The organism is Streptomyces griseiscabiei (assembly GCF_020010925.1).
GTDB classification, from domain to species: Bacteria; Actinomycetota; Actinomycetes; order Streptomycetales; family Streptomycetaceae; genus Streptomyces; species Streptomyces griseiscabiei.
The window spans coordinates 230,687-288,357 of record NZ_JAGJBZ010000004.1 but is presented as its reverse complement, the minus strand read 5'-3'; the positions used below and the strand labels follow the sequence as shown (position 1 = coordinate 288,357).

47 protein-coding genes and 3 rRNA genes (2 of these 50 running past the window's edge) are annotated in these 57,671 nt (G+C 70.0%); 31 read left to right on the top strand and 19 right to left on the bottom strand.

The features are described from left to right. On the top strand, positions 1–940 hold the 3' portion of the coding sequence (locus J8M51_RS40665) for a LacI family DNA-binding transcriptional regulator (RefSeq protein WP_086763201.1). Its footprint begins 83 nt before the window's first position; 940 of the gene's 1,023 nt are visible here — the last part of the coding sequence; its start codon lies off the left edge, out of view; it ends in the stop codon at positions 938–940. 122 nt (positions 941–1,062) lie between these two features. Here J8M51_RS40665 and J8M51_RS40660 read toward each other — a convergent pair whose 3' ends face one another. Continuing rightward, complete coding sequence (locus J8M51_RS40660) at positions 1,063–1,413, bottom strand: hypothetical protein (RefSeq protein WP_256966275.1); 351 nt, start codon at positions 1,411–1,413, stop codon at positions 1,063–1,065. A gap of 293 nt (positions 1,414–1,706) precedes the next feature. Here J8M51_RS40660 and J8M51_RS40655 point away from each other — a divergent pair, with 293 nt between their 5' ends. From J8M51_RS40655 to J8M51_RS40640, 4 genes are all read left to right on the top strand, one after another. Next, entirely contained in the window at positions 1,707–2,837 is a 1,131-nt protein-coding gene (locus J8M51_RS40655) for a S1C family serine protease (protein ID WP_267299954.1), read from the top strand. Between the two features lie 82 nt (positions 2,838–2,919). Continuing rightward, complete coding sequence (locus tag J8M51_RS40650; protein WP_267299953.1) at positions 2,920–3,120, top strand: hypothetical protein; 201 nt, start codon at positions 2,920–2,922, stop codon at positions 3,118–3,120. 178 nt (positions 3,121–3,298) lie between these two features. Further along, positions 3,299–4,039 (top strand): response regulator transcription factor, encoded by a 741-nt coding sequence (locus J8M51_RS40645; RefSeq protein WP_216590544.1) that lies wholly within the window; start codon positions 3,299–3,301, stop codon positions 4,037–4,039. Beyond that, positions 4,036–5,490 carry a HAMP domain-containing sensor histidine kinase gene (locus J8M51_RS40640; protein ID WP_216590545.1) on the top strand — a complete coding sequence of 485 codons (1,455 nt, stop codon included), beginning with the start codon at positions 4,036–4,038 and terminating at the stop codon, positions 5,488–5,490. The genes J8M51_RS40645 and J8M51_RS40640 overlap by 4 nt, the downstream gene beginning before the upstream one ends. A 55-nt stretch (positions 5,491–5,545) precedes the next feature. Here the strand turns inward: J8M51_RS40640 and J8M51_RS40635 are convergent, their stop codons facing one another. Beyond that, the gene (locus J8M51_RS40635; protein ID WP_267299952.1) at positions 5,546–6,724 is read right to left on the bottom strand and encodes an erythromycin esterase family protein; all 1,179 of its coding nucleotides are present in this window, start codon (positions 6,722–6,724) and stop codon (positions 5,546–5,548) included. A gap of 138 nt (positions 6,725–6,862) precedes the next feature. Between J8M51_RS40635 and J8M51_RS40630 the strand changes: the two genes are divergently transcribed. Continuing rightward, positions 6,863–7,612: a TioE family transcriptional regulator gene (locus J8M51_RS40630; RefSeq protein WP_086760229.1), complete on the top strand. Its 750-nt coding sequence runs from the start codon at positions 6,863–6,865 to the stop codon at positions 7,610–7,612. Between the two features lie 85 nt (positions 7,613–7,697). After that, positions 7,698–8,402: a response regulator transcription factor gene (locus J8M51_RS40625; protein ID WP_086760227.1), complete on the top strand. Its 705-nt coding sequence runs from the start codon at positions 7,698–7,700 to the stop codon at positions 8,400–8,402. A gap of 72 nt (positions 8,403–8,474) precedes the next feature. Here the strand turns inward: J8M51_RS40625 and J8M51_RS40620 are convergent, their stop codons facing one another. Further along, entirely contained in the window at positions 8,475–10,286 is a 1,812-nt protein-coding gene (locus tag J8M51_RS40620) for a bifunctional metallophosphatase/5'-nucleotidase (protein ID WP_086760225.1), read from the bottom strand. Positions 10,287–10,590: 304 nt separating this feature from the next. On the opposite strand from J8M51_RS40620, the gene mshD reads away from it, so the two are divergent. The 8 genes from mshD to J8M51_RS40580 all read left to right on the top strand — a co-directional run bounded on the left by mshD (position 10,591) and on the right by J8M51_RS40580 (position 19,270). After that, positions 10,591–11,532, top strand: a complete 942-nt coding sequence (mshD, locus tag J8M51_RS40615; protein ID WP_086760223.1) for a mycothiol synthase — start codon at positions 10,591–10,593, stop codon at positions 11,530–11,532. A gap of 123 nt (positions 11,533–11,655) precedes the next feature. After that, positions 11,656–12,078 carry a GntR family transcriptional regulator gene (locus J8M51_RS40610; RefSeq protein ID WP_086760221.1) on the top strand — a complete coding sequence of 141 codons (423 nt, stop codon included), beginning with the start codon at positions 11,656–11,658 and terminating at the stop codon, positions 12,076–12,078. Then, positions 12,075–13,028 (top strand): ABC transporter ATP-binding protein, encoded by a 954-nt coding sequence (locus tag J8M51_RS40605; RefSeq protein ID WP_256965817.1) that lies wholly within the window; start codon positions 12,075–12,077, stop codon positions 13,026–13,028. Before J8M51_RS40610 ends, J8M51_RS40605 begins: the two co-directional genes overlap by 4 nt. Beyond that, positions 13,025–14,029 carry an ABC transporter permease gene (locus tag J8M51_RS40600; RefSeq protein ID WP_086760219.1) on the top strand — a complete coding sequence of 335 codons (1,005 nt, stop codon included), beginning with the start codon at positions 13,025–13,027 and terminating at the stop codon, positions 14,027–14,029. Before J8M51_RS40605 ends, J8M51_RS40600 begins: the two co-directional genes overlap by 4 nt. Beyond that, positions 14,026–15,015 carry an ABC transporter permease gene (locus tag J8M51_RS40595; RefSeq protein WP_256965816.1) on the top strand — a complete coding sequence of 330 codons (990 nt, stop codon included), beginning with the start codon at positions 14,026–14,028 and terminating at the stop codon, positions 15,013–15,015. Before J8M51_RS40600 ends, J8M51_RS40595 begins: the two co-directional genes overlap by 4 nt. A gap of 496 nt (positions 15,016–15,511) precedes the next feature. After that, positions 15,512–17,746, top strand: coding sequence for an RNA degradosome polyphosphate kinase (locus J8M51_RS40590; protein WP_179203315.1), 2,235 nt, complete (start codon positions 15,512–15,514; stop codon positions 17,744–17,746). After that, positions 17,727–18,851: a CHAD domain-containing protein gene (locus J8M51_RS40585; RefSeq protein WP_267299951.1), complete on the top strand. Its 1,125-nt coding sequence runs from the start codon at positions 17,727–17,729 to the stop codon at positions 18,849–18,851. Before J8M51_RS40590 ends, J8M51_RS40585 begins: the two co-directional genes overlap by 20 nt. Next, complete coding sequence (locus tag J8M51_RS40580) at positions 18,848–19,270, top strand: NUDIX hydrolase (protein ID WP_086764929.1); 423 nt, start codon at positions 18,848–18,850, stop codon at positions 19,268–19,270. Before J8M51_RS40585 ends, J8M51_RS40580 begins: the two co-directional genes overlap by 4 nt. 3 nt (positions 19,271–19,273) lie before the next feature. Here J8M51_RS40580 and J8M51_RS46385 read toward each other — a convergent pair whose 3' ends face one another. Further along, positions 19,274–19,456, bottom strand: a complete 183-nt coding sequence (locus J8M51_RS46385; RefSeq protein WP_086764931.1) for a hypothetical protein — start codon at positions 19,454–19,456, stop codon at positions 19,274–19,276. 255 nt (positions 19,457–19,711) lie between these two features. Here J8M51_RS46385 and J8M51_RS40575 point away from each other — a divergent pair, with 255 nt between their 5' ends. Further along, positions 19,712–20,545, top strand: a complete 834-nt coding sequence (locus tag J8M51_RS40575; protein ID WP_216591829.1) for a hypothetical protein — start codon at positions 19,712–19,714, stop codon at positions 20,543–20,545. Between the two features lie 117 nt (positions 20,546–20,662). Further along, entirely contained in the window at positions 20,663–20,848 is a 186-nt protein-coding gene (locus J8M51_RS40570) for a hypothetical protein (RefSeq protein ID WP_086758274.1), read from the top strand. A gap of 99 nt (positions 20,849–20,947) precedes the next feature. Here J8M51_RS40570 and J8M51_RS40565 read toward each other — a convergent pair whose 3' ends face one another. Next, the gene (locus J8M51_RS40565) at positions 20,948–21,322 is read right to left on the bottom strand and encodes a metal-sensitive transcriptional regulator (protein ID WP_086758276.1); all 375 of its coding nucleotides are present in this window, start codon (positions 21,320–21,322) and stop codon (positions 20,948–20,950) included. A gap of 188 nt (positions 21,323–21,510) precedes the next feature. Between J8M51_RS40565 and J8M51_RS40560 the strand changes: the two genes are divergently transcribed. Both J8M51_RS40560 and J8M51_RS40555 read left to right on the top strand, forming a co-directional pair. After that, positions 21,511–22,131, top strand: coding sequence for a DUF47 domain-containing protein (locus tag J8M51_RS40560; RefSeq protein WP_015659485.1), 621 nt, complete (start codon positions 21,511–21,513; stop codon positions 22,129–22,131). A 7-nt stretch (positions 22,132–22,138) separates the two neighbouring features. Continuing rightward, positions 22,139–23,137, top strand: coding sequence for an inorganic phosphate transporter (locus tag J8M51_RS40555; RefSeq protein ID WP_086758279.1), 999 nt, complete (start codon positions 22,139–22,141; stop codon positions 23,135–23,137). 134 nt (positions 23,138–23,271) lie between these two features. Here J8M51_RS40555 and pstB read toward each other — a convergent pair whose 3' ends face one another. From pstB to pstS, 4 genes are all read right to left on the bottom strand, one after another. Further along, positions 23,272–24,048: a phosphate ABC transporter ATP-binding protein PstB gene (pstB, locus tag J8M51_RS40550; protein WP_086758287.1), complete on the bottom strand. Its 777-nt coding sequence runs from the start codon at positions 24,046–24,048 to the stop codon at positions 23,272–23,274. Between the two features lie 88 nt (positions 24,049–24,136). Then, positions 24,137–25,192, bottom strand: coding sequence for a phosphate ABC transporter permease PstA (gene pstA / locus J8M51_RS40545; protein WP_086758281.1), 1,056 nt, complete (start codon positions 25,190–25,192; stop codon positions 24,137–24,139). Next, the gene (pstC, locus tag J8M51_RS40540) at positions 25,189–26,196 is read right to left on the bottom strand and encodes a phosphate ABC transporter permease subunit PstC (protein ID WP_086758283.1); all 1,008 of its coding nucleotides are present in this window, start codon (positions 26,194–26,196) and stop codon (positions 25,189–25,191) included. Before pstC ends, pstA begins: the two co-directional genes overlap by 4 nt. Positions 26,197–26,333: 137 nt before the next feature. Next, a complete protein-coding gene (gene pstS / locus J8M51_RS40535) occupies positions 26,334–27,464 on the bottom strand; it encodes a phosphate ABC transporter substrate-binding protein PstS (protein ID WP_179203219.1) in 1,131 nt (376 codons plus the stop codon). Positions 27,465–28,029: 565 nt separating this feature from the next. Here pstS and J8M51_RS40530 point away from each other — a divergent pair. Then, a complete protein-coding gene (locus J8M51_RS40530; RefSeq protein ID WP_216590952.1) occupies positions 28,030–29,583 on the top strand; it encodes an FAD-binding oxidoreductase in 1,554 nt (517 codons plus the stop codon). 132 nt (positions 29,584–29,715) lie between these two features. Here J8M51_RS40530 and J8M51_RS40525 read toward each other — a convergent pair whose 3' ends face one another. Further along, positions 29,716–30,444, bottom strand: coding sequence for a phosphatase PAP2 family protein (locus J8M51_RS40525; protein ID WP_216590951.1), 729 nt, complete (start codon positions 30,442–30,444; stop codon positions 29,716–29,718). Positions 30,445–30,679: 235 nt separating this feature from the next. Continuing rightward, the gene (locus J8M51_RS40520) at positions 30,680–31,687 is read right to left on the bottom strand and encodes a C40 family peptidase (protein WP_216869992.1); all 1,008 of its coding nucleotides are present in this window, start codon (positions 31,685–31,687) and stop codon (positions 30,680–30,682) included. Between the two features lie 150 nt (positions 31,688–31,837). Between J8M51_RS40520 and J8M51_RS40515 the strand changes: the two genes are divergently transcribed. Together J8M51_RS40515 and J8M51_RS40510 are read left to right on the top strand one after the other, a co-directional pair. Continuing rightward, the gene (locus J8M51_RS40515; protein ID WP_086762130.1) at positions 31,838–32,104 is read left to right on the top strand and encodes a DUF397 domain-containing protein; all 267 of its coding nucleotides are present in this window, start codon (positions 31,838–31,840) and stop codon (positions 32,102–32,104) included. Between the two features lie 39 nt (positions 32,105–32,143). Beyond that, positions 32,144–36,928: a hypothetical protein gene (locus J8M51_RS40510; protein ID WP_267299950.1), complete on the top strand. Its 4,785-nt coding sequence runs from the start codon at positions 32,144–32,146 to the stop codon at positions 36,926–36,928. On the opposite strand, the gene J8M51_RS40505 is transcribed toward J8M51_RS40510, so the two are convergent. After that, positions 36,857–37,327, bottom strand: a complete 471-nt coding sequence (locus J8M51_RS40505; RefSeq protein ID WP_267299949.1) for a hypothetical protein — start codon at positions 37,325–37,327, stop codon at positions 36,857–36,859. The two genes, J8M51_RS40510 and J8M51_RS40505, sit on opposite strands and share 72 nt — an antisense overlap. Positions 37,328–37,783: 456 nt before the next feature. Between J8M51_RS40505 and J8M51_RS40500 the strand changes: the two genes are divergently transcribed. From J8M51_RS40500 to J8M51_RS40475, 6 genes are all read left to right on the top strand, one after another. Then, entirely contained in the window at positions 37,784–38,092 is a 309-nt protein-coding gene (locus tag J8M51_RS40500) for a hypothetical protein (RefSeq protein ID WP_013002563.1), read from the top strand. Between the two features lie 219 nt (positions 38,093–38,311). Beyond that, positions 38,312–39,166: a hypothetical protein gene (locus J8M51_RS40495; RefSeq protein WP_267299948.1), complete on the top strand. Its 855-nt coding sequence runs from the start codon at positions 38,312–38,314 to the stop codon at positions 39,164–39,166. Continuing rightward, complete coding sequence (locus J8M51_RS40490) at positions 39,156–40,484, top strand: energy-coupling factor transporter transmembrane protein EcfT (RefSeq protein ID WP_267299947.1); 1,329 nt, start codon at positions 39,156–39,158, stop codon at positions 40,482–40,484. Before J8M51_RS40495 ends, J8M51_RS40490 begins: the two co-directional genes overlap by 11 nt. Before the next feature lie 23 nt (positions 40,485–40,507). Beyond that, entirely contained in the window at positions 40,508–42,046 is a 1,539-nt protein-coding gene (locus J8M51_RS40485) for an SCO6880 family protein (protein WP_086763885.1), read from the top strand. A 66-nt stretch (positions 42,047–42,112) separates the two neighbouring features. Then, positions 42,113–43,549 (top strand): ATP-binding protein, encoded by a 1,437-nt coding sequence (locus J8M51_RS40480; RefSeq protein WP_086763887.1) that lies wholly within the window; start codon positions 42,113–42,115, stop codon positions 43,547–43,549. Between the two features lie 55 nt (positions 43,550–43,604). After that, complete coding sequence (locus J8M51_RS40475; RefSeq protein ID WP_267299946.1) at positions 43,605–45,266, top strand: type VI secretion protein; 1,662 nt, start codon at positions 43,605–43,607, stop codon at positions 45,264–45,266. Positions 45,267–45,272: 6 nt separating this feature from the next. On the opposite strand, the gene J8M51_RS40470 is transcribed toward J8M51_RS40475, so the two are convergent. Further along, the gene (locus J8M51_RS40470) at positions 45,273–45,650 is read right to left on the bottom strand and encodes a cupin domain-containing protein (RefSeq protein WP_086765197.1); all 378 of its coding nucleotides are present in this window, start codon (positions 45,648–45,650) and stop codon (positions 45,273–45,275) included. Between the two features lie 38 nt (positions 45,651–45,688). Next, positions 45,689–46,276, bottom strand: a complete 588-nt coding sequence (locus J8M51_RS40465) for a GNAT family N-acetyltransferase (protein ID WP_267299945.1) — start codon at positions 46,274–46,276, stop codon at positions 45,689–45,691. Positions 46,277–46,368: 92 nt separating this feature from the next. On the opposite strand from J8M51_RS40465, the gene J8M51_RS40460 reads away from it, so the two are divergent. Together J8M51_RS40460 and J8M51_RS40455 are read left to right on the top strand one after the other, a co-directional pair. Beyond that, complete coding sequence (locus J8M51_RS40460) at positions 46,369–47,652, top strand: sensor histidine kinase (protein ID WP_267299944.1); 1,284 nt, start codon at positions 46,369–46,371, stop codon at positions 47,650–47,652. Then, a complete protein-coding gene (locus J8M51_RS40455; RefSeq protein WP_267299943.1) occupies positions 47,649–48,320 on the top strand; it encodes a response regulator in 672 nt (223 codons plus the stop codon). Before J8M51_RS40460 ends, J8M51_RS40455 begins: the two co-directional genes overlap by 4 nt. Before the next feature lie 48 nt (positions 48,321–48,368). Here the strand turns inward: J8M51_RS40455 and rrf are convergent. From rrf to J8M51_RS40435, 4 genes are all read right to left on the bottom strand, one after another. Continuing rightward, positions 48,369–48,485: ribosomal RNA gene (gene rrf, locus J8M51_RS40450) — 5S ribosomal RNA — on the bottom strand. A gap of 92 nt (positions 48,486–48,577) precedes the next feature. Then, positions 48,578–51,701, bottom strand: a 23S ribosomal RNA gene (locus J8M51_RS40445). Positions 51,702–52,003: 302 nt separating this feature from the next. Next, positions 52,004–53,530: ribosomal RNA gene (locus tag J8M51_RS40440) — 16S ribosomal RNA — on the bottom strand. The 16S, 23S and 5S rRNA genes sit together here, the layout of an rRNA operon. A 697-nt stretch (positions 53,531–54,227) precedes the next feature. After that, complete coding sequence (locus J8M51_RS40435; protein WP_086752499.1) at positions 54,228–54,785, bottom strand: MarR family winged helix-turn-helix transcriptional regulator; 558 nt, start codon at positions 54,783–54,785, stop codon at positions 54,228–54,230. Between the two features lie 171 nt (positions 54,786–54,956). On the opposite strand from J8M51_RS40435, the gene J8M51_RS40430 reads away from it, so the two are divergent. Then, positions 54,957–56,234, top strand: coding sequence for an MFS transporter (locus J8M51_RS40430; RefSeq protein ID WP_179202885.1), 1,278 nt, complete (start codon positions 54,957–54,959; stop codon positions 56,232–56,234). Between the two features lie 89 nt (positions 56,235–56,323). On the opposite strand, the gene J8M51_RS40425 is transcribed toward J8M51_RS40430, so the two are convergent. Then, a protein-coding gene (locus J8M51_RS40425; RefSeq protein WP_216591321.1) for an ATP-binding SpoIIE family protein phosphatase crosses the window boundary here: on the bottom strand, positions 56,324–57,671 show its 3' portion. It continues 326 nt past the right edge of the window; only the last 1,348 of its 1,674 coding nucleotides appear in the window; the start codon falls outside the window, past its right edge; its stop codon occupies positions 56,324–56,326.

Below are 57,671 nucleotides of genomic sequence, written 5' to 3'. Positions count from 1 at the left end.
CCGGCCGGTCGCCCCGGCCACGCGCGAGCGTGTCCTCGCCGCCATCAAGGAACTGGGGTACCGGCCCGACCGCGTCGCCCAGGCGATGGCCTCGCGGCGCACCGAGCTGATAGGCCTGATCGTCCCGGACGCGCGCCAGCCGTTCTTCGGCGAGATGGCCCACGCGGTCGAACAGGCCGCCGCCGAGCGCGGCAAGATGGTCCTCGTCGGGAACAGCGACTACATCGCCGAGCGCGAGGTCCACTATCTGCGGGCGTTCCTCGGGATGCGCGTCTCCGGCCTGATCCTGGTCAGCCACGCCCTCAGTGACAACGCCGCCGCCGAGATAGAGGCCTGGGACGCGCGGGTCGTGCTGCTGCACGAACGGCCCGAGGCGATCGACGACGTGGCCGTGGTGACCGACGACCTCGGGGGCGCCCGGACCGCCGTGGAGCACCTCCTCTCGCACGGCTACGAGTACGTCGCCTGTATGGGCGGCATAGCCGAGACCCCGCTGGTCGGCGACCCCGTCTCCGACCACGTCGAGGGCTGGCGGCGCGCGCTGGACGAGGCGGGGATCTCCACCGAGGGCCGGCTCTTCGAGGCTCCGTACAACCGGTACGACGCGTACCAGGTGGCCCTGAAGCTGCTGGCGGGTCCGTCCCGGCCGCCGGCGATCTTCTGCTCCACGGACGACCAGGCGATCGGGGTGCTGCGGGCCGCGCGCGAGCTGCGGATCGAGGTGCCGGGCGAGCTGGCGGTGGCCGGGTTCGACGACGTCAAGGAGGCGGCGCTGACGGATCCGCCGCTGACGACGGTCGCGACGGACCGTACGGGTATGGCCCGGGCCGCGGTGGACCTGGTGCTGGACGACGGGATCCGGGTGGCCGGGTCCCGGCGCGAGCGGGTGAAGCTGTTCCCGTCGACGCTGGTGGCCCGGCGGTCGTGCGGGTGCGAGTAGCTCCGCGGGGGTCGCGAGTCGCTCCGCGGGGGTTGCGGGGAGCGCCGTAGGGGCTTGGGGCGCGTGGTGAGCCGCGGGTTCGCCGTGGCTCGTCGCGCCCACGCGGCGGAGCCGCGTACTTCTCAGTCGGTGTCGATCTGCCAGGCGACCGTTCCGGTCGCTCCTGCGCCGCCATCGACATCGATACGGAGAGGCTCGCTCCCGGTGAGTCGCTGCTGAGCGACCGCTCCGTCGCAGGGCACCGTGGCCTTCCGCCCGGCGTTCTCGGGCCTGAACACCACCCTCACGTTGCCGCCGCCGACGCAGACCAGCTGGAAGCGGTACGTCCTGTCCGCCTCCAGGAGCGGTTCGGCGTGAATGCCGTCCGCCACCCGTTCCACCCCGGCCTCGACCATGGTTCCGCTGTGGGCTGCGGCGAGTGCGGCCTGGGCCTGTTCGATGAGCTTGTCGTCCGGTGGACCATCAGGACTCACCTTCGCCGACGGTGTCGACGGCGCGGATTCCGCCGCCCCAGAGCTGTCTGCCGACGTACAGCCGCTGATCAGGAGGATCGACGCCGCCGCGACGCACGAAGTGAGCCGTCCCATGGCCCGTGATGAAGTCATGAGGAAGTCTCCCAGTGCTTCCGCCCGGTCTCGCGCGCCGTCGGCGTCGCCGTGCGGTCTTTATGTCGCCGTGCGGTCTTTATATGGGGCGAACGAGGTTCTGGTGGGGTTCTCAGGGAGCACTCAGGAACGTCTCATGGTCGGGCGGCAGGCTCTGAGTCATGACCGAGAGCTTCCGCCGCAGCGGCGAGTACGAGAACCCTTACCAGGGTCAGCAGCAGCACCCCGGGTACGCCGAGGGCGGTACCCAGCAGCAGCCCGCGTACCTCCGGCAGCAGACCCCCGCCCCGGTGAACCCGGAGTGGCCGCCCCCGCCCGCGTACAACCCCTCCACGGGCCCGGCGGCGGCCTCGGCACAAGGCGCTCCGACCGCGCTGCTCACCGAGCCGGTGGCCCAGCCGCACGCGTCGAGAAGGCGTACCCGGGGGCCGATCGCGCTGCTGGCGGCCGTGGCGTTCGTCGCGGCGGCGATCGGCGGCGGGACGGCGTACGGCATCCAGGAGCTGACCGGTACGGACACCGTGGCCTCCAGCTCCACCAGCACCAGCGTGGTGCCGACCAGCCAGAAGGGCACGGTCTCCGGGGTCGCCACGGCGGTCAGCCCGAGCATCGTGGAGATCAGCGCCAGCTCGAACGCGGGCGAGGCCACCGGCTCCGGTGTGATCATCACCAGCGACGGCGAGATCGTCACCAACAACCACGTCATCGCCGGCGCCTCCCAGATCAAGGTGACGACGAGCAACGGAAAGTCCTACACGGCCGAGGTCGTCGGCACCGACAGCAAGAAGGACCTCGCCCTCATCAAGCTGCGGGACGCCTCCGGGCTGAAGGCCGCCACCCTCGGCGACTCGGCCGGCGTCAAGGTCGGCGACCAGGTCGTGGCGATCGGCTCCCCCGAGGGCCTGACCGGCACGGTGACCAGCGGCATCGTCTCCGCGCTCAACCGTGATGTCACGGTCTCGACGGACGAGAGCCAGGGACAGCAGCAGCAACAGCAGGGCGGCGGCAACGGCCAGTGGCCGTTCGAGTTCGGCGGGCAGCAGTTCAACGGCGACACGGGCTCCTCGACGACGACGTACAAGGCGCTCCAGACGGACGCCTCGCTGAACCCGGGCAACTCCGGCGGCGCCCTGATCGACATGAACGGCAACATCATCGGCATCAACTCCGCGATGTACTCCGCCGCGGACGCCTCCTCGTCCAGCGCCGGCAGCGTCGGCCTCGGCTTCGCCATCCCGATCAACACGGTCAAGGCCGACCTGAGCACGCTGCGCGCGGGCGGCTCGGACTGAGGTCCGAGACCCGAGACCCGAGACCCGAGATCCGACCCTCCAGCAAGTCCCCTCCCGTCCCGCTGAGTCCGAGGAGTCCGACATGAACAGGCAGATCGCACAGATTCCGCAGATCTCGCACACCGTCGCCACGGCCGGCGACCCGGCCGGGCTGGGCCTCGCCCTGGCGGTGGCGGCCGAGCTGCACCCGGCGGTGACCCGGGCCCCCGAACTGGCGACCACCGGTGCCACCATCCGCCGCGCGACGGCGGCCCGGCCGCGTCGGCGTACGGTGCGCGGCTGATCCGGTACGGACTACTGCGCGGCCAGGGGACGTGCAAGGCTAGGGCGAAACCGCGCGCGCCCCGTCAGGGGCGCGGGGAACCGCGCGAGAAGCCCCACCGGACCCGCACCGGGCAACGCACGAGAACCCCACGGCGCCCCGGCCCCGTAATCCACCGCTTCCGAGGAACGAAGACCACATGAGCTCCGCCGAAGGCACCCGCGCCCCCGAACCCCAGCGCATCCTCATCGTCGACGACGAGCCGGCGGTGCGCGACGCGCTCAAGCGCAGCCTCGCCTTCGAGGGCTACGGCACCGAGGTCGCCGTCGACGGCGCGGACGCGCTGGAGAAGGCGACCGCGTACCGGCCGGACCTGGTGATCCTCGACGTCCAGATGCCGCGGATGGACGGGCTGACGGCAGCCCGCCGGATCCGCGGCGCGGGCGACACGACCCCGATCCTGATGCTCACGGCCCGCGACACGGTCGGCGACCGGGTCACCGGCCTCGACGCGGGCGCGGACGACTACCTGGTCAAGCCCTTCGAGCTGGACGAGCTCTTCGCCCGCGTCCGCGCGCTGCTGCGCCGCAGCACGTACGCGGCGGCCGCGGCCGACACCGCCGAGGCGGACGAGGCGCTCACCTTCGCGGACCTGCGGATGGACCTGGCGACGCGCGAGGTCACCCGGGGCGGGCGGCCGGTGGAGCTGACGCGTACGGAGTTCACGCTGCTGGAGATGTTCATGGCGCACCCGCGCCAGGTCCTCACGCGTGAGCAGATCCTCAAGGCGGTCTGGGGCTTCGACTTCGAGCCGTCCTCCAACTCCCTGGACGTCTACGTCATGTATCTGCGCCGCAAGACCGAGGCGGGCGGCGAGCCACGGCTCGTGCACACCGTGCGGGGTGTCGGATACGTCCTGCGGCAGGGCGGCGCGGAGTGAGGAAACTCCTGAGCCACTACCGCTCCCTCCCCATCCGGGCCCGGCTGTCGATGCTGGTCGCGGCGGCGGTGGCGTTCGCGGTGGCGGCGGTGTCGGTGACGTGCTGGTTCATCGTGCAGGGGAAGCTGTACGACCAGTTGGACGGCGACCTCGACAAGGCGATGGGCATGCCGGCGCTCGACGACCAGGCCGCCCTGGCGATCGAGACCTGCGCGCAGGAGTCCCAGCAGAACAACCACTTCGGCCAGAACACGTATTTCCAGGTGGTTCTGGAGGACGGCACGGCCTGTGTGGTCGAGTTCTCCGCCGGTACGGTCAAGGTCACCGAGACCGACAAGAACGTCGCCACGGCCTCCGGCCGCACCGAGGAGGCCATCTACCACAACGGCGTCGACACGGACGGCAACGACGTACGGGTCAAGGTCCAGCCGGTGTCCTTCGCCGACCAACGCACGGGGCAGAGGTCCAACGCGGCACTCCTCGTCGCCCTCCCCCTCAAGGGCACCCAGTCCACCCTGAACGACCTCGCCCTCATCCTCCTCCTCGTCTCCGGCATCGGAGTCGTCGGCGCCGGCGCGGCCGGTCTGGCGGTGGCCCGTGCGGGCCTGCGCCCCGTCGACAGGCTCACGGAAGCGGTCGAACACGTGGCGCGCACGGAGGATCTGGGCATCCGTATCCCCGTGGAGGAGGAGAGCGACGACGAGATCGCGCGTCTCTCCCGCTCCTTCAACTCGATGACGGGCGCGCTCGCCAGCTCCCGCGAACTGCAGCAGCAGCTGATCGCGGACGCCGGTCACGAGCTCCGCACCCCCCTCACCTCCCTCCGTACGAACATCGAACTCCTCACCCGCAGCGAGGAGACGGGCCGCCCGATCCCGGCGGAGGACCGCAAGGCACTGCTCGCCTCGGTGAAGGCCCAGATGACCGAACTGGCCTCGCTGATAGGCGACTTGCAGGAGCTGTCGCGCTCGGAGTCGGGCCAGCAGGGGGGCCGCCACCTCCAGACGGTCGACTTCCAGGAGACCGTGGAGGCGGCCCTGCGCCGGGCCCGGCTGCGCGGCCCCGAGCTGACGATCGCGGCGGACCTGGGGCCCTGGTTCGTACGCTCCGAGCCCTCGGCCCTGGAGCGGGCCATCGTCAACATCCTCGACAACGCGGTGAAGTTCAGCCCCGAGGGCGGCACGATCGAGGTCGCCCTGGCCGACGGCGTCCTCACCGTCCGCGACCACGGCCCCGGCATCCCCGCCGACGAACTCCCCCACGTCTTCGACCGCTTCTGGCGCTCCCCCAGCGCGCGGGCCCTCCCCGGCTCCGGCCTGGGCCTGTCCATCGTGGCCCGCACGGTCGAACAGGCGGGCGGCGAGGTGTCCTTGTCCCGCGCGGACGGCGGCGGCACGCTGGCGACGGTACGGATCCCGGGGGCGACCACACCTCCGCCGGAGTGTCCGTAGAGGACGGGAGGGGCCTCCCGAGCCCGCGACGCCGCGGAGATCCATCAGAAGGGCCCTAGTCCCCCGCGTTCACATGCAACACCCCGTCCGCCCCCGTCAGCGTCGCCTCGTCCAGCGGGACGTACCGCAGGTCCTCGGTGGTGGGGTGGGTGCGGGTGCGGGCGGTGGGGGGATCGGGGGCCGGGGTCAGGGTCCAGGCGGGTTCGCGCGGCATGGTGGCCTCGTAGGTGTCCGGGGCCGGGTCCGGGAGGCCCAGTGCCTCGCTGCGGCCCAGGCTGCCCGCGACGAAGACGTACCGCTCGCCGACCAGGGGGCCGAGGACGGCGCCGGCGCCGTACCAGTGGAGGTCCAGGCCGCGCATGCGCATATGGCTGGGGCCGCGCTGGAGGTGGATGTTGTGCGCAACGACCAGGGTCGGACCGCGGCCGGCCTCGGCGGCGCGGATGTCGAGGAGGTTCTCGGCCATGAGGGCGTCCCGGGTGGCGAGCATCCGGGATATCCGGACCGCCTCCGCGGCCGGGCGCGCCAGTTGCGCGTGGTAGCGCAGGAGCCCCAGACCGGCCGTGAGGTGGGTCTTCGCCCGGTACCACTCGGCGCGGGACGTCGCCGCGATCAGCTCCGGCGCGCGGGCGAGCAACTCGGTGAGCATGTCGTCCGCGAGACAGCGGAGCTTCCGTGCCTCCGGAGTGGCGCCGATCGACTCGGCCGCGTCCATGACCGCCTCCGTACGGCTCCACCGCTCCTCGTCGCCCGCGAGGGCCGCGAGTTCCGCCGCGCTCACGGACGTGAGGGCGAGGGCGGGGGGCCCGCCGGCCTCCCGGGACAGATAGACGCGGGCCTGTTCGAGGTAGCGCAGGGGGCCGGGCGCGCTCATGTTCTCCATCTCGGCGTCGATGCCGTGGAGAGCGAGCCGGTCCCGCGGCGGGCGGGTGCGGTTGTACTCGCGCATCCAGGTGATCAGCTGCCGGTTGGGGGCCAGTTCGCCCCGGCCGAACGCGATGCCCGTACGCATCACCTCGTCGGGGTCCCCGGTGCCGTCCTGGACGTGGCCGTTCACGGCGAGCGCGGGGACGCGGTCGGTTTCGAGAGCGATCGAACGGAAGCCGCTCCCCTCGACGAGCCGGGCGAACAACTCGTTGCGGACGTGCCCGAGGGCCGGTTCCAGATGGGTCGGCTCACCGAGGGCCAGCAGATCGCAGGAAGGGGTCACGAGGTCTCGAATGTCCTGACTCATGAGCCTCGATCGTATCCTTGAAGATTCGGTTGAGGGTTGTCGAGACTCATGGGGGATGGGCTGGCATGCGGTCGCGTAAAGTCTCAAAGTGGTGATGAGCACAGCGGTGATGACCACAGCGGTGATGAGCACATGAGCATGTCGGGCATGCGGCCCTCGGACCTCGCCCGTGCGCACGGCCTCTCGGCCCAGGCGGTCCGCAACTACGAGCGCGACGGGTTCCTCCCGGTCGCCGAACGGACGCGCAGCGGCTACCGGATCTACACCGAGGCGCACGCGGCGGCCCTCCGCGCCTTCCTCGCCCTCGTCCCGGCGTACGGCCACGCGACGGCGGGCCGGATCATGCGCGCCCTCCACGAAGACGCCCTCCACGAGGACGGCCTCCACGAAGGCGCCCTCGACCGCGCCCTGACGCTGATCGACCGTGGGCACGGCCAGTTGCTCCGCGACCGGGAGACCCTCGACGCGGTGCGCGACGCGGTGGACCGGCTGACGGCGGACGCCGAGCCGCCGGTGAGGGCGGATCCGCACGGCGGTCCCCTCACCATCGGCGACCTCGCCCACCGTCTCGGCGTCACCCCCGCCACCCTGCGCACCTGGGAGGACACCGGCATCCTCGCCCCCGCCCGGGACCCCCTCACCGGCTACCGCCTCTACCGCCCGGCCGACGTCCGCGACGCCGAACTCGCCCACCTCCTCCGGCGCGGCGGCCACCCCCTGGACCACATCGTCTCCGTGGTGCGCCAGATCCGTACGGCGGGCGGCACCGAGGCCCTCTCCGCCGCGCTGGACGACTGGCGGCGCAAGCTCGCCGCGCGGGGCCTCGCCATGCTCGACGCGGCCTCCCACCTCAGCCGCTACCTCGCCCTGCGTGCCCCGTGCGGGTAGGCCCCCGTGGGCCGGGCGTCGCCTCCCCAGCCCGCCCACACCCCTCTCCAAGACCAGCCACAGTGCCCGCCCTCACCTTGTGGGGATGGTGCGGAAGATTCTGCTGGTCGACGACGACGAGGCCGTACGTGAGGGGATCGGGCGGCTGCTGAGGTTCGAGGGGTACGAGACCGTGCTCGCCGGGAACGGGCTCGTGGCCCTCGACGTGCTGGGGGCGCCCGGCGGTGGGCCGGATCTGGTGCTGATGGACGTCACCATGCCGGGGCTCGACGGGCTGGCCGCGACCCGCCGGATCCGGGCCTCCGGCTGCACCGTGCCGATCATGATGATCACCGGCCGGGACGCGGTCGGCGACCGTATCGTCGCCCTCGACAACGGCGCCGACGACTACCTCGCCAAGCCCTTCGCCCCCGAGGAACTCCTGGCCCGGGTCAGGGCGTTGCTGCGCCGGGGCCGGTCGTCCGCCAGGGCCGTCCCCCGGCTCCCCGTGGACCGGCTCTCCTACGCCGGTGTCGTCATGGACCTCGGCACCCGGGCCGTCACCCGCGCCGAGCGCCCCCTCGCCCTCACCCGCACCGAGTACGCCCTGCTCGAATACCTTCTCCGCCACCCGGTCAAGGTGCACAGCCGCGCCCGTATCTTCCAGGAGGTCTGGGGCTTCGAGCCCGCCCCCGCCTCCAACACCCTCGACGTCTACGTCATGTACCTCCGCCGCAAACTGGAGGGCCGCGGCGAGCCCCGCATCATCCACACGGTCCGGGGCCTCGGGTACGCGCTGAGGGGGACATGAAAAACGAGTCACCCGCGCCCCGTGAGAAACGGGAGGGGCGCGGGGGACTCGGTAGCCGAAGGCCGGAAACCGCTAGTTGATGATCGTGATCCGGTTGGCGGCCGGCGGCGCGATCGGGCTGGTGGCCGAGGAGTTGGCCAGCAGGTACTGCTCGAGAGCGGTGAGGTCGTCCGTGCCGACCAGGTCGTTCGTGCCCTGGCCCAGCGTCGGGTAGCCGTCGCCGCCGCCCGCGAGGAAGCTGTTGGTGGCGACACGGTAGGTGGCGGCCGGGTCGATGGCGACGCCGTTGAGCTTGATGGTGCCGACGACGACGCGGTCCGCGCCGGCCTTCGTGAGGTCCAGCGTGTACGTCAGGCCGGACGACGGCAGCAGCACCTTCGGAGCGGCGGTGTTCGACCCGCTCACCTGCTCCTTGAGGACCTGGATGATCTGGGCACCCGTGAAGTCCTGCAGGTTGACCGTGTTGGAGAACGGCTGGACGGTGAAGCCCTCGGCGTAGGTGACCACGCCGTCGCCCTCGGTGCCCTTGGCCGCGTAGGTGAGCGGCGCGCGCACACCGCCGGGGTTCATCAGCGCGAGGTCGACCTCGGGGTCGAGCGTCTTGCCGTACCAGTACTGCGCGTCGGCGATGAGGTCGCCCATCGGGGTCTCGGTGCCGACGTTGGGCACATCGGCGGATATGTAGCCGATGGTGCGGTTGCCGATGGGGGCGGCGAGGGTGTTCCACTTGCTGATGAGGGCCGTCATGTCGGCGGCCTTCGGGACGGTCCGGGTGACCACGTGGTTCGCGGACTTCACGGCCGTACGGGCGATGTCGCCGGTCTGACGGTCGTACGTCAGCGTCGTGTCCGTGTAGAGACGGCCGAAGGACGCGGCCGAGGTGACCATGCGCGGCTTGCCCGCCGGGTCGTTGATCGTGCAGGCGTACGCGGCGTGCGTGTGGCCGGTGACGACGGCGTCGACCTTCGGCGTGATGTTCTTGGCGATGTCGACGATCGGACCGGAGATGCCGTCACCGGCGCCGGGCGAGTCGCAGTCGTAGTTGTACGACTGGGAGGCGGGGAGGCCGCCCTCGTGGATCAGCGCGACGACCGACTTGACGCCCTGGCTCTCCAGCTCCTTGGCGTACTTGTTGATCGTCTCGACCTCGTCCTTGAACTTGAGGCCCTTGACGCCCTCGGCGGAGACGACGCCCGGGGTGTCCTCCAGCGTCACACCGATGAAGCCGATCTTGACGCCGTTCTTCTTCCACGTCCAGTAGGGCTTCAGGAGCGGCTTGCCGGTCTTCTCCTCGATGACGTTCGCCGCAAGGTACGGGAAGTCGGCGCCCTTGAACTTCTTGCCGTCGACGTAGCAGCCGTCGACCTTGTGGCAGCCGCCCTTCTGCAGGCGGCGCAGTTCCTTGGCGCCCTCGTCGAACTCGTGGTTGCCGACGCTCGTGACGTCGAGGTCGAGACCGTTGAGCGCCTCGATGGTGGGCTCGTCGTGGAACAGGCCCGAGATCAGCGGGGAGGCACCGACCATGTCACCGGCGGCGGCGGTGATCGAGAACTTCGGGTTGGTCTTGCGGGCGTCCCGCAGGTGCGTGGCCAGGTACTCGACACCACCGGCGTTGATCGTGGTGGTCGTACCGTCCGCGTGCTGCTCGGTCACCCGGCCCGAGGAACCGGCCGGCGGCTCCAGGTTGCCGTGCAGGTCGTTGAAGGACAGCAGTTGCACGTCCTGGTAGCGCGGCTTGTTCTTGCCGGGCTTCTGCGACGGCGCCTCACCGGCACTCGCCGGGATCGCGGCGGCCAGCGCCCCGACGGTCGCCAGGCCGGCCGCGGCGGCGAGGATCCGATTGCGACGGCTTCTGCGCCGGCGCTCCTGGGGTGTGGCTGACATGTGCCCCCCTGGGTACATGAGGAGTAAGAGAACGAGAGAAACGTAAGAACAGTCCCCGTCGGCCCGAAGCGTAGGGTCAACGCGCGTAGCGCGACAGGGGGTTCATGGTTACGACCTGGTTGCCATCAAGGAGGACTGATGACGAAAGGGGGCGAACAGCGCGCCCGAAGGGGCGCGGGGCTGTGACATCTGCGGCTCCGCCGCGGGGCGCGACCAGCCACATTCAAGCCGCACCCGCAACGACCACGGAACCGACCGAGCTCATAGGCACCCCTTCCCGGCACCCCCGGTTAACCTCGAACCCATGACCAGCGACGACACCGCCCGACCGAGCGCAGCGGCAGGCGCAGCGGCTCGCAGTATCGAAACCCGCCTGGAACTCACCCCCGACCAGAGGGCCGCCGTCCTCGCCCTCCTCGACGAGGCCGCCCAGGTCGACGGGCAGCAGGCGGTGTCCGAGCAGGGCCGCCTGCAACTCCGCGGCGGCCCCCGCGAAGGCGTGGCCCACCTCCTGCTCACCGTCGGCAACACCCTCGTCGGCTACGCCCAGCTGGAGGACACCGACCCCATCGAGGCGCCCGCCGCCGAGCTGGTGGTGCACCCCTCCCACCGGGGCCACGGCCACGGCCGGGCCCTGGGCTCCGCCCTGCTCGCCGAGTCCGGCAAACGGCTGCGGGTCTGGGCGCACGGCGGTCACTCCGCGGCGCGCCACCTCGCCCAGGTCCTCGGCCTCACCCTGTTCCGGGAACTCCGCCAGATGCGCCGCTCCCTGGCCGATTTCGACCCGCCCGAGCCGGTGCTCCCCGACGGCGTCACCGTGCGCGCCTTCGTCCCCGGCGAGGACGACGCGGCCTGGCTCGCCGCGAACGCGGAGGCGTTCGCCCACCATCCCGAGCAGGGCTCCCTCGCCCAGCGCGACCTGGACGACCGCAAGGCCGAACCCTGGTTCGACCCGGCGGGCTTCTTCCTGGCCCACCGGGGCGAGGAACTGGTCGGCTTCCACTGGACGAAGGCACACGCCGCCGAGCAGCTCGGCGAGGTGTACGTCGTCGGCGTCCGACCCGGCGCCCAGGGCGGCGGCCTCGGCAAGGCCCTCACCACGATCGGCCTGCGCCACCTCGCCGCCCAGGGCCTGCCCACCGCGATGCTCTACGTCGACGCGGACAACAAGGCGGCGGTCACGGTCTACGAACGCCTCGGCTTCGTGACGTACGAGACGGACCTGATGTACCGCAGCGAGACCTGACGCGTCCTGGTTCGTGACGAGCTGGACCCGGGTTTTCCACAGACTGGGGGCGGTGCTGTTGACACCGCCCCCTCTCTTGCACCACCCTTTCACTACTTAATTAGTGAAAGGGTGGTTGTCCCAGTGGTCGAGTACCGCATCGACCGGCGCAGCGGTGTCGCCACCTATGTGCAGATCGTGCAGCAGACCAAACAGGCCCTGCGGCTCGGCCTGTTGGAGCCCGGGGACAAGCTCCCCACGGCCCGCGAGGTCGTGGAGGCCACCGCGATCAACCCGAACACGGTGTTGAAGGCCTACCGCGAGCTGGAGCGCGAAGGCCTGGTCGAGGCCCGCCGCGGCCTCGGCACGTTCGTACGGAAGTCGCTGGGCGCCACGCCCGTCGACTCCCCGCTACGGGCCGAACTGGGCGCGTGGGCCGTGCGGGCCCGTGCGACCGGACTCGAACGGGACGATGTGGAGGCCCTCTTCACCTCCGTCCTGGACGAGCACTTCACGAAGGACCAGCCGGACCGGCTGAACGGGAAAGATCAGGGGGACGAGGCATGACCGGGACCGCTATGGAGGCGGCCGCGCTCGGCAAGAGGTTCGGGTGGCGGCGGGGGAGCTGGGCGCTGCGCGACTGCACGCTGCGGCTGCCGAAGGGACGGGTGTGCGCGGTCGTCGGGCCGAACGGCGCGGGCAAGTCGACGCTCCTGGCCCACGCGGCCGGGCTGCTCGCCCCCACCGAGGGCACGATCGACGTGCTGGGGACGACCCCGGCCGCGGCCCGCGAGCGCGTCGCGTACGTCGCCCAGGACAAGCCCCTGTACCCGCACCTGACCGTCGCCGAGACCCTGCGGCTGGGCCATGAGCTGAACCCCGGGCGCTGGGACGCGGCCGTCGCCGGGCGGGTGGTGGACGAGGGCGGCCTGGACCGCGACGCCAAGATCCGCTCCCTCTCCGGCGGGCAGCGCACCCGCGTCGCACTCGCCTTCGCCCTCGGCAAGCGGCCCGAACTGCTGCTCCTGGACGAGCCGATGGCCGACCTCGACCCGCTCGCCCGGCACCAGCTGATGGGCACGCTGCTCGCGGACGCCGCCGAGCACGGCACCACGGTTGTCATGTCCTCGCACGTGGTGGCCGAACTGGAGGGCTCCTGCGACCACTTGTTCCTGCTGGGCGCCGGGCGCGTACGCCTCGCGGGCCCGCTGGACGAGATCCTCGCCGCGCACACCCTGGTCACCGGCCCGGTCGGCGATCTCGCCCCGCACACGGTCGTCGAGTCCCGCACGACGGGGCGTCAGCTCACCGCGCTGATCCGCCCGCGCGGCCCCGTCGACCCCGGCCTGCGCCCCGCCGAACCCACCCTGGAGGAACTGGTCCTCGCCCATCTGAGGGCACCGCAGGCCCCGGCCCTCACCATCGAGGACACGGACCACGACGGGGACGACGACGCGGACGCGGGTGCCCTCGCGGCCGAGACGAACGGCACCGGGACGCAAGGGGCAGCCGTATGAGCACCACCATCACCGAGACGGTCGGGACCGCCCCCGCCGGGGACCCGGCCCCCGCCCCGGCCATGTCCCCGACCCGGGGCCTGATCCGGGCCACGCTCCGCGTGCACCGGTCCGCGCTGTGGTTCTGGGGACTGCTGGTGGGCCTCACCGCCGCCGGACTGCTGTGGGCCGCCGGACCGTTGGTGGACGCGGCCTGGACCGAGTCCGTGCGGAGGGGCTGCGCGAAGACCGACCACTGCGAGCTGGCCGCCGCGTACGACCAGTACGACATGGTGGTCGACCTCGGCATCGCCCTCCTCGCCGTCACCCCCGCCCTGATCGGCGCCTGGGCGGGCGGCGCCCTGATCGCCCGCGAGCTGGAGAGCGGCACGGCGAGGCTGGCCTGGACCCAGTCCGTCACCCCGGTCCGCTGGCTCGCCGTCAAGCTCGCGCTCCCGGCCGCCCTGATCGTCATGGGGACGGTCCCGCTGACCCTGCTGAACCGCCTGGTGTGGTGGCGGGAGGAGCGGCTGCGGGACGTGTACGGAACCCGGGACTGGTTCGATTCCGCCACCTTCACGGGCCACGGCACCCTCGCCACGGCCTACGCCCTGCTGGGCCTCGCGGTCGGTGTCGTCGCCGGACTGCTGCTGCGCCGCTCGCTCCCCGCCCTCGGCGCCGGCCTGGTGGGCACCGTCGTCCTGGCCGGGGCACTCCAGACCAACCGTCATCTGCTGTGGCCGGCCGACACCCTCGTCTCCAGGACCGCGGAACGGGACTGGACGGGCGAGCTGGTCGACCGCGGCTTCATCACCGCGACCGGAGAGCGCGTCTCGGACCTGAACTGCACGGACGAGTCCTGCGGCAGCACCGACGCCGTCTCCTACTACGCCGACTTCCACCCCTCCTCCCACTTCTGGCCCCTCCAGCTCGTCGAGACCGCCATCGTCCTCACCGCCACGGCCCTGCTGGTGTGGACCGCGTTCCGGGTGCTGCGCCGGCTCACGGGAGGTGCCGGATGAGCGCCATGACCACCCCCGCTCCCACCGGGGCCCCCGCTCCCCGTGGCGGGTCGCGCCTGCGGGGCGAGGTCTGGACCGTGCTGCGCCCGCACCGCGCGGCCCTGCTGGTGTGGGGCGCGTACGTGCTGGCCATGGCGGGCTGGATGCTCTGGCTGCGGGTCGTCGCCCTGGACGGGGTCCGGCGGGAGAGCGCCTCGTGCCAGCGGCAGGGCGGATGCGTCGACATCGAGTCCGCGATGTCGTACGGCACGAGCATGAGCATGATCGGCACGCTCGTCTCCTACCTCTGCTACGGCGTGGCCGCCTGGGCGGGGGCCTCCCTGACCGGCCGCGAGCTGGAGCGGGGCACGGCCCGGCTGGCCTGGACCCAGTCGGTCACCCCGACCCGGTGGCTCGTGGTCAGACTGGCGGTGCCCGCCGCGGTGCTCATCCCCTGCACCACCGTGCTGGTCCTGCTCTACCGCTCCGCCTGGGGAGCGGACCGGAGCGTCATGGGCGACGAGTGGTACTACCCCGACCCGATGGTGAACCGCGGCCCCCTGCTCGTGGCGTACGCCCTGTGCGCGCTGGCGGTGGGCGCCCTGGCGGGCCTCGCCCTGAAGCGGGCGCTGCCGGCGCTCGCCGTGGCCCTCGGCTTCATGGTCTGGTTCCATCTGATGCTCGATGACCTGTTCCCCCGGCTGTGGCCGGCCACGACGCTCACCGGTGCCGACGCCGCCCGGCTGCCGATGAGCGCGGACCAGCTGGACCTGGGCGCGGTCACCGCCTCGGGCGCCCGGGTCGACGACCTGAGCTGCTTCGACGCCGACACCGACCTGGACTACACCAGGTGCACGAGCGGGAAGGGCTTCACCGACCTGTACGCCGAGGTGCACCCGGCCTCCCACTTCTGGCCCCTGCACCTCATGGCCACCACCGTCGTCCTCGCCGTCACCGTCCTCGCCACCGCCGCCGCCTTCTGGTTCCTGCGCCGCCGCACCCGCTGACGGCCGGCCGGCACCCCCATACGGGCACGCCCTTCCTACGGGGGGAGGGGCGTGCCGAACACCTCTCGGGAGGCGCCCGGGGGCGCGTGCCGACGGTGTACGGAAGGTGAACGGCGGGCGATGACGGAACGGCGTGCGCCGGTGCCCGCCCCGTGCTTCCGCGGAACCGGCGGTCCTCCCTGCGCTATCCCGCACGTAAGGTCGCCGTAACCGGCGATTCAGACGACCTTGCGACGCTTCCGCAATGAACCCCGTCGTGCCCGAGCCCTCGCCTCCCCCACGCAACGGCCCAAGCAACGGGAAGAGCGCGGGGAACGGCCCCCGTGCGACCGTCCCCGGCACCCCGCACCACCCCGCCGACGTCGTGGACGTCGTCGCGCGCATCGACGCGGACATCGCCGAGAACGACGCGGTGAACGCCTCCTCGCCCGTCCCGGCACTCCCACCGGCCCTGTCCGACGCGCCGGTGATGCTCGCGGCGCGGAAGAATAGGGCCATGAGCCAGTCCAACGCCCAGGCAGACCAGGTCCAGCACGCACAGCCGACCGTCGGCTCCATAACGGGCCACCGCCCGCACACGGTGTCGGCCGTGGTCTCCGATCTGGAACCCGACATCGACGCCGACCTCGACGGATACGAGGAAGACGAGTACGACGGCGAGAAGCTGCCGCAGGGCCGTTTCCTCGACCGGGAGCGCAGCTGGCTCGCCTTCAACGAACGCGTCCTGGAACTGGCCGAGGACCCGAACACCCCGCTCCTCGAACGGGCGAACTTCCTGGCGATCTTCGCCAGCAACCTGGACGAGTTCTTCATGGTCCGCGTGGCCGGTCTCAAGCGCCGTATCGCCACCGGCGTGGCCACCCGCTCCGCCTCCGGCCTCCAGCCCCGCGAGGTGCTGGAGATGATCTGGGCCCGCTCCCGTGAGCTGATGGCCCGGCACGCCGCCTGCTTCCACGAGGACGTCGCCCCGGCCCTGGCCGAGGAGGGCGTGCACCTGGTCCGCTGGAGCGAGCTGGCCGAGAAGGAGCAGGCCCGCCTCTTCACGCTCTTCCGCCACCAGATCTTCCCGGTGCTGACCCCGCTGGCCGTCGACCCGGCGCACCCCTTCCCGTACATCTCGGGCCTCTCCCTGAACCTGGCCGTCCGCGTGCAGAACCCGGTGACGGGCACCTCGCACTTCGCCCGGGTCAAGGTCCCGCCGCTGCTCTCCCGCTTCCTGGAGGCCTCCCCGGGCCGGTACGTCCCGCTGGAGGACGTGATCGGCGCCCACCTGGAGGAGCTGTTCCCGGGCATGGAGGTGCTGGAGCACCACGCCTTCCGGGTCACCCGCAACGAGGACCTGGAGGTCGAGGAGGACGACGCCGAGAACCTCCTCCAGGCCCTGGAGAAGGAGCTGATGCGGCGCCGCTTCGGGCCTCCGGTGCGCCTGGAGGTCGAGGAGAACATCAACCAGGAGGTCCTGGACCTGCTGGTGCGCGAGCTGAAGATCAAGGAGTCCGAGGTCTACCCGCTGACCGGGCCCCTGGACCTCACCGGCCTCTTCCGCATCGCCTCCCTGGACCGGCCGGAGCTGAAGTACCGCAAGTTCGTCGCCGGCGTCCACCGCGACCTCGCCGAGGTCGAGTCGGCGTCCGCGCCGGACATCTTCGCCGCCCTGCGCAGCCGGGACGTGCTGCTGCACCACCCCTACGACTCGTTCTCGACGTCGGTGCAGGCGTTCCTGGAGCAGGCGGCCGAGGACCCGGACGTCCTCGCGATCAAGCAGACCCTGTACCGGACGTCCGGCGACTCCCCCATAGTCAACGCGCTCATCGACGCCGCCGAGGCCGGCAAGCAGGTCCTCGTCCTGGTCGAGATCAAGGCACGCTTCGACGAGCACGCCAACATCAAGTGGGCCCGCAAGCTGGAGGAGGCCGGCTGCCATGTCGTCTACGGCCTGGTCGGTCTGAAGACGCACTGCAAGCTGTCCCTGGTGGTCCGCCAGGAGGGCGACACCCTCCGCCGCTACAGCCACGTCGGCACGGGCAACTACCACCCGAAGACGGCCCGGCTCTACGAGGACCTCGGCGTGCTCACCTCGGACCCGCAGGTCGGCGCGGACCTCTCCGACCTCTTCAACCGGCTCTCCGGCTACTCGCGCCGCGAGACCTACCGCCGGCTGCTCGTCGCGCCCAAGTCCCTGCGCGACGGACTGATCGCCCGCGTCAACAAGGAGGTCCAGCACCACCGTGCCGGACGTCCCGCGTACGTCCGTATCAAGGTCAACTCGATCGTGGACGAGGCGCTCATCGACGCCCTGTACCGGGCCTCGCAGGCGGGTGTGCCGGTCGACGTGTGGGTGCGCGGCATATGCGCCATCCGCCCGGGTGTCCCCGGCCTGTCGGAGAACGTCCGGGTCCGCTCCGTCCTCGGCCGCTTCCTCGAACACTCGCGGATCTTCGGCTTCGGCAACGGCGGCGAGCCCGAGGTGTGGTTCGGCAGCGCCGACATGATGCACCGCAACCTCGACCGCCGGATCGAGGCCCTGATCCGGATCACCGACCCGGCCCACCGGGCGGCGCTCAACCGCCTGCTGGAGACCGGTATGTCCGACACGACCTCCTCCTGGCACCTCGGCCCCGACGGCGAGTGGATCCGGCACGCCACCGACGCGGACGGCCAGCCCCTGCGCAACGTCCAGGAGATGCTCATTGACGCCCGGAGGCGCCGGCGTGGCACAGCGACACCTTGACCCCACGGACCCCACGGCCGTACCCGCCGATGCCGTCGCCGGCTATCTGCGGGCCCAGGCCACGGAGTTCCTCCGCGCGCTGCGCACCCACCGGGAGACCGGTGGGGGCGCGGCCGGCGGAGCCGAGGAGTCCACCGACGCGGCCCTGGCCCTGCGCCGCTCGGCCCGCCGCATCAGCGGCACCCTGCACACCTTCCGCCCGCTCCTGGACACGGACTGGTCGGAGTCCCTCCGCCCCGAACTGGCCTGGCTGTCGGGCACCCTGGGCCGCGAACACGCCTACGCGGCCCGCCTGGACCGCCTGGTCACGGCCCTGAACCGCCTCTCGGGAGCGACACCCTTCCCGGCCCAGACGCCGATGCCGGCCCGCTCCACCGCATCCGCCCCCGCGAGCAGCCGCGCCACGGCCGCCGCGGGTGCCCCCGGGGGCACCCGCTCCCCCGCCGGCCCGGCCGCCCGCCCCGCGGCGGCCCCGGACCGCGGCAACCTCACCGTCGGCGCGGCGAAGGCGGGCGCCCTCCTCGACCGCCAGCTCACCCTCGCCCGCACCCGGGCCCACTCGGCGGCCCTGCAGGCCCTCGGCTCGTCCCGCTTCCACGCCGTCGCCGACAACGTCGCCGTCCTCGCCAGCGAGGTCCCCCTCACCGCCACCGCCCCCACCGCCGACCTGCGCCCCCTCGCCGCCGCGGCCCACGACCGCCTCCGCGACGCGGTCACCGGCCTCCCCCTGCACACGGCCGGCCACCCCTACAACGCCGAGGCCCTCATCCACGGCCTCTCCCCGGACACCGCGCCCCACCCCCAGGACGCCCCCTGGCACCAGGTACGCCTCCTCCTGCGCCTGCACCGCTACGCCCTGGAGGTCCTGTATCCCGAGGCCGTCCCCGTCGACGTACGCCTCCTCACGGCCGGCGAGGCCCTCAACCGCCACCGCGACGCCTCCGAGGCGGCCTCCGCCGCCGCTGCCGCCGCCCGCACCCCGCGGATCGCCCCGGCCACGGCCTACGCCCTCGGTGTCCTGCACGCCGACCAGCGCCACGAAGTGGAGGCATCCCGGTTCGCGTTCCAGCAGTCCTGGCAGAAGGAGGCGGTGAGCACGTCGTGACCGAGAACACCGACGAGACCGTCCAGGCGGCGGGCTGCGTCCTGTGGCGCCGCTCGCCCGACGGCGCGGGCCTGGAGATCTGCCTGGTCCACCGGCCGAAGTACGACGACTGGTCGCATCCCAAGGGGAAACTGAAGCGCGACGAGGACGCCCTCACCGGCGCGCTGCGCGAGGTCGAGGAGGAGACCGGCCACCGCTGTACGCCGGGCCCCCGGCTGCCCACGACCCACTACTTCGTCAACGGCCGCGCCAAGCAGGTGAGTTACTGGGCGGCCGAGGCCACCGACGGCCACTTCACGCCCAACCGCGAGGTGGACCGCGTCCTCTGGCTGCCCCCCGCCACCGCCCGCGACCGCCTCACCCAGCCCCGCGACCGCGAACTGATCGACGACTTCCTGGCGACCCTGCGCCACGCATAGCCCTCACCCGGCAGCCGTGTGCCCCTCCGCGTCCGTCCGCGCCAGGCTCCGCGCCCGTCTGGCCGGACCGCGCCACCCGCAGCTGCATCTCGCCACACAGAACCGCCCCTGCTCGACCGTGCTCGTGCGGTGCTGCTGCGGGGGTATCGGCTCGTCGTGATGCGCCACACCCACAACGTTACCCAGGGCAAGCACCGCGACCCTGATCGGGGAAGCCCCGTCTTGACGGCAGGGCGAAGCCCGCCCTTCAAGGGGCGCGGGGCTATGCCGATATGCGGCTCCGCCGCGTGGGCGCGAGAAGCCCCACCGGCCCGCACCCGCCACTCGACCGACCGCCCCGAGCTCCCAGGCGCCCCCCAGCGTGACAACCACCCCCGGCCGTCGTTATCCGAAACGACCACAGCAACCCGGCACAACCCAGCGGCAGCGGATCGGCAGGCGATGGTGACGCGGCGGCACAGCAGGACGAGCGCGGCCCTCGTCGCGGCGGGACTCATCGCCGGCGCGGCCGGCGTCAACGGCTGCACCGGCCCCGGCACCGACGACGACTCCCTCCCCACCGACCCCGTCGACCTGATGCACCGCGCCGCCCCCACCCTCGTCCGCGCGGGCAGCTCCAAGGCCCGTACGGAGATGGAGATGGCCACCGGCGGCACCCGGGTGACCATCCACGGCGAGGGCGTCTACGACTACGGCCGCCGCCTCGGCCGGCTCAAGGTGCTCCTCCCGCACGACCCCGCCGGCCGCAGCGAGCACCGCCCGATCACCGAACTCCTCGCCCCCGGCGCCCTGTTCATGAAGAACCGGGGCGCGGGCGTCCCCGCCGACAAATGGGTGCGCGTCGACACGGGCACCCTCTCCGACGGCAATCTGGTCACCGGCGGCGCCACCGACCCGTTCGCGGCGGCCGAGGTGCTGCGCGGGGCGCGTACGGCGCAGTACATCGGCGAGAGCGAGGTCGACGGCGTCCGGGTCCGGCACTACCGCGGCACCGCCGATCTCACGACCGCCTCGCGCGCGGCCTCCGAGGGCAACCGGGCCGCCCTGCGCGCCGCGGCCCGGGGATTCGCCACCGCCCGCGTCCCCTTCGACGCCTACCTCGACGACGAGGGCCGCATCCGCAAGGTCCGCCACCGCTTCAGCTTCGTCAACGGCGGCCAGGAGGACACCGTCGCCGTCGCCTCGACGACCCTGCTCTACGACTTCGGCGTCCCCGTCGCCGTACGGCTGCCGCGGCCCGGCGACATCTACGCCGGAAAGATCGCCGAGGGGTAGCCACGGCCGGCCCGGGGAGTACCGGGCCGGAAATGGTCCGTTGGTGCCATGCGCGGGCTGTGGGCCGCTGCCTACCCTAGGACAGGCCTAGGAGTCGGTGACGGTGGAGAAGAGGTGATGCGCGTGGCTCCGGCAGGCGGTACGGCGGTTCAGGATCACGTGGCCCTCGCCGAGATCGAGCTCTGCGGCGACCTCATCATCGCGGCCTCGACCACCGACGGCGACCGCCTCAGCCCCGACCGCATCGACGAGGTGCTCCGCGTCTGGGAAGAGCACGCCCACGAGGACGAACCGCCCCGCTAGGGCCTGTCGGGGGGCCGCGCCGGGAGCCGTGTCCGGCGACCGCACCACATGGCCGAAAAACGACCCCCGCGACGGGGGGGTCACCACCGGCCCGGACCCTCAGGTCCGCAGCAGCCGCCCGATCGCCTTCGTGGCCTCCTCCACCTTCGCGTCGATCTCGGCACCGCCCTTGACGGCCGCGTCGGCGACGCAGTGCCGCAGATGCTCCTCCAGGAGCTGCAGCGCGAAGGACTGCAGGGCCTTGGTGGAGGCGGAGACCTGGGTGAGTATGTCGATGCAGTAGACGTCCTCGTCGACCATCCGCTGCAGCCCACGGATCTGACCCTCGATGCGCCGCAGACGCTTGAGATGTTCGGCCTTCTCCTGGTGATATCCGTGGATTCCACGGTCGTGGTCGGTCACGACGTCCGGCCCCGCATCGTCCGCGGCGTCCACGGCGGCGGGCACGTGGGCACCGGCCCCTGTCGTCGTCATCGCAGCCTCCAGACATATACCCCTACCGGGTATATGGTAGCGAACTTCCGCGGGTATACGCCCTGCGGGCGGCCCCCCTGCCGGTAAATATGCCTGATGGGCGACACTGGGGGACGGCCCATTAGCCGTGGCCGGATGATGCGCCTAGCATCAGCCTGACCGAACCCCATGCATACCGAGGACCCCAAGTGCGCTTTCGTCTGACCCCCAGGGAGACGAGCTTCTACGACATGTTCGCCGCATCCGCGGACAACATCGTCACGGGCTCGAAACTCCTCATGGAACTGCTCGGGGCGGACACCGCCGGCCGGGCCGAGATCGCAGAGCGTATGCGGGCCGCTGAACACGCCGGTGACGACGCCACACACGCGATCTTCCACCAGTTGAACTCCTCGTTCATCACGCCCTTCGACCGCGAGGACATCTACTCCCTCGCGTCCTCCCTCGACGACATCATGGACTTCATGGAGGAGGCCGTCGACCTGGTCGTCCTCTACAACGTGGAGGAACTGCCCAAGGGCGTCGAGCAGCAGATCGAGGTGCTGGCGCGCGCCGCCGAACTGACGGCCGAGGCGATGCCCAACCTCCGCACGATGGACAACCTCACCGAGTACTGGATCGAGGTGAACCGGCTGGAGAACCAGGCGGACCAGATCCACCGCAAGCTCCTGGCCCACCTCTTCAACGGCAAGTACGACGCCATCGAGGTCCTCAAGCTCAAGCAGATCGTGGATGTGCTGGAGGAGGCGGCGGACGCGTTCGAGCACGTGGCGAACACGGTGGAGACCATCGCCGTCAAGGAGTCCTGAACCCTTCATGGACACCTTCGCTCTGGTCGTGACCATCGGGGTCGCGCTCTTCTTCACGTACACCAACGGCTTCCACGACTCCGCGAACGCCATCGCGACCTCGGTGTCGACGCGTGCCCTGACACCGCGCGCGGCCCTCGCCATGGCCGCCGTCATGAACCTCGTCGGAGCCTTCCTCGGCAGCGGCGTCGCCAAGACGGTCAGCGAGGGGCTGATCTCCACGCCCGAGGGCTCCAAGGGGATGGGCATCCTCTTCGCGGCCCTGGTCGGCGCGATCACCTGGAACCTGGTCACCTGGTACTTCGGCCTGCCCTCGTCCTCCTCGCACGCGCTGTTCGGCGGCATGGTGGGCGCGGCCCTCGCGGGCGGTACGACGGTCTACTGGTCCGGCGTCCTCGAAAAGGTCGTCATCCCGATGTTCATCTCCCCGGTGGTCGGCCTGGTCGTCGGCTACCTGGTGATGGCCGCGATCATGTGGATCTTCCGCCGGGCCAACCCGCACAAGGCCAAGCGCGGTTTCCGTATCGCGCAGACCGTGTCGGCGGCCGGTATGGCCCTCGGCCACGGTCTGCAGGACGCCCAGAAGACGATGGGCATCGTCGTGATGGCCCTGGTCATCGCGGACGTCGAGGACTACGGCGACCCGATCCCGGTCTGGGTGAAGATCGTCTGCGCGGTCATGCTCTCCCTCGGCACGTACGCGGGCGGCTGGCGCATCATGCGCACCCTGGGCCGGAAGATCATCGAACTCGATCCGCCGCAGGGCTTCGCCGCCGAGACCACCGGCGCGTCGATCATGTTCATCACGGCCTTCATCTTCAAGGCCCCCATCTCCACGACCCACATCATCACCTCGGCGATCATGGGCGTCGGCGCCACCAAGCGCATCAACGCCGTCCGCTGGGGCGTCGCCAAGAACATCATCCTCGGCTGGTTCATCACGATGCCGGCCGCGGCGCTGGTCGCCGCGCTGAGCTTCTGGATCGTGAACCTGGCGTTCCTGTAGAGCCGAGGGGCACTCGCCCCGGGCTCGCCCCGAACGAGGACGGGCCCGCCCCCGGGAGCCGGGGGCGGGCCCTTTACCTACCTCGCGGCGGCACCGCCATGCAGCACCGCGAGGGGTTCCTGGGAGACGCCGGCCTAGCCGAAGCGCCCCGAGATGTAGTCCTCCGTGGCCTGGACGGACGGGTTGGAGAAGATCCGCTCCGTGTCGTCGATCTCGATGAGCTTGCCGGGCTGCCCGACCGCCGCGAGGTTGAAGAAGGCCGTACGGTCCGAGACCCGCGCCGCCTGCTGCATGTTGTGCGTCACGATGACGATCGTGAAGCGCTCCTTCAGCTCACCGATGAGGTCCTCGATGGCGAGCGTCGAGATCGGGTCCAGCGCCGAGCACGGCTCGTCCATGAGCAGGACCTTCGGCTCGACCGCGATCGCGCGGGCGATGCACAGCCGCTGCTGCTGGCCGCCGGAGAGACCGGAGCCCGGCTTGTTCAGGCGGTCCTTGACCTCGTTCCAGAGGTTCGCGCCCTTGAGGGACTTCTCGACGATCTCGTCCAGCTCGGCCTTCTTCTTGCCGCCGACCAGCTTCAGGCCCGCCGCCACGTTGTCGTAGATCGACATCGTCGGGAACGGGTTCGGCCGCTGGAAGACCATGCCGACCTCACGCCGTACGGAGACGGGGTCGACCCCGGCGCCGTACAGGTTCTCGTCGTCGAGCATGACCTTGCCCTCGACGCGGCCGCCGGGCGTGACCTCGTGCATCCGGTTCAGGGTGCGCAGGAACGTGGACTTGCCGCAGCCCGAGGGGCCGATGAAGGCCGTCACCGTACGGGGCTCGATGGCCATCGAGATGTCCTCGATGGCGCGGAAGGAGCTGTAGTAGGCGTTGAGGCCGCTGACGTCGATTCGCTTGGCCATGTCGATCACTGCTTCTTTCGCGGGGGAACTGGTCGCTGTGTGGCCGCGTCAGCGACCGGCCGCGCGGCGGAGCCGCACGTTGTCCTCGTCATCGGGGGGCCTTCCAACGGGCGATGCCGCGGGCCGCCAGGTTCAGGATCATGATGAAGGCGATCAGCGTCAGCGACGCCGCCCAGGCACGGTCGTACGCCGCCCCGGAACCACCACTCTGCTGGAACTGCAGATAGATGTACATCGGCAGCGAGGCCTGCGGGTCGGAGAACGGGTTCGCGTTGATGTACGACGAACCCCACACCAGCAGCAGGACCGGAGCGGTCTCACCGGCGATACGGGCGACCGCGAGCATCACACCCGTCGTGATACCGCCGATGGCGGTCGGCAGCACGATCTTGAGGATGGTCCGCCACTTCGGCACACCCAGCGCCAGCGAGGCCTCGCGCAACTCGTTCGGGACGAGCTTGAGCATCTCCTCGGTGGAGCGGACGACGACCGGCAGCATCAGGATCGTCAGCGCCATCGCGCCGGCGAAGCCGGAGTAGCCCATGTCCAGGATCAGGATCCAGGTGCTCAGGATGAACAGACCCGCGACGATCGACGGGATGCCCGTCATGACGTCGACGAAGAAGGTGACGGCCCGGGCGAGCTTGCCCCGGCCGTACTCGACCAGGTAGATCGCGGTCAGCACACCGATCGGCACGGAGATGACGGTGGCGATGCCGACCTGCTCCAGGGTGCCGAGGATGGCGTGGTAGATACCGCCGCCGGGCTCGGTGTTGGAGACCACGCCCATCGAGTGGGTGAGGAAGTAGCCGTCGAGGACCTTCACACCGCGCGCGACGGTCTCGTAGATGAGCGAGGCCAGCGGGAGGACCGCGAGCAGGAACGCGACCCAGACGACGCTGGTCGCCACCCGGTCCTTGGCCTGCCGCTTGCCCTCGACGCGCGCGGCAATGACGTACGAGCCGAGGACGAAGAGGAGACCCGCGATCAGGGCCCACTGGATGGAGCTTTCGAGGCCGGCCACGGCGCTGATGCCGAGGCCCAGCGCGACCGACCCGGCGGCGACCGCCCAGGCGAACCACTTGGGCAGGGACGCGGCACGCAGGGTGCTCGGGCCCTTCGGGGTGAGAGTTGCGTTGCTCATCCGTTGGCCCCCGAGAACTCCTTGCGGCGGGCGATGATCAGTCGGGCCGCGCCATTGACCAGCAGGGTGATGACGAACAGGACCAGACCGGAGGCGATGAGGGCGTCACGGCCCATCTCGGTCGCCTCGCTGAACTTGCTGGCGATGTTCTGGGCGAAGGTGCCGCCGCCCGGGTCGAGCAGGCTGAGGTTGATCTCGAAGCTGGACGACAGGACCATCGCCACGGCCATGGTCTCGCCGAGCGCGCGGCCGAGGCCGAGCATCGAGGCGGAGATGACACCGGAGCGCCCGAAGGGCAGCACCGCCATGCGGATGACCTCCCAGCGGGTGGCGCCGAGGGCCAGCGCGGCCTCCTCGTGCATCCGCGGCACCTGCCGGAAGACCTCACGGCTCACATTGGTGATGATCGGCAGGATCATGATCGCGAGCAGGATGCCGACGGTGAGCATCGAACGCGGGGCGCCGCCCTGCCATTCGAGGATGCCGGTCCAGCCGAGGTAGTCGTTCAGCCAGCCGTAGAGCCCGTCGAGCTGCGGTACGAGGACCAGGATGCCCCAGAGGCCGTACACGATGGACGGCACGGCGGCGAGCAGGTCGATCACGTACGCGATCGGGCCGCCCAGCCTGCGCGGGGCGTAGTGCGTGATGAAGAGGGCGATACCGACCGCGACCGGGACCGCGATGGCCATCGCGATGACCGACGAGACGATCGTGCCGAAGGCGAGGACCGCGATGCCGAACTCCGGCGGAACCCCGGTGGGGTTCCACTCGAAGGTGGTGAAGAAGTTGGCCTCGTCCTTGCTGATCGCGAGCACGGCACGGTAGCTGAGGAACACGGCGATGGCCGCCATGAGCACCAGCAGGAAGATGCCGGATCCACGCGAGAGGCCGAGGAACACCCGGTCGCCGAGGCGGGTGACGCCGCGTTCGGCGCCCTTGTGCTCGGCGGCCGGTGAAGTCGGTGGGGTGGGGGGTGCGGGAGTGTCTTTGGTCGATATGTCCATCAGGTTCTCCGGTCTGCGGAGCCGTCGTCGTGCGGGCGGCGGCTCGGGGCGGAGCCGCCCGCGGTGGCGGAGGACTCCTGGCGGCGGTGCACCGGACGGTGCGGCCCGGTCCCGGTCGGGACCGGACCGCACTCGGGTCAGCTCAGTTCCGAGATGGTCGTACGGACCTTGGTGATGATCTCCTCGGGCATCGGGGCGTACCCGGCCTCGGAGAGCAGCGCCTGGCCGTCCTCGGACGCGATGTAGGTGAGGAAGGACTTCGTGGCGGGCAGGGTGTCCGCCTTGTTGCCCTTGTCACAGACGATCTCGTAGGTGACGAGGGTGATCGGGTAGGCGCCCTCGGCCTTCGGCGTGTAGTTCAGCTTCAGCGCGAGGTCCTTGCCCGTGCCGACGACCTGCGCCTCGGAGATCGCCTTGGTGGCGTTCTCGACGGTCGCCTTGACCGGCTCGGCGGCGTCGGTCTTGACGTCGACCGTGCTGATGCCGTCCGTGGCGTAGGAGAGCTCCATGTAGGAGATGGCGCCCTTGGTCTCCTTCACGCCCTGCGCGACACCGGAGGAGCCCTGAGCGGACTGGCCGCCCTTGGCCTGCCAGGCCTTGCCGCCCTCGTACTTCCAGCTGTCGGGGGCCGCGGCGATCAGGTACTTGGTGAAGTTGTCCGTGGTGCCGGACTCGTCCGAGCGGTGGAAGGCCTGGATCTTGAGGTCGGGCAGCTTCGCGTCGGGGTTGAGCTCCGCGATGGCCTTGTCGTTCCAGTTGGTGATCTTGCTGTCGAAGATCAGGGCGAGGGTCTTGGCGTCCAGGACCAGGTTCTCGGCACCCGGGACGTTGTAGCCGACCGCGATCGGGCCGCCGACCATCGGCAGGTCGATGCCCTGACCGTCCTTGCAGACCTCCTTGGAGGCCGTGACCTCTTCGGGCTTCAGCGCCGAGTCGGAGCCCGCGAAGGCGACCTGGCCCTGGGTGAACGCGGTGATGCCCGCGCCCGAACCGCTGCCCTTGTAGTTGATGACGACGTCCTTGCAGGCGGTCTGGTACTGCTTCACCCAGGCGTCGATCGCGTTCTTCTGCGCCGAGGAGCCGTCGGCCAGCAGCTGACCCTGGGCGTCGCCGCAGTCGATGTCGCTGGCCGGCGCGGAGCTGTCGCTCGTGCCGCTCGCGCCACCACTGGTGTCGTCCGACCCGCACGCGGTGAGGGTCAGAGCGCCGGTGAGGGCGACAGCACCGAGAGAAAGGGCGCGCAGCCGGTTCTTGCGCTGAAGCTTCACTTTCGGGAGTTCCTTCCAGGAGCCGCCGTCCACATGGCGGCGTGCGAAGTCGTCGTATCAGCCTCGGGACCCGTCCTGCTGGTGCCTCTGGTCCCTCGTACTGCTGTCGTCACGGGCTGCGGGGCCGCGATTCGGCCCGCACCCCGCACCGGGTAAGGCCGAAATTAGGCAGATCAGGTGAAGCCGCCGATGGACGGAAGTGAACGGCGAGTGAACCCCTGCCGACAGTGCGGTGAGGTCACGGAATGCTCACGGGGAGGGCACGTGCAGATCCCGATGCCAAGGCCGCGCCTCCCTCACCTCACGCACATCAACGGACTCAAGGGTTCCACATCACCCGCACCACCTCCTCCCGAATATGACGCTACGCGTTCATTCGACTACGCATTGCAGTCATCCCCCGGCTCGCACCGCTCCACGCGCCCGAAGGGGACGGGTAGTGCCTCCCGGGGCGACACGAGAGGCGTCACCCGAAACCGTGAGGGCGATAATCCGGGAACCCCGCCCCCACGATCCCCGTCTCGTTCCACGACCCACCCCAAGCGCGGCGCACCGGGAGACCCACATGGAACGGCGCACATTCATCGGCGGCACCACGGCCGCCGCCCTCACCACCCTCACCGCCTCCGCGTGCACCACCACGCCCCCCACCCCCGGCACCCGCGCCACGGACACCGCGCTGCGCACGACGACGACCACCACCACCTCCAAGGTCACCGCCGCCAACTGGTCCGCCCTGGCCCGCGACCTCGACGGCCCCCTGATCCGCCCCGGCGACAAGGCCTGGTCCACGGCCCGCCAGCTCTACAACACCCGCTTCGACACCCTGAAGCCCACCGCCGTCGCCTATGTCGCCCACCCCGACGACATCCGTACGACGCTCGCCTACGCCAAGGCGCACGACATCAAGGTCTCGATCCGCAACGGCGGCCACTCCTACGCCGGCTGGTCCTCCGGCAACGGCCGCCTCGTCATCGACGTCTCGAAGCTGAACAAGATCCGCGCCTCCGCGAACGAGGCGGTCGTGGGCGCCGGCTCCAAGCTCATCGACGTCTACCGGGCCCTGGCGGCGAAGGGCGTCACCATCCCCGCCGGCTCCTGCCCGACCGTCGGTGTCTCCGGCCTCACCCTCGGCGGCGGCCACGGCGTGACGTCCCGCGCGTACGGCCTGACCTGCGACAGCCTCACCCAGGCCACGCTGATAACCGCCGACGGCAAGCAGCTGACCGCGAACGCCACCACGAACAAGGACCTCTTCTGGGCCCTACGAGGCGCCGGCAACGGCAACTTCGGCGTGGTCACCGAACTCCGCTTCAAGACCCACCCCGCGGCCAAGGGCGTCACCGCCTACCTCACCTGGCCGTGGTCGAAGGCCGCCGCCGTACTGAAGGCCTGGCAGGAGTGGGGCCCGACCCAGCCCGACGAGATCTGGTCCTCCTGCCACCTGGAGAACGGCGGCAGCCCGACCGTCGCGGTCGCCGCCTTCTCCCTGGGCACCTACGGCGACCTGGAGAACGCCCTCGACCGTCTGGCCGACCGTGTCGGCACCCCGGCCCGCAGCGTCTCCCTCAAGCGCCGCTCCTACGAGGACGCCATGGAGGGCTACGCGGGCTGCTCGTCCTTCTCCGCCGACGCCAAGTGCCATCTGCCGGGCTCGACCCCGGGCCGCTCCCCGCAGGGCGCCCTCGGCCGCGAGACGTACGCGGCCCGCTCGGACTTCTTCGACCGCTCGATCTCCTCGGCGGGCATCCAGACGCTGCTGACCCAGATCACGGGCGTGAAGGGCGGCGCCGGCAGCATCGCGTTCACCGCTCTCGGCGGCCGGGTCAACCGCGTCTCGCCCACGGCCACGGCGTTCGTCCACCGCCGCTCCCGGATGCTGGCCCAGTACCTCGCCTCCTGGAAGCCCGGCACCACCGGCACGGCGGCCCAGTCCTGGCTCACCACGGCCCACAAGTCCATGACCCGCCACGCCTCGGGCGCCGCCTACCAGAACTACACCGACCCCACCCTCACCGACTGGAAAAAGGCCTACTACGGCGAAGCGGCCCCCCGCCTGACCAAGCTGAAGAACCAGTACGACCCGACCCGCTTCTTCACGTTCCCGCAGTCCCTGTAAGCCTGCCGCGCCCCTGGAAAGGGCCGCAGGCCCTGTTTCCAGGGGCGCGGGGAACGGCGCGAGAACCCCCACCGAACCCGCAGATTCCCACCCACCCCGCGCGGAGCGCGAAAGAGGAACCCAGGCGCGGCCTCAGGCCGCCAGATCCCGCTCCCCCGCGGACGCGGATTCGACCCGCGCCCCCGGAATCACCGCACGCCCCCCGTCACGCCCCCGAGCCCGCACGACCCACCCCACCCGAGGCGACCGCTCCACGGCCCGCATCAGCGGCGTGAGCAGCGCCATGGCGAGCGGCGACAACAGCAGCACCACGGCCGTCCCGAGCGCGAACCCACCGATCACATCCGTCGGATAGTGCACACCCATGTACACCCGGATGAACCCGCCCAGCAGCCCGATGACCAGCCCGACCATCCCGAACTTCCGGTTGGCGACGAACAGCCCCACCGCCATCGCCATGATCAGGGTCGCGTGATCGCTCACGAACGAGTAGTCGGTCTTGCCGGAGACGAGCACCTCCAGCCCCTCGTGGTCGAGAAAGGGCCGGGGCCGCTCCACGAACCCCCGTATCGGCACATTCACCAGCACCGCGATCCCGGCGGCGAGCGGCGCCCACATCAGCGCGGCCACGGACGCGGCCGCGTCCTCACCGCCCCGCCTGCGCACACCCCACCAGCACCACAGGATCAGCAGCACCATCGCGAAGAGCAGCCCGTACTCCCCGACGAACTCCATGACCCGGTCGAGCCAGCCCGGCGCGTCCTTGGCCAGACCATTGATGTCGTACAGCAGCTCGACGTCGGGATTCGATCCGGATTCAGCGGCCAATGCGGTAGCGGCATGCGCGGCGAGTCCAGCCATCGTGCTGCGGCCCTTTCGTCATCGTTCTCGCGACCGCACCCGTACGTGCGCCGCGCTGTGCCACCCCCGTGGTGTACGTAGTGCTTCCGCGTGAGCGTCAACGGGCTACGCCAAATAGGAACGCACACTCCCCTTCAATGCGTTCCACCCTCCACTGAATGATCACTCAGACGTTATCGAAGAGAGACACGTCTCCGCAGCTCAGGGCAGTGGTTCACGGAGAATTACGGCGCCGTCAGACGGTCGTGGGCAACGCTTTCGCGCCATCCTCGGTGACCCGGGTGGCACCGAAGTAGTCGGGGGTGTCAATCGGGTCGAAACGGATGACCGCCCCCGTCCGCGGAGCGTCGATCATATATCCGCCCCCGACATAGATCCCGACGTGCCGAATGGCCCGGGAGTTGGTGAGGTCGTCCGAGAAGAACACCAGATCCCCCGGCAGCAGCTCCTCGCGCGAGGGGTGCGGCCCGGCGTTGTACTGATCGTTCGCGACCCGGGGCAGCGTGATCCCCACACTGTCGTACGCCGCCTGCGTCAGCCCCGAGCAGTCGAAGCGTCCGCCCTGCTCAGCGGTGCCGGTACCGCCCCACAGATAGAGCGTCCCGAGCTTCTTCTGCGCGTACGCGATGGCCCCGGCGGCCTGCTCGCTGGGATCGACCCGGCTCGTCGGCGCGGCGAAACTCTCCGACAGCGTGGTGATCGTCTTCACATAGTTCTGGGTCTCCTTGTACGGCGGAACCCCCCCGTACTTGATGACGGCGTACGCCCCCGCGTTGTAGGAAGCGAGCATGTTCGCCGTCGGATCACCGGGGACGTCCTTCACGTACTTCGCGAGGGAGCAGTCGTACGAAGCAGCCGATGGAATCGCGTCATTCGGGTCCCACACATCACGGTCGCCGTCACCGTCACCGTCGAGTCCGTGCGTCGCCCACGTCCCCGGAATGAATTGCGCGATCCCCTGCGCCGCGGCGTGGCTCTGCGCCTTCGGATTGAATCCGCTCTCCTGATACAACTGCGCGGCGAGCAACGCCGGATTGATCGCGTCGCACAGATTGCCCCATTTCTGCACGAGCGCCTGATAAGCGGCGGGAACAGCCCCCTTGGCCAGCCCGACCGACTTCCCGCCGATCCCGTTCGCGAGATTCCCGGCGACCAGATAGACACCCACGACCAGCACCATCACGAAGGCGAGCCCGGCGCTGCCGGCGGCGATCACCGCGATCCATGCCTTACGCACCGTCAACCGCCCCTCACCGCGCGCCAGTCCGCCGCGAGCAAGTGTAGAGGCGGCCCGCTTTCTTAGGAATGATCACCAGACCGACGACCGCGACGGCCGTGCCACGACGACAGAGGTACGACGGCAGAGGTACGACGACAGAGGAGGCCCCACCCCATGCCCGACATCCCCCCGGACCTCGACTGGATCCGCGCCGCCCCCGACGACGCGACCGGCCCCGGCCCCTGGATCGAGCTCGCCTTCGGCGCCGGCGACGGCGAGGACGACCCCGAGGCCCCCGTCTACCTCCGCGAGACGAGCGACCCCGGCACCGTCGTCACGACGAACCGCCGCAAGTGGGACGCGTTCGTCCTGGGCGTACAGGCAGGGGAGTTCGACCACTTCGTGGAGGGAGTGGAGGGATACGGACCGACGACGCCGTAGCCCCCGGGGACTGTCGGTGGGGCGTGCCAGGATCTCGTCATGAAGGTCACCGCCACCGTCACCGTCCCGCTCCCGGCGCAGCCGCACACCTCGACCGTGTACGTCGACTGGGCGCGGGCCCACGACCCGGCCGCCGAGTCCGTCGCGCTCGACGCGCTGGAGACCGTGCGGACCCGGATCGGGGTCGCGTACGAGAAGCCGGGCCGCTTCCTGACCGAGATGGAGCGGCGCGCGCGGCACCTGCCGACGGCCCATCTGCCGTGGTTCTGGGACACGGTCGGCCACCGGCTGACCCGCTGGAGCGCCCGGTACGCGGGCAAGGCGTTCGCGCTGGCCCGCAAGGCGGAGCGGGACCACGCGCTGCCGGTGGACGGGGAGTGGTACCGGGCGAACGTCCTGCTGTTCGCGGGCCTCGGGGCGCTGCCGGCCAAGGACCTGACGGACCACCAGCGATGGCTGGCCGAGGCCCTGGACCCGAAAGAGGCGCACGCGGAGTACGTACGGGTGCTGACGGCCTGGGCGGCGTCGCCGGGCGAGCTGCCGGCGACCCTGGCCGGCCGGGTGCGGGCCTCCGCCAAGACGGCCGGGCTCGGCCGGGACGAGGACGCCCGTGTGCTGGCGGCGCTGGTGGGCGCGGCCCGGGACAAGGCCGTACCGGACGCGCTGCTGGACGCCGTCACCGCGCTGCTCGCCGAGCACCCGCAGGGCGACGACGTGCACGCCGCGCTGCTGGACGTCTTCCCGGACTCGCGGGGCGACGCGGCGCCCTGGCTGCGGCTGCTGCTGCGCTCGGGCGCGGCCCGGGCCGTGGTGAGCGGGCACATCGCGCCGGACGGCGGGGTCACCGGCTGGCTGGGGCGGTACGCGCGCATGTACAAGCACGCCCGGGTCGGGGGAGGCGGGGTGACCGCGCAGGCGATGCCACCGGAGCTGTTCGAGCTGCTGACGCTGTTCGCGCCCCGGCTGCGCGCGGCGGGGACACCCGTGCGCCTGCACGAGGACCGCTACCACCATCCGGAGCTGGACGCCGATCTGCTGGACGCCTGTCTTGCGGAGGGGATCGCGGTCGAGGACCCGGGCGACTCGATCCGGCTGCGGTTCCGGGGCGGCCGGTCCCGGCGCGATCTGACGGCCCTCGCCGCCGACCCGGTGTTCGGGCCCCGGCTGGAGGGCACGGTCCACGCCGGACTGCGCGGCGGGGGCACCGCCATCACCCGGCTGCCCGAGAACACGGCGATCGCCACCGAGGTCCGCACCCGGATCGAGAAGCTGATCGGCGAGCTGCGGGGCGGTGGCATCGCGGCGGCCGACGAGGCGGTGGACGAGCTGACCACCCTCCTCGACCGCCCGACGACGACCGCCCTGGACGGCATCGAGGAGGCCCTGGCCACGCTCGACCTGACCGGCCCGCTGACCCGGACCCTGACCGCCGGCCTGCCGGAGGAACTGGCCTGGCCCGCGCTGGAGGAGGCGCTGGCGGGGTTCGGCACCGGGCTCACCGGGGCGGCGGGAGAGGCCACCGGGACGGAGGGCGGGGGCGCTGTCAGAGGCGTGACCTGCACCTGGCCGGTGCTGACCGTCTACGGCGACGACCGGGCCGTGGCCGTGGACCACGCGGGCCGGCGCGGCTCCTGCACGTTCACCCTCCCCGAGGGCACGACCAGCCACAGCGTGCACTTCGCGGGCGGCCGCTTCCTGGTCGGCTGGACCACCGGGGGCCGCAACAGCTCCGCCGAAGGCGCCTGCTGGGCCGACCGGCCCGAGGACGTGTTCCGGCCCGAGCAGCGGAGCGGGCTGCGCCCGTACGACGGAATCATCGACGGCGGCTTCGGCTACCAGTTCGCGAGCCCCGACGGCGGCGGCCGACACGACGGGGACCGCGTGCTGCGGCCCGGCGACCGGTCCGGCATCGGCTCCCTCGACCTCCAGATGAGCGACGGCGAGCGGTTCTGGAGCGCCCGCGTCTACCGCGGCGACTGGGAGCGCGTCGACCCGTCGACGGGCGCCAGGACCGGCGACCGTACGCTGCCCGCGTTCCACCAGGACGCCGAACCGCCGCCCGGCCGGGCGGTGTTCAAGGACTCCCTCACCCTGGCGGCGCTGCCCGAGGACGCCCCGCCGTCGCCGCTGGGCCAGGACGGACGCCTGACCGGCTGCCATGTCCTGTACCGCACCCCGTACGCGGGCCCCTCCCCGACCGACTTCCTGCTGCGTACGGTGGACGGCCGCGAGGGACGGTTCGTGGGCACCCGGCCGGGCCTGCACCCGTGGGGCGTCCTCCGGCCGCCCGCGGGCGGCGAGGACGCCGTCCTGGTCGAGCCGCACCACGTCCGGGTCCACGCCGTCTCCGACGGTTCCCTCCTGTGGGAGACCCACGGCTTCCCCGCCACCGACCGCCACCGTCACCGCAGGCCGTCCCGCCACAGCGTCGGCCCCCTGCCGCCGCCCGCGTACTGGCACTTCCTCACCCCCCGCGACAAGCCCTCCTCCAAGCCGCTGCGCATGGTGACGGCCGACGCGGTACGCGCGCTGCTCGGCGCGACGGACGCCGGGGCGCCGGACCCGGACGGGACGGCCCCCGGCGGGACGGGCACGGGTGCGGGCGGGGCGGCCGTACGCGCCGAACTGACCCGGCTGCTGCCCGAGGTGACCGACCCGCGGATCGTGGACGGCGTACTGCGGGTGACGCTGCTGGCCGCCGATGTGCTCCGGCGCCGCGAGGAGCTGTCCCGGCGGGTGCGCATCATGCGGTCCGGCCCGGTGGTGACCCTGCCCGCCGAGATCCCGGACACCGCGCTCGCCCCCGCCCTCCACGGCCTGCTGCCCGAACTGCGCGCCCATGACGCCCCCGTGCCCGGCCCCCGGCCCGCGACGCTGACCTCGGTCGCGGCGGACGGCCGTTACCTGCGCGGCGAGATCGACGACGAGACGCGCCATCTGGCCCTGCCCGCCGCGCCGCTCGACTGGCCCGCGCTGCTCGGCCGTATCGACGCGGTGGCCTGGCGCGCGGCGGTGGACACCACCTCCGCCGAGGAACGGGCGGCGCTGGCCGCGCTGTTGCGCACCTGGAGCGGCGGGCCGTTCGCCGAGCGGGGAGGACGCTGGCGCACCGGCCGCGCCCCGCTGGCCGCCCTGACCGCGTCCCGGGCCACCGGCCACCTCGTCACCGCGTCCGGCGAACGCGGCGGCACGGCCCGCTTCGTCCAGCGGGCGACGGACCCGGCGCCGTCGCCGGGGACCGCCGACGGGGAGACCGCCTCCGGCGCGCAGACCCCCGCCGCGCAGGGTGACGGCCATACGACGGTCACCGTCGAGCGGGACGACAGCGGCCGGCTGCCCGCGCTGCTGGATCTGGTGGAGCGCCGGGGCCCGCTGCCGCTGCCCGCGCGGGCGGTGGAGGTCTTCTCGCGGCGTACGGGGGTGCGCGGCACGATCGCGCTGCTGGCCCTGGCCGGCCTGCCCCGGCGGGCGCGGCACGACGAGGACCTGAAGATGCTGCGCTCGAAGCCGTACCGGGCGAGCAAGCCGGTCACCGACGAGTACCACGCCCTCTGGCACCGCCTCGGCCCCGAAGGCCGGCGCGCGGTCCTCGCCGCGGGCGTGCCGGAGGACCCGGCGGAGCTGTGGACCGACGGCGGAACGGTCGCGGCGGCGGCACGCATGGCCGAGGTGTGGGCAGACCTGCTCGGCACCGTCCCGTACGTGGACGACGACCTGGCCGACGCGCTGGACACGGACCTGGGGCTCACCGGCGACTGGGCCCGCGCCCTCACCACCGGCCGGCCCCCGGCCGCCGGCACCGGCCTCGACGCACCCGGATTCGTCCTGGCCGGCACCATCGGAGGCGGCCTCGACCTGCACGAGGCGGGCCCCGACGGCACCGCCGGCGACCGGGTCGGCCTCTACACCCTCCCGGACCGACGGCTGCTGACCCTCGTGGCCTGGGCCCTCACCGAGCGACCGGTGGGCGACCCGGCGGCCGAGGGCGCGGTGAGACTGTTCGGCCGCCTGCGCACCCTGCTGGACGCCCCCGGCACACTCGTCCCGCTGGGCCGCCACCAGGCACTCGCCACGGCGGCACCGGGCCTCCCGGGCTTCGCGCCCCACACCGGCCCCGTACTGCCCTGCCCGCGCCCACTGCGCGAGAACGCCACCGCGACGACCGCCGTGTACGACGACGGCCTCCTCGTGGTCTCCGTCCCCCACGGCGACGTGTTCCTACGCTCGTCCGCGCTCACCGCCCCGGAGCCGCCGGACCGGCTGGAGCGCCTGTGCGGTGAACTGGCCCTGCCCTGGCTGCTGAGCGGTATCCGCGACCTCCAGGAGCTGCGCACCGGCGGGCTCGTCCGCATGACCGACCGCGTCACCACGACCCCCGTGCCCCCGGGCGGCTACGAGCTGAACCCGTCCCTGAGCGCCCCCGACCTGGTCACGGAGACAGCAGGCACCCTGGGCGTCGGCCCCGACGCGGCGGCCCTGTACCTCCAACTCCTCACCCTCGCCCGCCCCACCGACCAGCACATCCGCCGCTGGAACGACTGGACCCCCGCCCGGCACAAGACCGCACAGGCGGAACTACTGGCCATCGGCGCGATCCACCAGGACAAACGCCCCCGAGCGGGCCGCACGGCATTCGTACCGGGCCCATGGACCGACCTCAAGTCCCCCCACCTCCCCCTGGAAACCCCCAAGCTCCCCCTCCACCAAGCCCCGAACTCCACCCCGACCCGCCTGCACGGCCCCTTCACCCACCTACTCCCCCCGGTCCCCCCGCACGAACTCTTCACCGAGGCCTGGACCACGACACACACCGGACGCCGGTAGACCGGGCAGAGGAACAGCCGGGAAGAACAGTCGGGAAGAACGGACGGGAAGAACGGGAAGGAAACCGGAGCGGAAGGCAGAAAGGGAAGCCGCCGCCTCCGCGCGCAGCGAGTCGAGCCGGCCGACCAGGGGCCGCACCTCGGCCGCGTAGTCGAGCAGCGCCTTCGAGACCGTGGCCAGCTCGGTCTGCAGATCGTGGCCGGCCGCCGCGACGGGTGCGGTGGTCGCGAAGAGCTGGTCGGCCTCGGGGGCCTTGTAGAACGGTTCCAGCAGCCGGAAGTCGGCGTCGATCAGCAGACCCGCCGCGCCGACCGCCATCCCGTCGAACGCGATGTCCCCCGCGTCCGCCTCCAGTTGGCCCAGATTCCCGGTGAACTCCGCGATCGCGACCCCATGCACTTCCGGCCAAAGGTCACCCCTCAGGGCGATCGACCCCCCACACGCAACCCTTACGTCCAGATCAGGCACACTCGACAGAGCAGGTCCGACACCCCGTCAGAAGCGGGCGGACCAGGCCCCAGAGGCCACGAAAGGGGAATAACGACCGAACCACACCACAGGTTCCGGTTGATCCTCATTGCCCGGCGTGACCTGCCGTGATACACAGAGTGACGATACGACCCTTCGTTTACCGTTCCGCGCCCCCCGTTAGGGTCCCGCACGGGTCGGCGGCAAGGGATCCGTACGAAACCCGCCAATCAATGACGCCAAGTCGACATACGACAGCGTCATTGTCGGCAAGAATGGGCCCGACCTCTGCGTACCCGCGCGGAGGCGTGCGACGCGTACGCCGAGGCGCACACGTCGCACAACACACACAGACAACAGAACTACCCACTAGGGGCGGTGACTTACATGTTCGTTGCGGCCGACAAGGGCGACATCACCACCATCATCGGCGGAATCGCCCCGGACTGGGGGCCTTTCGGCAGCCTGGGCAACGAGGCACGCGTGATGATCGAGGTCGTGATGGCGGTCGCCATCCTCCTCTGCCTCGGCATCGCGATCTGGGGTGCGGCCAAACAGCGCATCGGCGCCACCGCCCTCCGCGACACCTTCAGCGCCGAACAGGGCAAGGGCCTCATCATCGCCGGCCTCACCGGCGTCTTCATCATCGGCTCCCTGGGCACGCTCTTCACCATCGTGTACGGCATGGCCGTTTAGCGCGGCGACCGGCTCCCGTCCCGGTCGGCCCCGGTCCCGGCCGGGCCGCCGACTCCACCCGGTCCCCCTTCCACCCCACCCGTCCGTCGTGCCCACCGGCTGAGGTTGCGTTTCCCTGATGTCGAGTCTCCACACCGCGCCCGCGCGGGAACCAGCGCGGCTAACGTCGTACTGCTACGCCTTTCGGTACGACGTCGAAGTTGAAGGGGCGACCGCGGCATGAGTCTCGGCGACGAGCACGGGTACCGCGAGTCCTCGCGCTCCGGTGACGACGGGGCGTACGGGGGCTACGCCGGCACCGGCCAGACCAGAACCCGCCTCCCCGGCGGCGACGGCGACGCCCCCCGCCGCCCCCGCTCCTCCTCCAGAAGCCTCGTCACCGTCGTCGGCGTCGTCGTCCTCCTCATCGCCGCGATCGCCTTCGCGAACAGAGGCGGCGGCAACTCCGACACGGACGGCGGCTCCAGCGGGGACAAGGCGGACAGCGCACCTACGGCGGCTTCGGGGGAACGGCCGGTCACCACGAAGACCGGCGGCATCCCCTCCGGCTTCGCCCACGACCAGCAGGGCGCCGAATCGGCGGCGGCCAACTACTCCGTGGTACTGGTCTCGGCCGACATCCTCAAGCCCGCACGGAGAAGTGAGATCGTCCGACAGGTCTTCGCCGCCGACAAGTCGGCCGACCTGGAAGACCGTCTGAACCAGGTGTACAACGCGGACTTCCTCACCAAGGTCGGCCTGGACGAGGAAGGGAACGCACCGACCGGCAGCACCTACGTCTCACGCACCATGCCGGTCGGCACCGCCGCCACCAGCTACTCGGACAGCACCGCGACCCTCGAGGTGTGGTGCACAGGTGTGTTCGGCATGGCGTCCGAGAGCACGACCAACCCGGTCACCAGCGACTGGTTCACCATGACCCTCCAACTGCGCTGGGAGAACGACGACTGGAAGGTCGACAGCTTCGCGCAGAAGGAAGGCCCCGCGCCGGTCAACGGCGACAACAAGGTCTCGACGTCCGACGAGATCTCGAAGGCCGTCGAGGAGTACGGAGGGTTCACCTATGCCCGGTAGGCCACGCCGTGTACTCGAAGTCGCCGCCACCTTGACAGCCGTACAGACCGCGGTAGTCCTGCTGGCGACGCGTGCCGTCGCCGCACCCACGCCGTCCCCCTCCCCCTCGCCCAGCGGTGACTCCTGCTCACTGCTCTCCGGCGCGGCCCGGGAGTACTGCGAAAAGGACAACGGAGGTGGCGGCGGCGGTGGCGGCGGCACCACCCCCAACGACCTCACCACCACCCTCGACCCCCTCTCCTCCCTAGCCCAAGGCTGCGCAGACGCCGCCTCCTGGACCGTAGACAAGCTCTCGGAAGCCGTCGACGAAACCGCGAACGTCGACTTCACGAACATGACGTTCCTGAAGCACTACGCGGTGGTCTTCGCGGCCTCCGCGATCCTCACCCTCGTGCTCTGGCTGCTCGCGGTCACGAAGCGGGCAGTCCGAGGCGTGCCGTTCACGACGGCGATCTCGGAGGCGGTCGGCTTCCTCTGGCTGACCGTGCTCGCGTCCGCCTTCACCCCGCTCATCCTCTACACCATCGTCTCGGCCACGGACGGCGTCAGCGACATCATCGCCCAGACGACCGGCAACCAGACCGAAACGTTCTTCGGCACGTTCTCCGAAGCCCTGAAGAAGGGCAACGACATCGGCGGCGGCCCGATCATGCTGATCCTGGTCTCGCTGATCTCCATCGTCGCCGCGGGCGTCCTCTACCTGGAGCTCTACCTCAGGGCCGTCCTGCTCTACGTCGGCGCCCTCCTCGGCGTCGTCGTCTACGCCGGCCTCGTCGACAAGGACCTGTGGGGCCACGTCCGCCGCTGGGCGGGCATCATGATCGCGATCATCCTGGTCAAGCCGGTCATCGTCATCGTCCTCGGCCTCGCCGGCGCCCTGACCACGGAGGACGGACCCGACTCCCTCGCCGCCGTCGTCTCCGGCCTCGCCATCATCCTCCTCGCCATCTTCGCCTCGGCGATGATCTACCGCTTCGTCCCGGGCTTCGGCGACGAGATCGCCAACTCCCGCAACAACCGCATCATGCGCGGCGCCGAAGGCAAGGCCGCCGCCGTGATCAGCTCCCCGGCCAGCCTCGTCGCCCAGGGCATCAAGACCCACAGCTCCCGGGCCGACAACCACGGCGGCGGAGGCGGCAACAGCACCCCCCGCCCGGCCAACCCCGCATCCGGCGGCGTGGCCGCCCACAGCTCGCGCACCCCGAGCGGAGGCGGCGGAACTGTCCCCTCCGCCGCACCCCCGCCCCGCACGAGCCCGATCAACACCCCCCACGCCGGCAACAACCGCAACAACCGCACGGGAGGTGAAGGGCGTTGACGGCTGATTCCCACGCGGCCCATGTGTCCCACCCGGTCACGCCCCGCCGTACATATCTGATCGGCCGCGCCCGGCCGAACGCGATCATCGGCCGGAACCGCGAGTCCGGCGAGATCGCGCTCATCATCGCGGGCGCGTTCCTCGGCATGATGTGCGGCCTCCTCGTCCCGGTGCTCGTCCCGCGCATCGCCCTGCTCACCGGCTTCCCGATGCTGGCGCTGGCGGCCGTGTACGTGCCGTACAAGCGGCGGACGTTCTACAAGTGGTTCGAGATCAACCGCAGTTACAAGCGCAGCCTGCGCAAGGGCACGACATACCGCTCCGCCAACATGGAGGCCGGGACGAGCCTCGACGGCCGTGAGGTCGAGGTCGGCCCCCCGCCCGGCATCGGCCGCATCACCTGGCTCGCCGCCCCCTTCGGCCCCGACGAGATCGCCGTCCTCCTGCACGCCGACCGCCGGACCGTCACCGCCGCCATCGAGATCGAGGGCCCCGGCGTCGGCCTGCGCGACTCCGAGGACCAGGAAGCCCTCGTCGACCGCTTCGGCACCCTCCTCAAGCACGTGGCCAACGGCGACGGCTTCGTCACCCGCCTGCAGATGCTCGCCCGCACCCTCCCCGCCGACCCCGACGCCCACGCCAAGGACGTCGCCCAGCGCGGCGACGAACGCGCCCCCGGCTGGCTCCAGCAGTCGTACGACCAGCTGCAGTCCATGGTCTCCACCAGCAGCGAGCAGCACCGCGCCTACCTCGTCGCCTGTATGCACTACAACCGCGAACTGGCCGCCGAGGGCCACGCCATGGCCCGCGCCGCCCGCCCCCAGGGCCGCAAGCTCGACAAGGACGCCGGGCTCGCCGTCGTCATGGCCCGCGAGCTGACCGACATCTGCTCGCGCCTCCAGGAGGCCGACATCCGCGTACGGCAGCCGCTCGGCCAGGGCCGCCTCGCCTCCCTCATCCACTCCATGTACGACCCGGACCACCCCATCGACCACATCCAGGCCATGACCAAGCGCAACGCCTGGCCGGCCGAACTGGACGCGATGGAACCGGACTACCTCCAGGCCAAGACCCGCGAGTCCTCCACCCGCGCCCCCTGGTGCCACGCCACGGCCTGGGTGAAGGAGTGGCCGATGACCCCGGTCGGCGTCAACTTCCTGGCGCCCCTGCTCGTCCACACCCCGGACGTCATCCGCACCGTCGCCGTCACGATGGACCTCGAACCCACCGAGGTCGCCATCGAACGCATGCTCACCGAGAAGACCAACGACGAGGCCGAGGCGTCCCGCGCCGCCAAGATGAACCGCACCGTCGACCCCCGCGACGTGGCCTCCCACTCCCGCCTGGACCAACGCGGAGAGGACCTCGCCAGCGGCGCGGCCGGCGTCAACCTGGTCGGCTGGATCACCGTCTCCTCCCGCTCCCCGGAGGCCCTGGCCCGCGACAAGCGGACCATAAGGGCCTCGGCCGGCAAGTCGTATCTGAAGCTGGAGTGGTGCGACCGCGAACACCACCGGGCCTTCGTCAACACGCTCCCGTTCGCCACCGGAATCCGAAGGTAGGGCTGCAGCGATGCGGGATCACCCGAGGGCCCCTGGAGCCCGACCGCACCCGGAGATGAGGCACTGATGCGGGACCCGATGTCCGCCCTCACGGACGCCTTCACCTCCTTCCTCTTCGGCAAGGTCGAGACGACCCGCCTCCCCGTCCGCACCTCCACGGGCCAGGCCCAGGCCGTCTACCTGCCGACCGCCGCCCCCGGCCTCGGCGACTCCGGCGTGATCATCGGCCGCGAGGTCTACTCCGGCAAGGGCTACATCTACGACCCCTTCCAGCTCTACGGCCAGCAGCTCCCCGCCCCGCACTGGCTCGTCCTCGGCGAGTCCGGCAACGGCAAGTCGGCCCTGGAGAAGACGTACGTCCTGCGCCAGCTCCGCTTCCGCGACCGCCAGGTCGTCGTCCTCGACGCCCAGGGCGAGGACGGCGTCGGCGAATGGAACCTCATCGCGCAGGAGCTGGGCATAACCCCCATCCGCCTGGACCCGACGGCCGCCCTCGACATGGGCATCCGCCTCAACCCCCTCGACCCCTCGATCACCACGACGGGCCAGCTCGCGCTGCTCCGCACGATCATCGAGGTCGCGATGGGCCACGGCCTGGACGAACGCTCCGGCTTCGCCCTCAAGGTCGCCCACGCCTACGTCAACGAGACCATCGTCGAACGCCAGCCGGTCCTCACCGACATCGTCGAGCAACTCCGCCACCCCGAACCGGAGTCCGCGGAGGCGATGAACGTCGCCATAGACGACGTACGGGCCTGGGGCCTGGACGTGGCGCTGGTCCTCGACCGCCTGGTCGACGGCGACCTCCGAGGCATGTTCGACGGCCCCACGACCGTCGGCATCGACCTCGACGCCCCCCTCATCGTCTTCGACCTCTCCCACATCGACCGCAACTCCATCGCCATGCCCATCCTCATGGCGATCGTCGGCGTCTGGCTGGAGCACACCTGGATCCGCCCCGACCGGAAGAAGCGCATCTTCCTGGTCGAGGAGGCCTGGCACATCATCAACAGCCCCTTCGTCGCCCAGCTGTTCCAGCGCCTGCTCAAGTTCGGCCGCCGCCTCGGCCTGTCCTTCGTCGCCGTCGTCCACCACCTCTCGGACGTCGTCGACGGCGCGGCGGCAAAGGAGGCCTCCGCGATCCTCAAGATGGCCTCGACCCGCACGATCTACGCCCAGAAGGCGGACGAGGCGAGGGCCACCGGCCGCGTCCTGGGCCTGCCCCGCTGGGCGGTGGAGATCATCCCCACCCTCACCCCCGGCATCGCCGTCTGGGACGTCAACGGCAACGTCCAGGTGGTCAAACACCTGATCACCGAGACCGAACGCCCCCTGGTCTTCACCGACCGCGCGATGACCGAGTCGTCCGACGACCACCTCCTCGACAGCGACGACGCCCTGCACGCCGCCGAGTTGGAGGCCGAGGAACGGGCGGCCGCCTTCGTCGAACACCGCCTCAGCGAGGTCGACGGATACGGCTCCTCCGAATCGACAGTGGCCTGACCGGCACCCCCAGGCGACCGCAAACGACAAGGAACCCCGTGAACGGCGGCGTGCGATGAGACCCGACGACCGGCACCCCCCGCAGGGCGGCGGCGGCATCCCCGACGGGCTGCTGATCGCCCTCCTCGGCTTCCTGGTCTGCCTGACGCTGCTGGTCTGGTCGGCCACCGGCCTGGCCGGCCTCTTCGCCCACGGCGCCTGGCCCGACGCCGTCACCTTCACCCGCACCCCCCTGGCCGTACGCAGCCTGGTCGCCGCCCCCCAGGACCTCCCCGCCGCCTGGCCGGACACCCCTGCCGCCCAGCTCTCCGGCTACGGCCTCTTCTGGGGCCTCTTCATCAGCCAGCTCATGGTCCTCCTCGTCATGGCCGTCTTCACCATGGGCACCCTGGCCCGCTGGAGAGCCGTACGGGCCCGGGAGAAGTCGGCCCGGACCCAGGGCACGCACCCCACCGAGACAACACCGGCGCACCCGAACGCGCACCCGAACACACGGCACCACACCGAAGTCCCGGCCCAGGCCACCACCCCCACGGAACACCCGCCGCCCGCACAGCAGTACGCCGCCACCCCCGCCCAGCACCCGAGCCCGTCCGCCGCCCCCACCGAGCAGACCGCCGCGACACAGCCGTACGCCGACGCCTACGCCCCCACCACGGCCCCCTCACCCAGCTCCCCGGCCCCCAGCAGCGCTGGCGCCCCGCCCGTCCCCGAGCCCCGCCCCGGCACCCCCGTCGCCCCGCAGCCCTCGGCGCCCGGCGCCGGTCACCCGGCGGGCCGGGCGAGCACGCCCCCCACGGTCGTCCTCGGCCCCGCCGAGTCCCGCCGCCCGGCCGCCGCCCAGGCCGTACGGGACGCCGAGGGCCCCGCCCTGGTGGTCACCTCCGACCCCACCCTCTGGTCGGACACGAAGGACGCCCGGGCGAAGCTGGGCCCGGTCCTCCTCTACGACCCCGCGCACCGCTGCGACACCCCGGCCCGCCTCCACTGGTCCCCCGTCGCCGGCTGCGAGGACAAGCCCACGGCCCTGGCCAGGGCCGCCGCCCTCCTCGCCCCCATCCGCCCCACGGCCAAGATCGACCAGGCCATGGCGGACACCGCGGAGACCCTCCTGCGCAGCTACCTCCACGCCGCCGCCATAGACAGCCGCACCATCCGCCACCTGCACCGCTGGGCCCAGGGCAGCAGCGTCCAGGAAGCGGTCCGCATCCTCCGTACGAACCCGAAGGCGTCCCCCGGCGCCGCGGGCGAACTGGAGTCGGCGCTCACCTCGCACCCCGAACGCCGGGACATCGCCCAGCAGTTGACGGCACGTGCCCTGTCCGCCCTCTCCACGGTCAACGTCCGCGAATCCTGCACCCCGAACCGAGCCGACTCCCTCGCCCTGGATTCCTTCGTGCACGAAGGGGGAACGCTCTATGTGGTCGGCGACCCCATCGAGGACCCCAAGGCGAACCCCTCCGCCATGCCTCTCCTGACGGCCCTGGCCTCAAGCGTGGTCGAGCGCGGCCGGCGCATGGCCGAACGGTCATCCTCCGGCCGCCTCGACCCACCACTCACCCTGGTCCTGGACGACGTGGCGGCCGTGGCCCCCCTCCCCCAGCTCCCCGCCCTCCTGGCCTCGGGCCCCGACCAGGGCCTCCCCACCCTGGCCCTCCTGCGCTCCCGCGAACAGGCCCGCTCCCGCTGGCCGAACGCCGAACTCCCCCTGCCCTGACCGGAATCAGGAAGCGCCCTCCTCCGGCACCGCGTACCCGGCGACCGACGGCCACCGCACCGTCAACACCACCGACTCCTCCTCGGCCACCCAGGAGTGATCCACCCCGCGCCCCCACACGACATAGTCGCCCTGGCGCTCCAACACGACGCTGCGCCCCGGGAAGTCGACCCGGAAACGACCACTGATCAGCACCTGCAGGGCGGTACGCTCCTCGCCCCGCACCCACTGCGCCCGGGTGTCACCCCGCGGATGCACCCCCCACTTGATCTCCACGGCCTCGCTCCGCCGCGGATCACCCTCCGCCTTGAAGTGCCCGAGGAGCCAACCCCGGTCCAGCGCCGCGTCCTTGCCCGCATTGCCCACATACACGCTGTCGTCCATGCCGCCGAACGCTAACACCGGCCCCGGGCACCCCCGCACTACGCGGCCCTCAGCACATACTCCAACTCCCGCCCCTCGTCCCCCTCGACGGTCACCCCGCTCCCCACGAACCCGGCCCGGCGGTAGAAGGCCGCGGCCCGACCGTTCCCCTCGTTCACGAACAACCGCACCCGCTCGACCCCGGCCACACCCCGGGCCCACTCCACCGCGACCGCGAACATCGCCTCGCCCACACCCTTCCCCCGGTGCCCCTCCCTCAGGAACACCGCCACCAGATGCCCCTGCCGCCGCTCGACGATCCCCCCGAAGAAGTCCTGCGTCCCGGCCTCCTCCACCAGCACGGTCACGGTCCCGACCCACTCACCGCCCGCACTCTCCGCCACGAACTGCCGCCGCTCCAGAACCCCCTCGGCGGAACCCTCCGTCCGCTCCTTCCAGAACGCGTCCGGCCGCGCCACGGCCTTCTCGTACGTCTCCAGGAACGCGAGACGAGCAACCGGGTCCCGCAGCGCGGCCAGCCTCAACTCCCTTGCCTCACGCCACTCACCGGCACGGACGGACCGGATGCCGTACCCCTCGGGAACAGCCGGCACAGCGGGAATCCCACCACTCTCAGACAGCCTCATCCCGCTCACGCTAGTACTGGGGTACTACACCTTCACCTGATTTCCGGCTCCGGTCGGACGCCCCCGCCTCGTCCGCGTACGAGGATGCCTCCGTGACTAGCGACGGCACCGAGACCGAGTGGCAGCCCACCGGCCCCCAGCCCCTCACCCGCCACGTCCAGCGCCTCACCCAGCGAGCCCGCGACCTCGACCGCCGCCGCCCTCTCCTCTGGGACCTGCTCGTCACCGGCTTCTTCGTCACGGCCGCACTCATCGACCAGACGAGCGACGGCTGGCGGAACAACGCCGAGAACCCCACACAACCCGGCTGGCTGATCACCGCCCTCGCCCTGGGCCTCACCGTCCCGCTCCTCAAGCGCCGCACACACCCCTTCGCGGTCCTTCTGACGACGTTCCCGTTCGCCCTCGTCAACACCTGGAGCGGAGCGTCCCTCCAGGCCGGCGAGGTCTGTCTGCTGACCCTGTTCCACATAGCCCTGCGCACCCGCCACAGCATCCTGCTCGGGTCGTACGCCCTGGCCCTCCTGCCCTATGTGCTCGGCGGGCTCCGCTACCCCGCCGAACAGGGCCTCGACCAGAACATCGTCCCCGCCGCGACGGCCCTGGCCCTCGCCTCGGTCGCCGGCATCGCCGTCCGGACCCGCAAGGAGTACCTCGCGTCCCTCGTCGAGCGCGCCCACCAGCTCGAAGTCGAGCGCGACCAGCAGCTCCGCCTCGCCGCCGCCGCCGAACGCGCCCGCATAGCCCGCGAGATGCACGACATCATCGGCCACAACCTCTCCGTCATCACCGGCCTCGCCGACGGCGGCCGATACGCGGCCCCGAAGAACCCCGCCCGCGCCACCGAGGCCCTCACCGCCATCTCCACCACCAGCCGCCAGGCCCTCGCCGAACTACGCCGCCTCCTGGACGTCCTGCGCGACGACCCCGAAGACCCCGCACACCCCACCCGGCCGGCCGATCTCACTCCCCAGCCCACCCTCACCGACCTCGACCGGCTCATCAGCGGCGTACGCTCCGCCGGCCTGCCCGTCCACACCACGGTCCGGGGCACCCCGGCCCTTCCCCCCGGCCGCCAGCTCACCGTCTACCGCGTCATCCAGGAGGCCCTCACCAACACCCTCAAACACGCGGGACCGGCCGCCACGTCCCACCTCGACATCTCCTACGAGGCTCCGGGCGCCGTCTCCCTCACCCTCACCGACACCGCCCGCACACCCCCCGCCCCGCCCTCGCCCACGAACAGCGGCCGCGGCCTGCCCGGCATGCGCGAACGAACAGCCCTGTACGGCGGCACACTTGAGGCCGGCCCACTCCCCCACCCGCAGCGCGGCTGGCGAGTCCACCTTCACCTTCCGGAGGAAACCCCGCAGTGACCACCGTCCTCATAGCCGACGACCAGCCCCTCCAGCGCCTGGGCTTCCGCATGCTCCTGGAGAGCCAGGACGACATGACGGTCCTCGGCGAGGCCCCCGGCGGCAGCGAGGCGGTCCGGCTGACGGCCGAGCTCCACCCCGACGTGGTCCTCATGGACGTCCGCATGCCCGGCCTCGACGGAATCGAGGCCACCCGCCGCATCGTCTCCGCGGGCGACCGCACCCGCGTCCTCATCCTCACCACGTTCGACCTCGACGAGTACGCCTACGCGGGCCTCCGCGCCGGCGCCTCCGGCTTCCTGGTCAAGGACGCCCTCCCCGAGGAACTCCTCTCCGGCGTACGAGCCGTCGCCTCCGGGGACGCGGTCGTGGCCCCCAGCCTGACCCGGCGCCTCCTCGACACCTACGCCCACCATCTGCCGGAATCCGAGAAGCCGACCGACCTCACCCTCCCGGACCCACGCCTCTCCCCCCTCACGGACCGCGAGCGGGAGATCCTCACCGTCATCGGCAGGGGCTGGACGAACACCGAGATAGCAGCCCGTCTCCATCTCGCGGAATCCACGGTGAAAACCCACGTGGGCCGTGTCCTGGCGAAGACCGGCTCCCGGGACCGTATCCAGGCGGTGATCCTGGCGTACGACACAAAACTGGTGGAGCCGTCCTGAACGCAGAAAACCCCCGCCGGATTCCCGGCGGGGGTTTTCTCAATATTTGTTCGGCGGCGTCCTACTCTCCCACAGGGTCCCCCCTGCAGTACCATCGGCGCTGTAAGGCTTAGCTTCCGGGTTCGGAATGTAACCGGGCGTTTCCCTCACGCTATGACCACCGAAACACTATGAAACACTCAACCGCACCACCACCCGTGACCAGGGCAATGGGGTTGTTCGTGGTTTCAGAACCAACACAGTGGACGCGAGCAACTGAGGACAAGCCCTCGGCCTATTAGTACCAGTCACCTCCACCCGTTACCGGGCTTCCAGATCTGGCCTATCAACCCAGTCGTCTACTGGGAGCCTTACCCCATCAAGTGGGTGGGAATACTCATCTCGAAGCAGGCTTCCCGCTTAGATGCTTTCAGCGGTTATCCCTCCCGAACGTAGCCAACCAGCCATGCCCTTGGCAGAACAACTGGCACACCAGAGGTTCGTCCGTCCCGGTCCTCTCGTACTAGGGACAGCCCTTCTCAATATTCCTGCGCGCGCAGCGGATAGGGACCGAACTGTCTCACGACGTTCTAAACCCAGCTCGCGTACCGCTTTAATGGGCGAACAGCCCAACCCTTGGGACCGACTCCAGCCCCAGGATGCGACGAGCCGACATCGAGGTGCCAAACCATCCCGTCGATATGGACTCTTGGGGAAGATCAGCCTGTTATCCCCGGGGTACCTTTTATCCGTTGAGCGACGGCGCTTCCACAAGCCACCGCCGGATCACTAGTCCCGACTTTCGTCCCTGCTCGACCCGTCGGTCTCACAGTCAAGCTCCCTTGTGCACTTACACTCACCACCTGATTGCCAACCAGGCTGAGGGAACCTTTGGGCGCCTCCGTTACCCTTTGGGAGGCAACCGCCCCAGTTAAACTACCCATCAGACACTGTCCCCGATCCGGATCACGGACCCGGGTTAGACATCCAGCACGACCAGACTGGTATTTCAACGACGACTCCACCCGAACTGGCGTCCGAGCTTCACAGTCTCCCAGCTATCCTACACAAGCCGAACCGAACACCAATATCAAACTGTAGTAAAGGTCCCGGGGTCTTTCCGTCCTGCTGCGCGAAACGAGCATCTTTACTCGTAGTGCAATTTCACCGGGCCTATGGTTGAGACAGTCGAGAAGTCGTTACGCCATTCGTGCAGGTCGGAACTTACCCGACAAGGAATTTCGCTACCTTAGGATGGTTATAGTTACCACCGCCGTTTACTGGCGCTTAAGTTCTCAGCTTCGCCACACCGAAATGTGACTAACCGGTCCCCTTAACGTTCCAGCACCGGGCAGGCGTCAGTCCGTATACATCGCCTTACGGCTTCGCACGGACCTGTGTTTTTAGTAAACAGTCGCTTCTCGCTGGTCTCTGCGGCCACCCCCAGCTCACCGAGTAAATCGGATCACCGAGCGTGGCCCCCCTTCTCCCGAAGTTACGGGGGCATTTTGCCGAGTTCCTTAACCATAGTTCACCCGAACGCCTCGGTATTCTCTACCTGACCACCTGAGTCGGTTTAGGGTACGGGCCGCCATGAAACTCGCTAGAGGCTTTTCTCGACAGCATAGGATCATCCACTTCACCACAATCGGCTCGGCATCAGGTCTCAGCCACAAGTACGACGGATTTACCTGTCGCACGGCCTACACCCTTACCCCGGGACAACCACCGCCCGGGATGGACTACCTTCCTGCGTCACCCCATCACTCACCTACTGCAAGTCTGGTCCGTCGGCTCCACCACTCCCCTTTGCCCGAAGGCTCCGGGGCGGCTTCACGGACTTAGCATCGCCTGGTTCAGTGTTTGACGCTTCACAGCGGGTACCGGAATATCAACCGGTTATCCATCGACTACGCCTGTCGGCCTCGCCTTAGGTCCCGACTTACCCTGGGCAGATCAGCTTGACCCAGGAACCCTTGGTCAATCGGCGCAAACGTTTCTCACGTTTGTATCGCTACTCATGCCTGCATTCTCACTCGTGAACCGTCCACCACTGCCTTCCGGCGCGGCTTCACCCGGCACACGACGCTCCCCTACCCATCACGATCCCCGTTGGGGGTACATATCGCAATGACACGACTTCGGCGGTACGCTTGAGCCCCGCTACATTGTCGGCGCGGAATCACTAGACCAGTGAGCTATTACGCACTCTTTCAAGGGTGGCTGCTTCTAAGCCAACCTCCTGGTTGTCTCTGCGACTCCACATCCTTTCCCACTTAGCGTACGCTTAGGGGCCTTAGTCGATGCTCTGGGCTGTTTCCCTCTCGACCATGGAGCTTATCCCCCACAGTCTCACTGCCGCGCTCTCACTTACCGGCATTCGGAGTTTGGCTAAGGTCAGTAACCCGGTAGGGCCCATCGCCTATCCAGTGCTCTACCTCCGGCAAGAAACACACGACGCTGCACCTAAATGCATTTCGGGGAGAACCAGCTATCACGGAGTTTGATTGGCCTTTCACCCCTAACCACAGGTCATCCCCCAGGTTTTCAACCCTGGTGGGTTCGGTCCTCCACGAAGTCTTACCTCCGCTTCAACCTGCCCATGGCTAGATCACTCCGCTTCGGGTCTTGAGCGTGCTACTAAAATCGCCCTGTTCGGACTCGCTTTCGCTACGGCTACCCCACCCGGGTTAACCTCGCAACACACCGCAAACTCGCAGGCTCATTCTTCAAAAGGCACGCAGTCACGACGCACCGAGTAAACTCGATGCGCGACGCTCCCACGGCTTGTAGGCACACGGTTTCAGGTACTATTTCACTCCGCTCCCGCGGTACTTTTCACCATTCCCTCACGGTACTATCCGCTATCGGTCACCAGGGAATATTTAGGCTTAGCGGGTGGTCCCGCCAGATTCACACGGGATTTCTCGGGCCCCGTGCTACTTGGGTGTCTCTCAAACGAGCCGCTGACGTTTCGGCTACGGGGGTCTTACCCTCTACGCCGGACCTTTCGCATGTCCTTCGCCTACATCAACGGTTTCTGACTCGTCTCACAGCCGGCAGACTGTGAAAGAGAGATCCCACAACCCCGTATACGCAACCCCTGCCGGGTCTCACACGCATACGGTTTGGCCTCATCCGGTTTCGCTCGCCACTACTCCCGGAATCACGGTTGTTTTCTCTTCCTGCGGGTACTGAGATGTTTCACTTCCCCGCGTTCCCTCCACATACCCTATGTGTTCAGGTATGGGTGACAGCCCATGACGACTGCCGGGTTTCCCCATTCGGAAACCCCCGGATCAAAGCCTGGTTGACGACTCCCCGGGGACTATCGTGGCCTCCCACGTCCTTCATCGGTTCCTGGTGCCAAGGCATCCACCGTGCGCCCTTAAAAACTTGGCCACAGATGCTCGCGTCCACTGTGCAGTTCTCAAACAACGACCAACCACCCGTCACCCCACTGGAGATCCAGTGAGTACACCGGGGCCGGCACTGAAGGAAGTTCATTCCCTCAGACACCCAACAGCGTGCCCGGCCGCTCCCCGTCCGGAGATCATGTTTTCCACACTCTGACGAGCAGTACTCACAGCCTCCGGCCCGGTGAACCGGCCGAATAATCAACGTTCCACCCATGAGCTGACCACCGCAGAACGTTTGTCTGCGTAGTGGCTCTGGCTGCCTTGCGGCAGCTAGATGCTCCTTAGAAAGGAGGTGATCCAGCCGCACCTTCCGGTACGGCTACCTTGTTACGACTTCGTCCCAATCGCCAGTCCCACCTTCGACAGCTCCCTCCCACAAGGGGTTGGGCCACCGGCTTCGGGTGTTACCGACTTTCGTGACGTGACGGGCGGTGTGTACAAGGCCCGGGAACGTATTCACCGCAGCAATGCTGATCTGCGATTACTAGCAACTCCGACTTCATGGGGTCGAGTTGCAGACCCCAATCCGAACTGAGACAGGCTTTTTGAGATTCGCTCCGCCTCACGGCTTCGCAGCTCATTGTACCTGCCATTGTAGCACGTGTGCAGCCCAAGACATAAGGGGCATGATGACTTGACGTCGTCCCCACCTTCCTCCGAGTTGACCCCGGCAGTCTCCTGTGAGTCCCCATCACCCCGAAGGGCATGCTGGCAACACAGAACAAGGGTTGCGCTCGTTGCGGGACTTAACCCAACATCTCACGACACGAGCTGACGACAGCCATGCACCACCTGTACACCGACCACAAGGGGGCGACCATCTCTGGCCGTTTCCGGTGTATGTCAAGCCTTGGTAAGGTTCTTCGCGTTGCGTCGAATTAAGCCACATGCTCCGCTGCTTGTGCGGGCCCCCGTCAATTCCTTTGAGTTTTAGCCTTGCGGCCGTACTCCCCAGGCGGGGAACTTAATGCGTTAGCTGCGGCACCGACGACGTGGAATGTCGCCAACACCTAGTTCCCACCGTTTACGGCGTGGACTACCAGGGTATCTAATCCTGTTCGCTCCCCACGCTTTCGCTCCTCAGCGTCAGTAATGGCCCAGAGATCCGCCTTCGCCACCGGTGTTCCTCCTGATATCTGCGCATTTCACCGCTACACCAGGAATTCCGATCTCCCCTACCACACTCTAGTCTGCCCGTATCGAATGCAGACCCGGGGTTAAGCCCCGGGCTTTCACATCCGACGCGACAGACCGCCTACGAGCTCTTTACGCCCAATAATTCCGGACAACGCTCGCGCCCTACGTATTACCGCGGCTGCTGGCACGTAGTTAGCCGGCGCTTCTTCTGCAGGTACCGTCACTTTCGCTTCTTCCCTGCTGAAAGAGGTTTACAACCCGAAGGCCGTCATCCCTCACGCGGCGTCGCTGCATCAGGCTTTCGCCCATTGTGCAATATTCCCCACTGCTGCCTCCCGTAGGAGTCTGGGCCGTGTCTCAGTCCCAGTGTGGCCGGTCGCCCTCTCAGGCCGGCTACCCGTCGTCGCCTTGGTGAGCCGTTACCTCACCAACAAGCTGATAGGCCGCGGGCTCATCCTTCACCGCCGGAGCTTTCCACACTCATCGGATGCCCGAGAGTGTTGTATCCGGTATTAGACCCCGTTTCCAGGGCTTGTCCCAGAGTGAAGGGCAGATTGCCCACGTGTTACTCACCCGTTCGCCACTAATCCCCACCGAAGTGGTTCATCGTTCGACTTGCATGTGTTAAGCACGCCGCCAGCGTTCGTCCTGAGCCAGGATCAAACTCTCCGTGAATGTTTACTCGGCCGGAAAACTAATTCAGCCGGTGCACACACACGAGAGCGGAACCACCGGAGGAATAGTCCGATGGTTCACAGCGTCCTCGCTGTGTTTTGTTTCAAAGGAACCTCGTCCCAGCAGATGCTGGAGACGGGGTATCAACATATCTGGCGTTGATTTTTGGCACGCTGTTGAGTTCTCAAGGAACGGACGCTTCCTTTGTACTCACCCGAGCTTCTCGCTCAGGCTTTCCTCCGGGCAGTTTCCCTTCGGTCTTGCTGTCTTGCGTTTCCGACTCTATCAGACCGTTTCCGGTTCCGATTTCCTCGGTGCTTTCCAGGTTTCCGCTTCCGCGTTTCCCTTTCCGGCGAGTCCGACTCTATCAGATCCTTTCGGGCCTGATTCCCAGTCAGCGGGAGTTGCCTTCCCGGCTGTTGGGCCGTTCCGACGTTCCAAACCTTAGCGGATCTGCTCGGCAGTTCCCAATCGGACTGTCGAACCCAAATCGAATTGAATTCGGGCACGCCGAATTCACCCCGAGTGGGAGATCGTGCTGGTTGGTTTGGGTGCCGCTCGAAGCGGCTGAGGTGCTGTCGCAGAACCGTTAAGGCTCCGTGGCAACCCGGAGAACATTACGGATCGCGGGGCGGACTGTCAAGCATCCCCAGCGTGGCCCGCGGTCAAACGTCGGGCGCCCCTCCACCGTACGGCCTCAGTCGAGGTCGGTGAGACGGCCGCCGGCGTCCGGTTGGGCGTGCTCGACGCGGCGGAGGAGGCGGGTCAGGACCTCGCCCAGGACCGTGCGTTCGAGAGGGGAGAGGTCCTGGAGGAGGTCCTCCTCGAAGACCGAGGCGAGGCGCATGGCCTCCAGCCACTTCTCGCGGCCCTCGGGGTTCAGCTCGACGATGACGCGGACCCGGTTGGTCTCGTCGCGCTCCCTCGTCACCAGGCCCTCGGCGACCATGCGGTCGATGCGGTGGGTCATGGCGGCCGGTGTGAGGCCGAGCCGCTTCGCGAGCTCGCTCGGGCCCATGCGGTAGGGGGCGCCGGAGAGGACGAGGGCCTTGAGGACCTCCCACTCGGCGTTGCTGATGCCGAGCGCCGAGGTCTGCCGGCCGTAGGCGACGTTCATACGGCGGTTGAGGCGGGAGAGCGCCGAGACGATCTTCTCGACCTGGGGGTCCAGGTCCTGGAACTCGCGCTGGTAGGCGGCGATCTGCTCTTCGAGGGTCGGCTCGGCGCTGCCGGAGGTGCCTGGGGTGTCGCCCATGGGCCGAAGTATGGCACGAGGCTGCTTGGCATCGAAGTCCTTCGGCATGTACTGTTTAGGTTCTAAGTTTTAGCTTCGAAGTCTTCACTGCTAACGCTTGCTGGCTTCGGTCGGCGTGCCCGTGCAGTCGGGAGGCTTCCTCTACCTAGGCAGGTGAACGTGACCAGGGGGATGGGCGCAGCGATGCGCCGGATTCACGTGGGTAACGCGCTCGGCGCGTTCGGACTCGGTTTCACGGTCCCGTATCTGTACGTCTATGTGGCGCAGGTGCGGGATCTCGGTGCGACGACGGCGGGGCTCGTGCTCGCGGTCTTCGCCGTGGCCGCGCTGGTGGTGCTGCCCTTCGCCGGGCGGGCCATAGTCCGGCGTGGACCGCTTCCGGTGCTGCTCACCGCCCTGGTCACCGCCGCCGTCGGCTCGCTGAGCCTGGGGCTCGCCTCCACCGCGACGACCGTGCTGTTGTCGGCGGCGGCGCTCGGGGCGGGACAGGCCGTGACACAGCCGGCGCTCGCGACGATGATCGTCGACTGTTCCACCGCGGAGAACCGGTCCCGTGCCTTCGCCACGCAGTTCTTCCTGCAGAACCTCGGGCTCGGGGTCGGCGGGCTGATAGGCGGGCATCTCGTGGATGCCAGCCGCGCGAGCTCCTTCGTCCTGCTGTTCTCCATACAGGCGGCGATGTTCCTGCTGCTCGTGGGTGTGATGGCGACCGTGCGGATGCCTCGGGCGCCGAAGGTCGAGGGTGTCCCGAGCGGGGCGACGGCCAAGGGGAGCTGGAAGCAACTGCTCGGCAATCGGGCCATGGTGCAGCTGTGCGTGCTCGGCTTCGTGCTGTTCTTCGCCTGCTACGGGCAGTTCGAGTCGGGGCTCAGTGCGTACGGGGTGGAGGCGGCCGGGATATCGACGTCCGCGCTCGGTACGGCGCTGGCGGCGAACACCGCGGTGATCGTGGTCGCGCAGTTCGCCGTGCTGCGGTTCGTGGAGCGGCGTCGGCGGTCCCGGGTGATCGCCGCCGTGGGGCTGATCTGGGCCGTGGCGTGGGGTGTGGCCGCGTTCGCCGGGCTGGGGCGGACGAGTGAGGCGATGGCGACGGCGGCGTTCGTGTCGACGTACGCGTTGTTCGGGCTCGGGGAGGCGATGCTGTCGCCGACGGTCGCGCCGCTGGTGGCCGATCTGGCGCCGGTGGGGATGGCTGGGCAGTACAACTCGGCGTTCGCCCTGGTGAAGCAGCTCGCTCTGGCGGTCGGGCCGGCGGTGGGCGGGCCGATGGGGGCGTCGCTGCACGCGGCGTACGTCGTGACGTTCCTGATCTTCTCGTTGGGGATCACGGCGTTGGCTGTGCGGCTGGGGCGGCTGCTGAGTGAGGCGCAGGATCAGCCGTCGTCGGTGAAGAGCCGGGTGGTGGCTCGCGGTGGGGCCACAGTGCCCTCCGGGGTGGTGCGGGCCTGAAAAGCAAGGGGCGCAGCCCCTGCTTCTCAGGGGCGCGGGGAACCGCGCGAGAAGCCCCACACATCCGCACCCGACGACGCACCCCGTTCCTACGTCGTCTTCCTCGGCAGGGCGAACTCGCACCAGACGGCCTTGCCGCCGCCGGGGGCGCGGCGGCTGCCCCAGTTGGAGGCGATGGTGTCGATGATGGCGATGCCGCGGCCGGACTCGTCGGTGGGGTCGGCTCGGCGGCGGCGGGGGAGGTGGTCGTTGCCGTCGGTGACCTCGACGATGAGTCGGCGGTCGGTGCGGCGCAGGCGCAGGCGCATGGGTGGGGTGCCGTGCTGGAGGGAGTTGGCGACGAGTTCGCTGGCGGCGAGGACGCCCAGGTCGTGGAGTTCCGGTGAGAAGCGCCAGCTGCTGAGGACGCCGGAGGCGAAGGCGCGGGCGCGGGGGGCCGCTTCCACGCCGCCGAGGAGTTCCAGGGCGGCGTTGCGGAACAGTTCGCTGTCGGGGCCGACGCGGGCCGGGTGCTGCAGGACGAGGACGGCGACGTCGTCGTCGTGGTCGGCGGTGACGCCCGTCGAGCGGACCAGGCGGTCGCAGACGACCTGCGGGGTGCCCGTGGCGCCGGCCAGGGCGCGTTCCAGGGCGGCGATGCCCTCGTCCAGGTCCTCGTTGCGGCGCTCCACCAGGCCGTCCGTGTAGAAGACGGCGGTGGAGCCCGGGCCGAGGGGGATCGAGCCGGAGGAGTGGGTCCAGCCGCCGGTGCCGAGCGGCGGGCCGGTCGGTTCGTCGGCGCGCAGGACCGTGCCGCTCTCGTCGCGGACGAGGATGGGCAGGTGGCCCGCCGAGGAGTAGACCAGACGGCCCTCGTTGGGGTCGTGGACGGCGTAGGCGCAGGTGGCGATCTGGTTGGGGTCGATCTCCGTGGCCAGGCCGTCGAGGAGTTGCAGGACCTCGTGCGGGGGGAGGTCCAGACGGGCGTAGGCGCGGACCGCCGTACGGAGCTGGCCCATGACGGCGGCGGCGCGGACGCCTCTGCCCATGACGTCGCCGATGACGAGGGCCGTGCGACCGCCGCCGAGGGTGATGACGTCGTACCAGTCGCCGCCGACCGCGGTCTCGGTGCCGCCGGGGTGGTAGACGGCGGCGATGCGCAGGTCGTCGGGTTGTTCGAGCTCCTGGGGGAGCAGCGAGCGTTGCAGGGTGACGGCGGTCTCGCGCTGGCGGCGCTCGCTGGCGCGGAGGCGTTCGGCGGCCTCGGCGTGGTCGGTGACGTCGGCGGCGAAGATCAGTACGCCGCCGTCGCTCTGTCCGGCGCCGCTCGGTACGGCGACCGGGGTGCAGGTGATCGTGTAACTGCGGCCGCTGGGGGCCTTGCGGGACTTGACCGTGCGGGGTCTGGAGCTGCGCAGGACCTGGTCGAGGAGCGGGAGGAGGCCGAGGGCGTCCAGC

Bases quoted from the DNA above. Each gene is read 5' to 3' on its own strand.
- J8M51_RS40655 (WP_267299954.1), top strand. From the start codon at position 1,707: ATGACCGAGAGCTTCCGCCGCAGCGGCGAGTACGAGAACCCTTACCAG.
- J8M51_RS40650 (WP_267299953.1), top strand. From the start codon at position 2,920: ATGAACAGGCAGATCGCACAGATTCCGCAGATCTCGCACACCGTCGCC.
- J8M51_RS40645 (WP_216590544.1), top strand. From the start codon at position 3,299: ATGAGCTCCGCCGAAGGCACCCGCGCCCCCGAACCCCAGCGCATCCTC.
- J8M51_RS40635 (WP_267299952.1), bottom strand. From the start codon at position 6,724: ATGAGTCAGGACATTCGAGACCTCGTGACCCCTTCCTGCGATCTGCTG.
- J8M51_RS40630 (WP_086760229.1), top strand. From the start codon at position 6,863: ATGTCGGGCATGCGGCCCTCGGACCTCGCCCGTGCGCACGGCCTCTCG.
- J8M51_RS40625 (WP_086760227.1), top strand. From the start codon at position 7,698: ATGGTGCGGAAGATTCTGCTGGTCGACGACGACGAGGCCGTACGTGAG.
- J8M51_RS40620 (WP_086760225.1), bottom strand. From the start codon at position 10,286: ATGTCAGCCACACCCCAGGAGCGCCGGCGCAGAAGCCGTCGCAATCGG.
- mshD (WP_086760223.1), top strand. From the start codon at position 10,591: ATGACCAGCGACGACACCGCCCGACCGAGCGCAGCGGCAGGCGCAGCG.
- J8M51_RS40605 (WP_256965817.1), top strand. From the start codon at position 12,075: ATGACCGGGACCGCTATGGAGGCGGCCGCGCTCGGCAAGAGGTTCGGG.
- J8M51_RS40600 (WP_086760219.1), top strand. From the start codon at position 13,025: ATGAGCACCACCATCACCGAGACGGTCGGGACCGCCCCCGCCGGGGAC.
- J8M51_RS40595 (WP_256965816.1), top strand. From the start codon at position 14,026: ATGAGCGCCATGACCACCCCCGCTCCCACCGGGGCCCCCGCTCCCCGT.
- J8M51_RS40590 (WP_179203315.1), top strand. From the start codon at position 15,512: ATGAGCCAGTCCAACGCCCAGGCAGACCAGGTCCAGCACGCACAGCCG.
- J8M51_RS40575 (WP_216591829.1), top strand. From the start codon at position 19,712: ATGGTGACGCGGCGGCACAGCAGGACGAGCGCGGCCCTCGTCGCGGCG.
- J8M51_RS40570 (WP_086758274.1), top strand. From the start codon at position 20,663: ATGCGCGTGGCTCCGGCAGGCGGTACGGCGGTTCAGGATCACGTGGCC.
- J8M51_RS40565 (WP_086758276.1), bottom strand. From the start codon at position 21,322: ATGACGACGACAGGGGCCGGTGCCCACGTGCCCGCCGCCGTGGACGCC.
- J8M51_RS40555 (WP_086758279.1), top strand. From the start codon at position 22,139: ATGGACACCTTCGCTCTGGTCGTGACCATCGGGGTCGCGCTCTTCTTC.
- pstB (WP_086758287.1), bottom strand. From the start codon at position 24,048: ATGGCCAAGCGAATCGACGTCAGCGGCCTCAACGCCTACTACAGCTCC.
- pstA (WP_086758281.1), bottom strand. From the start codon at position 25,192: ATGAGCAACGCAACTCTCACCCCGAAGGGCCCGAGCACCCTGCGTGCC.
- pstC (WP_086758283.1), bottom strand. From the start codon at position 26,196: ATGGACATATCGACCAAAGACACTCCCGCACCCCCCACCCCACCGACT.
- J8M51_RS40530 (WP_216590952.1), top strand. From the start codon at position 28,030: ATGGAACGGCGCACATTCATCGGCGGCACCACGGCCGCCGCCCTCACC.
- J8M51_RS40525 (WP_216590951.1), bottom strand. From the start codon at position 30,444: ATGGCTGGACTCGCCGCGCATGCCGCTACCGCATTGGCCGCTGAATCC.
- J8M51_RS40515 (WP_086762130.1), top strand. From the start codon at position 31,838: ATGCCCGACATCCCCCCGGACCTCGACTGGATCCGCGCCGCCCCCGAC.
- J8M51_RS40510 (WP_267299950.1), top strand. From the start codon at position 32,144: ATGAAGGTCACCGCCACCGTCACCGTCCCGCTCCCGGCGCAGCCGCAC.
- J8M51_RS40500 (WP_013002563.1), top strand. From the start codon at position 37,784: ATGTTCGTTGCGGCCGACAAGGGCGACATCACCACCATCATCGGCGGA.
- J8M51_RS40495 (WP_267299948.1), top strand. From the start codon at position 38,312: ATGAGTCTCGGCGACGAGCACGGGTACCGCGAGTCCTCGCGCTCCGGT.
- J8M51_RS40490 (WP_267299947.1), top strand. From the start codon at position 39,156: ATGCCCGGTAGGCCACGCCGTGTACTCGAAGTCGCCGCCACCTTGACA.
- J8M51_RS40480 (WP_086763887.1), top strand. From the start codon at position 42,113: ATGCGGGACCCGATGTCCGCCCTCACGGACGCCTTCACCTCCTTCCTC.
- J8M51_RS40475 (WP_267299946.1), top strand. From the start codon at position 43,605: ATGAGACCCGACGACCGGCACCCCCCGCAGGGCGGCGGCGGCATCCCC.
- J8M51_RS40470 (WP_086765197.1), bottom strand. From the start codon at position 45,650: ATGGACGACAGCGTGTATGTGGGCAATGCGGGCAAGGACGCGGCGCTG.
- J8M51_RS40465 (WP_267299945.1), bottom strand. From the start codon at position 46,276: ATGAGGCTGTCTGAGAGTGGTGGGATTCCCGCTGTGCCGGCTGTTCCC.
- J8M51_RS40435 (WP_086752499.1), bottom strand. From the start codon at position 54,785: ATGGGCGACACCCCAGGCACCTCCGGCAGCGCCGAGCCGACCCTCGAA.
- J8M51_RS40430 (WP_179202885.1), top strand. From the start codon at position 54,957: ATGGGCGCAGCGATGCGCCGGATTCACGTGGGTAACGCGCTCGGCGCG.